Genomic DNA, 57671 nt, shown 5'->3' with positions numbered 1-57671 from the left:
ACATCGACCATTGGGATGCCAGGCATAAAGGTCAGCAATCTCAACGGTAACGATTTCCGCGTCGCTTATACGAACAACGACGGCGATTACGAGTTTTCGAACATTTTGGCGGGTACGAACACCACGAGTATTTTCGCTGCCGACCTTTCACCCGGAATCACAGTCGCGGGACAGGATTCGTATACGTTTCCGATTGTCGATGTCAGTAACGAAACGGCTAATTTCTGCCTGAACTCCGTAGCGCTTACCGATGCCGCGATTTACTTTTTCCCAGTCGGGCAGGCGCGTCCGGGATTCCAAGCTGTGTATGCGCTGCAGATCGTCAACGAAGGCAACCAACCGTTGACGGGAAATGCTTCGATTATTTTTGAAAATACGAAAATGCAGTTCATGAGTACGACTGTTCCATCGCTTACGGCCGGTGGAAACCAAATGACGATGTCGTTTGCCAATTTGGCGCCGCAAGCCGCGATTTTCGGTTACGTTTATTTCATTGTCGCTACGCCGCCGACTGTCAATGCTGGCGATTTGCTTGCCTTCGATGCTTCGGTGCAAGTGGTTCAGGCCGATGAGAATATGTCCAATAATTCGGTCGCATTCAGCCAAACGGTCGTGAATTCATACGATCCGAACGATATTACTTGTCTGGAAGGCGCGACGATCTCGCCCGCTCAGGCCGACGGTTATTTGCATTACACGATCCGATTCCAGAATTCGGGAACGGCCGACGCGATCAATGTGCGCGTCGAAAACCAACTCGACACCAACCTCAATTGGAACACTTTCGAACCGATCGTGGCGAGTCATACGTATTTCGCCGAACGCATCGGAAACACCATAAATTTCAGGTTCAACAACATCAATTTGCCTGCGGAACAGGACGATGAACCGGCGAGCCACGGCTTTATAACCTATAGGATCAAACCGATTTCATCAATAGAAGTCGGCGATGTGATCCCAAATTCGGCGTCGATTTTCTTCGACTTCAATGCTCCGATCGTGACCGATGAAATCACCACGACGGTTCAAATGTTATCGGTTCCGACAAACAATTTGAATACTTTGAAACTGTATCCGAATCCCGCGAAAGGCAGTTTTTCTATCCGATGCGAAACTTCAGGAAATCTCGATGTCTCGATTTTCGACGTGCGCGGATCGAAGGTTCTCGAACGCAAATCAATTGCCCACTCACACGAAACGAACGTCGATATTTCGTCGCTGACGTCGGGGATTTACATCGTAAAAATGAACGTGAACGGGCTTTCGGTAGTTCGGAAGCTCGTCGTCAACTAATATTCATTCATGATTATGAAAAGAAAAATACTATTGCTTGTTTCGTTCTTATGGGTTTCGTTCGCCGTTGCACAAGCCGGCGCGAATATGCCTCCGAACATTCATCAATGCGGGAACGAGGTCTTTGATCTGACCGTTCAGACCGCGGTCATTCTAGGGAATCAGAACCCGAGTCAATTTTCGGTCACATATTTCACATCGCTGTCGAACGCCCAAACGAACTTGAACCCGATCGCGAATCCATCGTTTTACGTGAGCCCATTGAGCCAGGTGATTTTTGCGCGCGTTACGAATTCATCGAACGGTACGTACGCGACGACATCGTTCACGGTGAGTTGGAGCACAGGTCAAGGTCCGTTTATCTCTCCTTTGCCCGACGTCACGGCCTGCGATGCTTATCCGCTGCCCGCGCTTTCAGTCGGAAATTATTACACGGGTCCGAATGGAACGGGAAGCCTGATCACGATCGGGACACTAATTACACAAACCATGATGGTTTACGCGTATGCGAACCAATCGGGTTGTTCGTCCCAAACCTCGTTCATGGTTACGATTTTGGGATCGCCACAGGTTGAAGTTCAAAATGTTTTCGCATGTACGGAGTTTGTATTGCCCGCACTCCCGGCGCCGGCAAATTATTTTACAGGTCCGGGTGGAACGGGAACGATTTTGGCCGCAGGACAAACCATCACGCAAAGCATGACGCTTTATGTTTTTGCCCAGAATGGATCCTGCACGTTTGAAAACAGTTTTACCGTAACAATCGGTGAGATCCAAGCCAATAACCCGAATCCGATTGAATCGTGCAGCGCCGACGGCATGGGGATATTTGATTTGACGACGGTTATGCCCGAGGTAAGTTCGGCTCCCGGAGCGTTGATTACGTTCTACTCGACCATGGCCGACGCGCAAGCCGACGTAAATTCTATTTTGAACGTTTCGGCGTTTGTCAGTCCGACTTCTATGCTATTCATACGCGTTCAAATCGGGGATTGTTTTGATATCGTGCCGTTGCAGCTCATTTCAAATGTTTGTACCGACAATTATATTTATGGCTCCGTTGTGCTCGATACCGGAAACGACGGCTGCGGACAAGGAAATGATGTGTACATTCCTGGTATCGCGTTAACACATACGTTCGGAGGTCAGCAAACGACCATCTACACAACTACTAACAGTTATCTCGAAATCCCGAACGTCCAGTCAGGCACGAACGTGATCGCGGTTGATCCGACTTCGCTTCCTGCGGGTATTTCTGTTGCCGAACCGACCCAAACCTTCGATGTCGGGACAAACGAACAATATGACGCGTCGTTTTGTGCGACAGGAGTGATTTCTCCAGATACGTCGATCTACATCATTCCGACGAGCCAGCCGATTCCCGGATTTAATGCAACGTACCGCATCGGATTGCTCAATATGTCCTTGCAGAACTCGACAGCGACGGTAACCGTAACATTTGATAACAGCAAGCTTACGTTTACTGACGGCACGTACGTTCCGGTCGCGCAAACCGCAAATACGGTAACCTTTAGCGTGCCTACGATTCCAGCGCTTGCGACAGGGGAATTTGAAGTTTATTTTCAAGTCGCTATGCCTCCGATTGCGAATTCGGGCGACGTGCTGACGTTGACCGCGAGTTCGGTAATTTCTCCAGCCGACTCGAATGCGGGAAACAACACGATTTCCCTTGAACAAACGGTAACGAACTCCTACGATCCGAACGATATCACGGTTCACGAAGGCGCAACGATCACGCCCGCGCAGGCTGACGATTATTTGCATTACACCATACGTTTCCAGAATCTCGGAACGGCATCGGCCCAAAATGTGAGAATCGAAAACATGCTCGATGCGAACCTTGATTGGTCGACGTTCCGACCGGTTTCGTCAAGCCACTTTTATCGTGCCGAGCGCGACGGGAATGCGGTCGTATTTTATTTTGATTCGATTTTTTTGACGGCGGAACAGAATGATGAAGATGCCAGCCATGGTTACGTTTCGTATAAGGTCAAGCCGATCTCGGGCATACAGGTTGGGGATTCGGTGACGAACCAAGCGGGAATTTTCTTTGATTTCAATCCTGTCGTGGAAACGAATGGCGTTGTGACGACGGTTCAGATGCTGTCGGCCGATGACACTGCTTTTGGAGGAATTTCGATATATCCGAATCCGACGCAAGATGTGTTTAAAGTTCGTGCGTTGAACGTTTCGGAAATGAGTATTGAAATTATCGATGCGAGAGGAGCGAAGGTCATGTCCGATCAATTGACGCTCGACGGGAACGAGGCTTCGGTCGATGTTTCCCAGTTGAATTCGGGGTTGTATTTCGTGAGAATGGTTTCAGGAAATGCTTCGGTCGTTCGGAAATTGATGGTCAGATAATGTATCTCATACTTGGCGTGATTCCGAATTCGGTCAAAACCTGCGTATCGTAATTTTGCGTGCGACATATCGAGTTGCAGTTTACGAAATTGACTTTAGTCGTTTTGTATGACGAGAGACTCGCATACTCGAGACCGGAGAACGTTCGTCATCAAGTAACGCGAACTCTAGCCCGGATAGCAGCGGCATCCTTTTGAGCGCTTCTTTAGCGCGCAAAAGATATAGCGGATAGCCGGAACAAGCTCCTGAGATTGCTTTAAGCAGTAAACAGTAAGCTTCAGGCTTTTTGTGGATAAAACAGGAAAATCCGTTTTTTCATAACGCTCAACTCAGGCACTCAGGCACCGAGCACTCAGGCACTAAAAATAAAAAAACCGCCGATCTTGCGAAAGGCGGTTTAATTTTAATCGGCAATCACTTCTTCGCCACCGGCGTTGTAAAAGTGATATTCGAGGAACGTGTAAGCGTCACGTGGTATGATCTTCACCCATTTTTTGTGCTCCAAGAACCACTTGGATCGCACTGATGGAAAACCTTTACTGAGGTAAGCAGCCACAAACGGATGCGTGGCAAGCACGACCTTCTTGTGGGTTTTTAAGATGCGTTCCAAATCAGAAGCGATGCGGTCGACGATCAGGATTGGTGCCTGAATTTCAGCGTTGACGTTGTTCGGATCTTCTTCGTTTGTTTTGATTTTTACTTCCGGCCTAACTCTTTGTCGGGTTATCTGAACGAGTCCGAACTTGCTAGGTGGCAAGATTTTGTGTTTGGCCTTGTCGTCTTCCATTTCCTTGCGGAGATGGTCGAAAAGCACTTTGCGATTGTCAGGATTGGTCATGTCGATAAAATCGATGACGATGATCCCGCCCATATCGCGGAGTCGCAACTGGCGTGCGATCTCGGCAGCCGCGATCATGTTGACCTCGAGTGCCGTGTCTTCCTGGTTGGAAGCTTTGTTTGAGCGATTGCCCGAATTTACGTCGATGACGTGTAACGCCTCAGTGTGTTCAATGATAAGATAGGCGCCACGGCTCATTGAAACGGTTTTTCCAAACGAGGTCTTTATTTGACGTTCGATGTGGTAGCGTTCAAAGATCGGGGTATCCTTTGATTGATAGAAGCGTACTATATTCTGTTTTGTTGGAGCTATCTCTGAAAGATACTCTTTGATCTGGTAAAACAACTCCTCGTCATCTACATTGATTCCCGTGAAGGTATCGTTGAATACGTCGCGCAATATCGAAGATGCCCTGTTGACTTCTCCCAATACTTTGGACGGATGATGCGCAGTCGGTAATTTTTTACACATTGCAGCCCACCGCGTAAGCAGGTTTTGCAAGTCTTTGTCCAGCTCGGCTACTTTTTGCCCTTCGGCAACGGTGCGGACGATTATGCCGAATCCTTTCGGTCTGATGGATTGTACGAGTCGTTTCAATCGGTCTTTCTCTTCTTTGGATTCTATCTTTTGCGAGATGGAAACCCTGTCAGAGAACGGGACCAATACGATAAAACGTCCGGCGAGCGACAGTTCTGAACTGATACGCGGGCCTTTGGTTGAAATCGGCTCCTTGACGACTTGAACTAGTAAGGATTGGTTCGATCCTAAAATGTCGGTTATGACACCGTTCTTGTCGATCTCTTTTTCAAACTGAAAGTTTTTAAGTGAAGAATCTTTTAATTTACCTGCGCTTACAAGCTTTAAGAATTTCAATTGGGAAGACAAGTTCGGGCCTAAATCGTGATAGTGTAAAAATGCATCTTTATCACCGCCAACGTTCACGAACGCTGCATTTAGTCCTGCGACGGGCTTGCGGATCTTCGCTATGAAAATATCGCCGACCTGGAAGTCGCTTTTTTCTTCTTCCCTGTGTAATTCAATTAGTTTTCCATCTTTTAATAAGGCAAAATCTACGGCTTCAGAACTCGATCTGATGATTAATTCTTTATTCACACTGTAAATTTTTATCCGATAGTTGAGGTTCAGGGTTCAGGGTTCAGGGTTCAGGGTTCGAAAACCTTGCACCTTACACCTTGCGCCTTGTACCCAAATAGGGGATGGATTAAACAATAAATAACAGGTATGTAATTACCCGGTGGATTACCTGAAAAGCTCTCTCAAACGCCGCGCTGCTTGTAGCTTTGGACATCTGACTTTTCGATTGTAACCCGATTTCAATGAACGATTTGTAATTTTTCTAATTTTCCTAAAAAGAAAAAAGTAGTTAAAGAACTACTTTTTCTTCTTGTGACGGTTAGCTCTCGCACGTTTTTTACGTTTGTGCGTCGCTACCTTATGTCTTTTTCTCTTTTTACCACTTGGCATAATGCGAATTTTAGTGATTAATTATTGGTTATTTTGCTTCGTTGTTGGTTTTAACACCTTCAACAAACACCTTTGCAGGTTTGAATGCCGGGATGTTGTGAGCAGGAATTTTGATCGTGGTGTTTTTAGAGATGTTTCTTCCTGTTTTTTCAGCTCTTGTCTTGATGATGAAGCTTCCAAAACCTCTCAAATAAACGTTGTCTCCTGTTTCGAGAGAAGTCTTGACCTCGTCCATAAAAGATTCTACAGTTGCCTGAACATCGCCTTTTTCAAGACCTAACTTCTCAGAAATTTTCGCTACGATATCTGCTTTCGTCATTTTCTTGCGTTTTAATAATTGTGTGATATTTTTCGAGGTGCAAATATAAGAATTAAAAAACCAATAATTCAACCATAATTAATTAAAATTTAATAACATAAACTTTTACTTTTGCCGCTTTCGCCCGTAAACATGGACTTCGCTAAACGTCTTATTCAATGGTATTTACAAAACAGGCGCGAATTGCCTTGGCGCGAAACCACGAATCCTTACCATATATGGCTTTCTGAGATTATGCTCCAGCAAACGCGGGTTGCGCAGGGAATGCCGTATTATTATAAGTTTACCGAGACGTTTCCTACAGTGTTCGACCTCGCGAACGCCGACGAGGAAAAAGTGCTCAAATTATGGCAAGGACTCGGCTATTATTCACGTGCGAGAAACCTGCACGGAACCGCGAAAATCGTAGCGCACGAACTCGGCGGAAAATTCCCTTCGAACTACAAAGATCTACTCCAATTGAAAGGTGTCGGCGACTACACGGCGGCCGCAATCGCATCGTTTTCATACAAGGAAGCGGTTCCCGTTGTCGACGGAAACGTATTTCGCGTCCTGTCACGTTATTTCGATATTGAAACCGACATCGCATCGCCCAAGGCCAAGAAGGAATTCGCCGCGCTTGCATTCGAACTCATGCCCAAAGACGATCCCGCGACGTTCAACCAGGCGATGATGGAATTCGGAGCGTTGCAATGTGTCCCGAAGAATCCCGCGTGCATGTTTTGCCCGATGAACGACGGCTGCCTCGCACTCGCAAAAGGAAAAGTCGATAAACTTCCCGTGAAACTCAAGAAGCAAAAGATCACGAATCGCTACTTCAATTATATGGTGTATCAGGATGCTGTCGGAAATACGCTGTTGCAGAAACGCGAAGGCAAAGGCATCTGGCAGAATCTTTACGAATTTCCATTAGTAGAAACCCAAGCAGCTGCTAACTTGGCAATTGTTTCGGATGCGATAGCAAAAAACGAAATCCTTTCCGTTTCTGAAATCGACCAGACCGCGATCACGCACAAACTTTCGCACCAGCATTTGTTCATCCGATTCTGGAAAGTCGAGGTTTCAGGAAAATTGGAAAATGGAATTTCGATAGACGACGTTCGTGGTTTTCCGGTTCCGGTAGTGTTGGGGAATTTTATCGACAGGCATTTTTTTAGGTAACGGTTGATGTGTTGATTTGTTGATTTGTTGATTTGAATCGTTGCCTGCCGATGGTATGTTAAATTTTGTTGATGATCGTCGTTCGAAGGCAAAGTTCAAACAGAGTTTCTACGACAATTAGAATATCAATTAAAATGAATCGTTGCCTGCCGATGGTATATTAAGTTCTATCGATGATCGTCGTTCGAAGGCAAAGTTCAAACAGACATTCTCCGACACTTAGAATATCAATTAAAATGAATCGCTGCCTGCCGATGGTATATTAAGTTCTGTCGATGATCGTCGTTCGAAGGCAAAATTCAAACTGAGATTCACGACAATTAGAATATCAATTAAAACGAATCGTTGCCTGCCGATGGTAAATTAAGTTTTGTTGATGATCGTCGTTCGAAGGCAAAATTCAAACAGAGATTCTCCGACAATTAGAATATCAATTAAAATGAATCGTTGCCTGCCGATGGTATATAAGTTCTGTTGATGATCGTCGTTCGAAGGCAAAGTTCAAACAGACATTCTCCGACACTTAGAATATCAATTAAAATGAATCGTTGCCTGCCGATGGTATATTAAATTTTGTTGATGATCGTCGTTCGAAGGCAAAGTTCAAACAGAGTTTCTACGACAATTAGAATGTCAATTAAAATAAATCGTTGCCTGCCGATGGTATATTAAGTTTTGTTGATGATCGTCGTTCGAAGGCAAAATTCAAACAGAGATTCACGACAATTAGAATATCAATTAAAATGAATCGTTGCCTGCCGATGGTATATTAAGTTTTGTTGATGATCGTCGTTCGAAGGCAAAATTCAAACAGAGATTCTCCGACAATTAGAATATCAATTAAAATGAATCGTTGCCTGCCGATGGTATATTAAGTTTTGTTGATGATCGTCGTTCGAAGGCCAAGTTCAAACAGACATTCTCCGACACTTAGAATATCAATGAAAATGAATCGCTGCCTGCCGATGGTAAATTAAGTTTTGTTGATGATCGTCGTTCGAAGGCAAAGTTCAAACAGACATTCTCCGACACTTAGAATATCAATTAAAATGAATCGTTTGCCTGCCGATGGTATATTAAGTTCTGTCGATGATCGTCGTTCGAAGGGAAAATTCAAACAGAGATTCTCCGACGATTAAAATATCAATTAAAATGAATCGTTGCCTGCCGATGGTGTATTAAGTTTTGTTGATTATCGTCGTTCGAAGGCGAAGTTCAAACAGAGATTCACGACAATTAGAATATCAATTAAAATGAATCGTTTCATAACACCGGAATTCAAATAAACACCTAAGCGTAGCCCAACTGATAAATCGCAGCGGAACAAATCAACAGAGCAGCCCGCCAATAAAAACTAACTTATCAATAGCAAGCGAGCATTCAAATCAACAAATCAACAAATCAACACAAACCAACTCATCCACGGCAGACAAGTATTTCAAATCAACAAATCAACAAATCAACGCATCAACAAAAACCAACTCATCCACGGCAGGCAAGTATTTCAAATCAACAAATCAACAAATCAACAAATCAACAAAAACCAACTCGTCCACGGCAGGCAAGTATTTCAAATCAACAAATCAACAAATCAACAAAAACCAACTCGTCCCCGGCAGACAAGTATTTCAAATCAACAAATCAACAAAAACCAACTCATCCACGGCAAACAAGAATTCAAACAAACGATTCAACGATTCAACAATTAAACTTATATTTACACATCTAATCCACGAAACATGAGCGGAACCTTAAATAAAGTCATGCTGATCGGCCATTTGGGCGACGAAGTCAAAATGCATTATTTTGACGGCGGCAATTGCATCGGGCGTTTTCCGCTGGCCACGAATGAAACGTATATCAACAAATCGACGAACGAGAAGATCACGTCGACCGAATGGCACAATCTCGTCGTGCGAAACAAGGCGGCCGAGATCTGCGAAAAATATCTTTCAAAAGGCGACAAGATCTATGTGGAAGGCCGAATCAAATCGCGCCAATGGCAAGCCGAGGACGGAACGACGAAATTCACGACTGAAATCCAGGTCACCGAATTCACGTTCCTAAACGTAAAGAAAGACCTTGATTCGAACCGACAACCTTCAGGATCGGCGCCGAAAGGCACGAGTTACGAACGCGGGGATCTGCCTGAAAACGACCTGCCGTTCTAAGTTTAACCAATCACCAAAAATTTGGACCCCGAGCCCAATAGCGAACTTCTTTCCACGAGCATCGGCCTGACTGCAGGCTTTGCGGTCATTTTCGTGCTGCTTTTTTGTTCGGCATTGGTGTCGGCGGCTGAGGTGGCACTTTTCTCTCTTTCGCCCAAAGATTTAGAAGATTCGGCCAAGCGCGATGCCAAGAAAGCCGCGATACTCTCAAAACTCCTTCAGCGTCCCAAGAAATTGCTCGCGACGATTCTGGTCACGAACAGTTTCGTGAACATGGCCGTCGTGATACTTTTCTTTACGATCGGCACGACGTTATTTTCATTCATCAAAATACCGTTGCTCAAATTTGTGGTCGAAATTATTGTCGTCACGTTTTTCATTTTGCTTTTCGGCGACGTGTTACCAAAAATCTACGCGAATAGAAACAACTTGCGATTCTCTCACTTCATCGCGGGTCCGCTCACGTTTCTCGATGCGGTGTTGACTCCGGTCAGTATTCCGTTGCGATCGATCACGCGATTTCTGCACCGTAAGCTCGGCGGAAAACAAAGATCCAATTTCTCGGTAGATCAATTATCGCAGGCGTTGGAATTGACCTCGAGCGAAGAAACGTCACAACAGGAACAGAAAATCCTCGAGGGAATCGTATCGTTCGGAAACACCGAAACACGACAGGTCATGAGTCCGCGCATCGATATTTTCGCGCTCGACATCACCGATTCCTACGCCGAAATCCTGCCGCAGATCATTGAAAAAGGATTTTCGCGCATTCCCGTTTACGAGGAAAACATCGATCATATCACGGGCGTTTTGTTCGTGAAGGACTTGATTCCGCACATCGGGAAAAAGGAATTCGATTGGAAGGCTTTGATCCGCGAACCGTTTTTCGTTCCTGAAAACAAGAAACTCGACAACCTGCTCAAGGATTTCCAAGGCATGAAAAACCACTTGGCGATCGTGGTCGACGAATACGGCGGAACATCGGGTTTGGTGTCGCTTGAAGATGTGATCGAGGAAATCGTCGGCGACATTTCAGACGAATTCGACGACGACAACATTTCGTATTCCCAGATTTCCGACAACACGTTTTTGTTCGAAGGCAAAGTCAATCTTCGGGATTTTTACCGTATCATTGACCTCGACGAATCGACTTTCGAGGAAAGCAAAGGCGAGGCCGAGACGTTGGCGGGTTTCCTACTCGAGATCCTTGGAAATTTCCCCAAGAAGGGCCAAAAAATAAATTTCGACAAATGCCGTTTTACGATAGAGTCAGTCGATAGAAAGCGCATCAAACAAATCAAAGTTACCGTTGAACATGCTTAAGAAAATTACGCCTTATGTTTTAGTTTCGTTTATGTTGTTGTCGATCGCCGGCTGCAAGGACGACGTGTTGCCAAAACCCGGCGGATTCCTGAGGTTGGATTATCCCGTGGCGAATTATGCGAATTTCTCCGACGGCTGCCCGTACGGTTTCTACATGAACTCGAACGCGTTCATCAAGCCCGAGAAAAACTGCAGCTACACGATCCATTACCCAAAAATGAAGGCGACGGTTTACCTGACTTACAAGACCGTCAACGGGGACATCGACAAATTGCTGCGCGATGCCCAAAAACTTACGTACGAACACGTGATCAAAGCCGACGCGATAACCGAACAACCGTTCGTGAACCGCGATAAGAAAGTTTATGGTATGTTTTACAGCGTCGGAGGAAATGCCGCGACCAATTCGCAATTTTACCTGACCGACAGTACAAAACACTTCATTACGGGCTCGCTGTATTTCTACGCAAAACCAAACTTCGATTCGATCATGCCCGCTGCCGATTATATTAAGAATGATATGCAGACTTTAATGGAAACTCTTTACTGGAAATAGCCTCTCCCTAAAATTAGGTAGTTTTAAAATATCCCTTAATTTGGGGATTGTTTTGTTTGGAGGGATAGGGTACTTTGGTGGGGAATCTTAATCAAACAAACTATGCTCTTGATACGAAAAATCAATTATCAGTTTCTTGTTTTTATTGTTATTGCGGTACTGTTGGCAGGCTGCGAAGCGCAGGAAAGTGTACTACAAAGCTCGCGTTCGACCCAACAAGCGACTATAACTTATAAGACGCTGTCTGAATGCAAGGGAGATGAGGCTCTCAATAAAGCAATGTCGCGTTTTGTCCCGAATATAAAATCGCCCAGTTTTACACTCCGAGATGGTGAGGGCGAACAACATGAGATCGTGATCGATTCTGCTACGGTTAAAATAGTCAACACGCTTAATGAGCTTACCTATAATTTTCTTGTCAATAAATATGTTTCCGAAAAAACCGAGAATCTAATCTTCCAGATCAAAGATCCCGGAACAGCTCAAGAGGAATTGAAGGCTTACCTTGTAAAGTACGATTTGTTACTAGAGCCGGGATCAGAAGAGTATATGGAAATATACGAAGTGATGGAGGACAACAAGATTTGGGCGCTCGGAGGCTGTGTGAGCATCACTATTTATACTGACTATCAATGCGGATGTGCCGGACACTGGCCCGGACAAGCTTGTACATGTCCGCAAACCGCATATACTGCTTCGGCGACGTATACGTTTTGCGACGGCGGTGGCGGCGGTGGCGGAGACGGAGGCGGAGTTCCTCCTACATCAGGCGGAAATCCTCCAACAAATCCGGGTCACGGCGGTGGAGGAGGCTCGATAGGTGTTATACATACAGCAACGGTCTTGCCCTTGAATGATGGAGCTATATTTTTGGGCACATTAACAATGGAGCAAAAAAAATTTTTAGATAGGAATCCCGATATTGCAGAGGAGATTAGTTATTATATTAATCAAGGAGGCGATGAGGGGTTTGCGACTTGGGCTGTAGATTATTTAATGGATCATCCTAGTATTACATGGAGCCAGTTTGTGAATTGGTTTATGATGCCAAGAGAAGGACAGGATGTTTTAAGTTATGATGAAACTTACTGGGAAAATCCTAATCTTACTTTTCCTCAGCAAAATTTGCCAACATGGGCAAATTTTCAAAGTGCGTATCCAACAAATAATGGTGCTACATTAGTTCAAACAATTGGTGGCGCAGTTCAGCAAGCTTTCATTGATTATCCAAATTTGGTAGCAGGGTATTGCGCATTAAAGGTTTCTAGAGGATTAAATTATTCAGGGATTAATATTCCTCAAATTATTACAACTAACGGGAATCCAGGTACAGTAATGGGGGCTGATGGGAAATATTATTTTTTGAATGCAAAGGCTTTGAATAAATGGATGAAAGAAACTTTTGGAACAAATCCGGCAACTACAACAACTCCATACAATGCGAACCATGTTCATATAGATGGTAGTGAAGGAGGGATGAATGGCCAAAACTATCCTGCTTTAACATCAGGAATAAAAGGTATCTATTCTATGGTTTCAACAAACCCCTTGTGGGCTTCAGGCCATGCTGATTTAATTAGTGAAGGAGTCTGTGTTTTTGGATGTCATTTTTACGACACACCTCCAGCTCCAATTGACTATATTGATATATGGACACTAGAATAAAACCTAAAAAAATGAAAGCAAAAATCAGCATAATTATATTTACTAATTTACTAATATGTTGTAATACATACAAGCGAGAGAATTTTACCTATAATCAAAATGAAAAACAATTATGGATAAACTCTTATAAATACGAAGTCTTTTACGGTTGTATTAAAGAAGGTTTGCAAAATGACAGCTTAAGGGTTATTCTTAAAAACAGGGACTTGTTCAATCCTAATCTCGAACTTGATTTTTCTACAATTGATCAAGCCAGACAAATTGGGAAGGAAATAGTTGATAATCTACCTACGCCGTTTATTAAAATAGACCAAGGAGATGAAAATCTTGAGGGTAATAAATTCATTTCCTTTGCATGTTTAAATTATTATGCAAGCAAGGAACTCGACTCGATCGCCAGGATTGAGTATGATATGCATAAAAAGAAGAAATAGATCAAGCAAAGCAATAAAAAGGAATGAGAGAGATTGAATTACAAACAGAAATTTGCTGAGTCTCGGATGTTTTAAAAAGAAATCAAAATCCTAGAATATCATGTTAATAGAATTTTAATCTATGAAAAAATTACTTTGTTTGATATTTATGCTCGCGACTTGTTCATGTGCATCACTTAAAAATTACAATGCCATTGAGAAATATTTAATGGATATAGTAAGTAACAAGACACTTCTCGTTTCTGAAAAATTAAGTAATACCAATACTTTAAGAATACTTTACGAATCCGAAGACATAAATAAAGATTATGATCATGAAATTCCGGTCGATGGAAACCGGAGCAAAGTTCTTGATCAAGTAATTTGGAATAAGATTTTTGACACTAGTAATAATGAAGTCTCGACAATATGGAACAGTTCGGAATTATCAAAAATTGAATTGGAGCAGGTTTCTCAAAAAGAGTTATGGAATTCGGCATTTCTAAACAAATACACTGGTAATAGCAAAAAAATTTTATGGGTGTCAGATGTTATTTATTACAAGCCAAAAAAAATGGCAATTTTCTCATATAAGACAGGAAACACAGACACTCCAGGTTCATCAGAAAGTGCAGCTGTCATAATGGTTTTTGAAAAGGATAAATGGCGTTTTTTGGAAAAAATTTACGATTATCAGTTTCAGTGAATTTTAAAAAGGACTAAGTGCAAAATCAAAATTATTACATGGCCACCTGTCTCCATTATTACAAAAGCCGTGAGTTGGATTCGATTGCTAATCTTGCATTCGAAAAGTTGCAGAGAAGTTTGGAAGAATATTATGGAAAAAAGAACATTAAAAAATAGATTTAAAACTATTGAATGCATAATAGGTTTGCAAAATAGCAAGACCCTTTTGTTCTGGAAAAAGTAAGGAGGTCTAAATACTGAAAGGATATTGCCAAGGCAGAAGATATGAAAGAGCTCAGATTATCCAATTTTGCGTTAGAGAAAGTATCGCGAAAGGATTATGAAGAAACTACGATTATTTATTCCAATCCTATCTGCTTGCGCAAGTCAAAGGGAGCGAAAATCGGATAAGGAAATTTTGTGTATGAATTCAAATTAAAATATTTCGAATGAGAACTGTCTGTGCGATTACGAAGGAAATTGGTTTGATTCAATCGTCGGTCAACCCACAAGGAAAAACCGTTAATCCAGTTGGAACCCGTAATAATCCCTGCCAATGAAGTCTTCTACCAGTCTTTGTTTGTTTTTCGCCTTGTCAATACTCTTACAATCTTGCTCGGCTTATAATCCAGTTTCGACTTATCTGAAAGAACAGAAAAAATGCCAGTCCGGACGGATATTTGTATTTCCAGAAAAAGTATCTGATCTCCGGGCCATATCTATCTTACAAGGCACCCCTAGGTTGAGTTCAAGTGGCGTTAAAATATGGGCCGGCTCTAAAATGTATAGTGAAGTCGAATACGAGGAGTTGAAAAGAGAGCACCTTAAAGATGATGAAATTCGTTATTGGAAACCCGAAGATTTTAAAATCCATATGGAAATGCTAAAAGTAAATTTTCTGTCAGATCTCAAGTCTATCCCAAAAGAAATTTTACAAGGAGATCGCTTATTTTTAAGTTTTTCGGAACCTATCCAGTATAAATACAAAGACCAAGTTTTCTTTTTTATTTCAGAGAGCACAAATATTGGTGTTTCGACATTTTCAGGAATTGTCGTGATGAAAAAGGAAAAAGGCGAGTGGAAAATTGTTGAGAAGATAGCGTCTTCAGAATTGCATTAGTTTCTATAGTATTCAATCTAGGAGGTGGAGTTAAGTATATTTACGTGTGGATATTAAATTAACTTGAATTGTGAAAAAGGCATTACTAGCGTGTCTACTCCTTGTTGCATGCGCCAGCCAAAAAGATAGAAAGTCAGATAAAGAAATATTTGTCTACGAGTTTAAGATACATTATTTTAAAAAATGCTTGAAGTACGGTTTTGGTGATTCGCCAGAAATCCAGAGAATTTTAGCGTTAGATAAGAGCGGATATTCGGAGCCGGTTCTTGGAATGTTATATATAGAGATCGACAGCCTTGCAAAAAAAAGAGCGATGTATTATAAATTGTTAGACATCAATTCGACTAAAGAGCATACCGGAGCTTCAAAAAAGGAACGAGTTTTAAGTAATTGTCTTTGTGACTATAATTCAAAGTGGTTGGATTCGATAATTAAGAAAAAATACAAAGGGAATTAAAGTGTAGCGAAGTTAATAATCGGATAATCGGAATTTTTTCTGTATCACAAAAACTGGCTGAATTTGGATATCAAAAAATACAAAGAGTTTTAAAACACAAATAAAAAACGGATAGCTAATTTCAGCCCGAAGGCGTCCATTATCTATCCGTCAAATATCTAAAATCTGTAAATCTGAAATCTGTAAATCTAAAATCAAGCAGCGTGAGCGCCTTTCTTCGCGCAACATCCGCCTTTCGCTTCTTTCTCTTGACAACCTTCTTTCTTGGTCGCGTCGGCTTTAGCCTCTTTCTTTGACTTTTTCTTCTTGTCTTTTTCTTTCACGGGATCGCCGAAATTCATCGCCTGGTTGCCCGATGATTTCACGTCTGACACTTTGTAGGTTTTTCCGTCTCCGGTTTTCTCTACGGTCTCGACGATTTTCTCGGTCGATAGTACGGCCGCATCGAATTCCACGGTCGCTTGTTTCTTGTCATAATCGACAGTTGCTTTGGTCACGCCGTCCATTTTGGCGAGTTTGTTTTCGATCGTCTTGGCACAACCTACGGCGCAAACCATTCCGTCAATCTTGAAACTCGCGGTTTCAGGTTTAGCCGATACCGCGGCAGTCGTTTTTTCAGTAGATGTATTGTCGGCGGCGGGAGCGGCGCTTTCAGTTTGTTTGCAAGCCGACAGGAAAAGTACCGGCAACGCAGCGATAAGCAGTGATTTTCTCAAATTCATGACTATATTTTTTAATGTTGGATTTTGGGCTTGTTTGGAACCGCTGACAAAAATAAAGAAAAACGTTGCCTCAAGTCATAATTTTATTACAATTTTGGGTTGTTAATTAACAATAATGAGCGCCAACCGCAACAAACTTCTACTTATCGCAATACTCGGTTTGATTTGGGGAAGTTCATTCATTCTCATCAAACGCGGGCTCGTCGGGCTCACGCCGTATCAGTTGGGTTCGCTGCGCATGGTTTGCGCGGGCTTGTTCTTCATGGTCGTCGGATTCAAAACGTTGCCCAAGATTCCGCTTGAGAAATGGAAGTACATCGTGCTCACGGCGTTCTTCGGGAGTTTCTTGCCGGCTTTCCTGTTCGCGATCGCGCAAACACATATAAGCAGCACAATCAGTTCGATCATGAATGCGCTCACGCCTTTGAACACGCTGTTGATCGGGATCGTGTTGTTCGCGCTCGATTATAAACGGACTCAGGTTTTAGGCGTCTTCATTGGGCTCGCAGGTTGCATTCTTTTGATAACGGGAGGCGAAGGCGGCCAATCGGGAAATAATAACTGGTTTGCGCTATTGGCTTTCGCGGGTGCGGTTTGTTATGCGATAAACATCAACCTGCTCAAAAAGTATTTGTCGGATCTGTCACCGCTCACGATCGCCACGGGAAATTTCGCGGCCATGTTGTTACCTTGTCTTTGCATTCTGTTTTTCTCAGGATTCTTTGAACAATGGCACGAGGCGAAAGTACAGCACGCGACAGGTTTCGTCGCCTTACTCGGAATTCTCGGAACAGGAATCGCTAACTTGCTTTTTTACCGATTGATAAAGGTTTCTACGCCTGTTTTCGCGTCGTCGGTGACGTATTTGATCCCGATCGTCGCGTTCTTTTGGGGTGTTCTTGACGGCGAAACGTTGTCCGTTTGGCAAGCTTTGGGCGCGGTGATTGTTTTGGCTGGCGTCTATCTCTCAAGCCGCAAATAAAAAAGGCTGTCTTACCTGACAGCCTTTTCCAAAATATTTATATCTGCGATGCGGTACTCAGGCACTCAGGCACAGAGCACTCAGGCACTCTACTGAAAATCAGCTTCTGTCACGCCTTCGTTAACCTTAACGTCGCTCGCAATGAATTCAAGATCCATTCCGCCCGCAGTCATTGACATCTTGTGCGGCAATTTCACGCCTTTTACTTCTTTGTAATCGCCGAAGTTCATGGTTTGCGTTCCTTGCTCCGACGTTTTGGACTCGGCTACGCGCAATCCCGTTTTGGTGTCGTAGTACGTTGTGGTTTTTCCGTTTTTGATCGCGTAGGCTTCGGTTCCATTGATGGCTTCGATGCCGTCGACTTTAAGGTCGGTCTTCTTCAACAAATTCAATTCCTTGATCGGATACGCGTTGTCTTTCAAAGCAACCAAATCGTCGCCCGTGAAATCCTTGCGTTGGCCTTGTTGCTCGATGTAAGCCGCGGTTTGGTTCGTGACTTGTTTCATCACGGTCATTCCCATGGCGTTCATGTTGGCCGACATTTTCCCGTCAGCCGATGTCTTCATCGTCAACACCAAAGGCGTTCCCTGGATCGATCCCGCATATGTTGTCGATACCGTTTTGACCGCTTTCGCCGCCTTTTCGCCTCCGATCGCCTTGATGTAGTTTTCGAATACCGATTTTGCGGTAACTCCCGCAGGAACCGTTTTCTTGATTACGGGTTTTGCAGTCGGCGCACCGAATTTATCGAAATACAAGATCGGCGTTTTCGTGTCGGCGCTGAATTTCTCAAGACCGGGCAAAACGTCGGAACCTTTTCCTACGACAAGGATTCTCGCGTTGTCTGATAGGAAATATTTTTGTGAAACGCGTTGGATATCCTCAGGCGTTACCGCGTTGATGCTCTTCATGTAATTCGTGTAGAAATCGGCAGGAAGTCCTTCAGTCTCGATGTTGAGCGCATAACGTGCGATGGTTTGCGGCTTGTCGACCTGCATTACGAAACGCCCGATGTAACCGGCTTTCACGACATCAAGTACTTCATTCGAAACTTTTTCAGTCCGGATGCGTTTGATTTCCTTCATGAATTCAACTACGGCGCTGTCAGTAACGGCGTTGCGCACTTGGGACGACGCGGTGAATGTCCCGACGTAACGGCTTCCCGCGATTCCGGAACGCGCTCCGTATGTCCAGCCGTGTGCCTCGCGAAGGTTCATGTTCAAATAACTGTTGAAATCGCCTCCGAGAACCTGGTTGGCCAGGATCACAGGGAAGAAATCAGGATCTTTCATTTCGAGGCGAACGGTGTTGATGACCGAAATTTCCGACTGTACCGCGTTCGGCATGTCCACAAAATTGATTTGCGTGTACTGCACGTTCTGCGGATCGGTGTACGTAATTTTTGGAGCGGTCGCTTTTTTCCAACCTCCGAAAAGTTTCTTGACGAGTTTCTCGGCATCTTTCGGTTTGAAATCACCGATGACGACCAAATACGCATTGCCCGGAACGAAGTACGTGTTGTAATCGTTTTGGACATCGGCAAGCGTCACGTTGTTGATGGTTTCCTCGCTAAGATATTCGCCCGACGGATGCGTTTTCCCGAAAGCCAACACATTGCGAACGCGTCCGGCAACTGCAGGAACGCTTTTTTCTTGCGATTTCAGGCCTTCGATGAGTTGGGTTTTTTCCTTGTCGAATTCTTCTTGGGTGAAGTTCGGGTGAAGCGCGCCTTCAGCCAAAAGCTCGAGCACGCGCGCCGAATATTTGGACAAGCAGCTTGCGTAAGCTCCGTTCGAGTTGAAGTTCAGGTCGGCGCCCAGGAAATCGACTTCCTCGTTGAACGCGTCTTTCGTTATTTTCTTGCTGCCTTTCCCGATGAGTTCGCTCGTCAGGTCAGAGACGCCTTTTTTGGTGCCTTCAGCATACGGAGCGTTGTCGATCGTCAGGTTATAGGAAACGCGCGGAAGTTTGTGGTCTTCCACGAGCAATACTTTCAAACCGTTTGGAAGCGTGAACGTCGACGGCTTCTTCACGTTGACGACCGGAGTCGGTCCTTGTTTTGGTTGCGGTCTGTCTTGTGCTTGCATAGAGAGAGTTAAAAACAAACCTGTTAAAGCGATTATGATTTTTTTCATGATTCTTGTGTCGTCTTAATTTTGGGCTTTGTCTTTGGCTGGAGCGTAATCGAGCAACAGACGTTGGTTAGGGTTGAGATATTTCTTGGCGATGTCCCTGATTTCCTCGCGCGTGATCGAACGATAGATTTCGATTTCAGTATTGATCAGGTTCACGTCTCCGTAAAGCATGTAGTAACGCGCAAGATTCTCGGCGATTCCTTCGACGCTGGCGTTTTCGTTCACATAGCCGTTTTCGATTTTGTTCTTGAGTTTTTCAAGATCTTTTTCTGAGATAAGGTCGGTTTGGAGCTTGACGATTTCCTCGTCGGCTTCTTTCAAAATGTCCGAAACCTGGGTTTGTCCCAATGGCAATCCGTATAAAATGTACATACCATAATCTTCCTGGCTGAAGCTGAACGCCCCGATCTGAAGCGCCATTTTCTTGTCGTCGACGATTTTCTTGTAGAGTTTCGAGCTCTTCCCGTCGCTCAAATACGCTGAAATCATGTCGAGCACTCGGGCATCACGGGTTTTCATCGATGGCGTGCGGTAGGCGGCGACCATCATCGGGATTTGGATGTTCGAATCGATGTAGGACGCTTTGATCGTCTCGGTGATCGGTTGCTCGGTGAACGTTTTGCGATCGATAGCGGGGCCTTTTGGAATCGAACCGAAATATTTCTTGATCCATTCTTTTGTCTGTGCCGTTTCGAATTGACCTGCGACGACCAGAACCGCGTTGTTGGGAATGTAATATTTCTTGTTGAACGCTTGGAATTCCTCGAGTTTCGCGGCATCGAGATGTTCCATCGATCCGATGGTCGCCCAACGGTACGGGTGGTTCTTGAATAGGTTCTTCTTGACTTCGGCCAACAAGTTTCCGTACGGTTGGTTGTCGACGCGAAGACGTTTTTCTTCTTTAACGACTTCATTTTGGGTATCGACGCCGATCTGGTTGATGATCGGGTGCATCAAACGTTCTGATTCCATCCACAAACCGAGTTCGAGGCTGTTCGATGGGAAGACTTCGTAATAATACGTGCGGTCGTCTGAAGTGTTGGCGTTGTTTACGCCTCCGTTTGACGTGACGAGCTTCATCCATTGGCCGCGCTCGATGTTTTTCGTGCCTTCAAAAAGCAAATGCTCGAAGAAGTGTGCGAAGCCTGTGCGATCCGGATTCTCGTCCTTGGCGCCGACGTGATACATTACCGACGTGATCACGACCGGAGCCGAATTGTCGTTGTGCAAAATAACGTGCATGCCGTTTTCGAGGTCGAATTCCTCAAACGCCACTTTTTGGGCAGTGACGGTCCCTGATAGCAGAAGCGCTGAACCCAAAGCCATTATCGTGTTTTTCATAAAGGTATTGATTATTAATTGTGTGTTTGTATGTGTTTGTGTGGGATTGTTACGCAAAAGTAGGTTTTTTTGGTTCAGGGTACAAGGTTCAGGGTTCGATGATTTAAAGTCGCCGGCGATCCGGGATTGTTTTTGGACTGGCTTGCTGCATATTCGCGGGTCTAATAGTCGTTCAAAGCCGGATGTTTGCGCGAGGGATAGCAGCGGCATCCTTTTGCAGACCTGGGGTTTCTAAACCTCAGGCTGCAAAAGATATAGCGGATAGCCCGACGGCGGCTCTCGCCCAACATGACAGAGGCGAGGGCGGCAACACAGCGGGATCTTGCTTGGAATCCAGCCGCCGACGCGCCCAAAATATCATAAATCCGTTATCTTGAATCTTATATCTTTTACCGTGAACCAAAAAAATCACCCGACATCTTGCTAGAACGCGAATTAATTGTATATTTGCACCCATTTTAATTTTAATCAAACATATTGTTTATGTATGCAATCGTAGAGATAGCAGGGCAACAATTTAAAGTAAGCAAAGACCTTAAGGTTTTCGTTCACCGTTTGGAAGGCAAAGAAGGTGATGCAGTTTCGTTCGCGAAAGTGCTTCTTCTTGACGACAACGGAACGGTAACTTTGGGCGCCCCGGCTGTAGAAGGTGCTTCAGTAGAAGCCAAAGTGTTACAACACGTAAAAGGTGAAAAAGTAATCGTTTTCAAAAAGAAACGTCGTAAAGGCTACAAAAAGAAAAACGGTCACCGCCAGTCGTTGACACAAATTCAAATTTCAGGAATCGTTTTGCCGGGTGCTGCCAAGAAAAAGCCAGCTGCTGCAAAAAAGACTGAAGAGACTGCAACAGAAGAATAATTAACATTTAAAAAGATACGTCATGGCTCACAAAAAAGGTGTCGGTAGTTCTAAAAACGGACGCGAATCAGAATCGAAACGTTTAGGTGTTAAGATTTTTGGTGGACAAGCTGCCGCAGCAGGAAATATCATCGTTCGTCAACGTGGTTCGAAACACAACCCGGGCGAAAATGTTTACATGGGTAAAGATCACACGCTTCACGCTAAAGTTGACGGTGTTGTGAAATTCCAGAAAAAAGGTGAAAACAAGTCTTATGTTTCTATCGAGCCGTTCCAGGCTTAATCGAAAACTATATAAGTTAGAAACCCGTTCGAAAGAGCGGGTTTTTTTATGCCTTTACGTTAGGTTTTGGCGGGCGTTTCCGTTGGCAAACGTTAATACTTCGCTTGCTGTCAGAAGTTTAACATAAACCAAAGTTGCCAGTTCATATCATTTCATTTCCTTTGCGCGCTTTTAAATTTAAACGACAATTTTTATGAAGATGATTAAAATGATGAGCGCCGTGATTGTTATGGCGATTTCAATGACCGGGTTCGCCCAAACAAAAAAAGTAGCGGTCGTGACTTTCTACGCCGACAAACAGGTCGGGCTTTCAGATGTCGGACTTGGCGCCGTTTCATTGGCTACCGATCTGACGAACGACCCGAACTTCAACCTCCAGCCGCTTATCCAACAATTTCACGACAAATTCTTCAACGAGTACGCCAAGAAATTCCCATTTGAACTCGAGGCCGAAGCGACGGTAATTGGAAAACCTGAATACCAAAGTTTCACGCCCGAATACGAAAAAGGATTCGAAGCGACTCGCTACGTAACGGCTCCGGGCTACAAGGCGATCACGCCGAACTACGGAAAAGCCAACACTCAGGCCATGACGAAACTATTCGCTGAATACGATGGCGTCATGTACGTATTTTTGACGTTCGAGCTCACGAAAGGCTTCGGCGTCGGAGGAACGGCGAGCACAAAAATGCGTGCCTATACGAACATCGTTCTTTACAACAAGAAAGGCGAGAAGGTATTCACGATAAACGAGAATGCGAATTCAAAGAAAACGGGAATGATGGTCGGTGGAATGCCCGTCATGAAGACCGATAAAATCCTCCCAATGTGCGAAAGCGCCTTGACCGAACTCATGGCCGATCTTGACAAGAGAATCCAGAAGATCATCGATAAGAGCGCGAAGAAGCTGTAATCGGAAATGGATGGAATGTAAGCGACATGTGATAGTGTCGCTTTTTTTATGGGTTTATTTTTCGATTAATTTTATGGCTTCCGAAACATAGCGGTCAGAGTCATAATTGAGCGCGCTGCCCACGATTACGAGATCGATCTTGATGCCGTTACGTTGTACTTGCGTTCCGTCAGGATAAAAGCCTCCCAACGCTGTGAAACTTGCTTCCTGTTTGTCTGAAAGTATATAGGATTGGAAGTTCATCGGCGAACCGGCCGTTTGCTCACCGATTACTGTTGCATTAGGGGCTTGCTGTAACATCATCGCGATGTATTCGGCATTGCTCATCGTACGGCGATTTACGAGCACGATCACTTTCCCTTTGTAGAAATCTGAATTGGATCGTCCGGCCTTGAAAGGATCGGAGATTATGCTCGTGGGCGCGTCGGTATCGGCGTTTCCATAAGCCGGATTCTCAAGATATGGCGATAGTACTTTTACGAATTGTTTTCGGGTCGGATAAAGAAAATTGGCAAGCTTATTTGGCGAAAGATTACGCGGATAATTGCGTAAATCGAAAATGATTCCTTTCGTGTATTTGTTTTTCTTGAATATCTCGTCGATTTCGTTGTCGGTGATTTTTTCGAGATTTATGTACACGATATCGGGTTTTGGCATCGACCAAGTTTCGGTTCGGCTCTTATATAAAGCTTCGGGATTTTTAGTTTCATACGTTTTGTAAAGCCCGATGTTTATTCTTTTCTCCGACTTCAGACGTTTGGAATATACCGTAACGTCGAGCGACTCGGTGTTGTCGCGCACGATAAAACCTCTGCCCAGGAAATCGTCGAGATTGTTCTGGTTCGAAGCCGAAATCAAAGGTGCGAACGTTTTGTCGATATATTCGCGAATGGGCAAACCTTTGATTTTCGTGATCACGTCGCCGACTTCGATTCCGTCTTTCGACGCCAATTCCTTATTCGCGATTTGGACGACGAGCAACGAATCGTTGATGATTTTCACTCCGAAAGCAGGGAATCGGTTAAACAGGGAATCGGCGAAAAAGTTACTTACCGAATACGAATGTGAGTCGTTGAGCCGCGCCGTCATCTTGAGTTTTGCGATTTCAAATTTCGCACTCGTGTCGGCGTCGATGAATTCGAAAATCATTTTCGGAAGGGATTTTCGCCAGTTCTCATCGCACAGATACTTATTGACGTCCCAGTATTGGATTGCGTTCCAAAAATTGATCAGCAATAACAGCCGATGACTTTTCACGCCTCGGTCGAAACCTTTAAACCCTTTTTCATTTTCGAAGCTGATTATCGTGCTCAACGCGTAAAATTTCGCATAGTGGTTTCCGATATTTTTGTTGCGTCGGAGTTTGTGGAGTTCGTCTTTAACCGAGTCGGAAAAACCAATCGAATCAATCCAATCGAAATCTGCGTTTTTAGAAAAGAGCGACAGCGTTTCGTCTTTTGATATTTTGAATGTTGGATTTTTAGCGTTGACTTTTGAAAACAACGAATTGATTTCGGCCTCGATTTCCGATTGATCGTTCACTTTTTCGGATTTCTCAAGCAATGCGACAAGTTCCTTATCCCAATCGAATTTTCCTTTGCTGACTTCAGGATGTTTGTACTTCATCAAACCCCAAACGAGTCCAAGTTGCTCGATTTTTTGTATTTCCGAAACAGGTTGTGCAACGACATATCCCGTCATCATAAATACCAGAAGCAGATAAACGTTTTTCATGTAAGTTGTTTGGTGACGGAAAATTGCAAAAACGCGAGCATTTTTGGAACGAGCTTAACAAATATTTGTTAGTCGAAAGGCAAAATAAGTAGTCGTAAAGTCTAAAAGTCGCAAAGTCGGAACGGAATGCAATTGTTTATGTTGACACTCAAAGCAGTTATTCCTACAACCAATAAAAAACCCTCACGTTTCCGCAAGGGTTTAATCTTTTAATCTTTAAATTTTTTAATCTTTAAATTTTTCAGTAAAGACTAGTATCTGTAGTATTCCGGCTTAAACGGCCCGGCAACTTCAACACCGATGTAAGCCGCCTGGTCGTCTCTCAAGACTTCCAACTCAACGCCCAATTTCGCAAGGTGCAACGCTGCAACTTTCTCATCGAGGTGTTTCGGCAACATGTAAACGTCGTTGTTGTAAGCCGCGCTGTTCTTCCACAATTCGATCTGAGCCAACGTCTGGTTAGTGAACGAGTTCGACATTACGAAACTCGGGTGACCGGTCGCGCAACCAAGGTTCACCAAACGACCTTCGGCCAAGATGATGATGTCCTTTCCTGCGATCGTGTATTTGTCGACCTGAGGTTTGATCTCGACTTTGGACGCGCCGTGGTTCGAGTTCAACCAAGCCATGTCGATTTCGTTGTCGAAGTGACCGATGTTACAAACGATAGTCTTGTCTTTCATTTTCTCGAAGTGGCTTCCCAAAACGATGTCTTTGTTTCCGGTAGTCGTGATGATGATATCGGCAGTTGCGATGACCGTATCCAATTTCTTCACTTCGAATCCGTCCATTGCAGCCTGAAGCGCACAGATCGGGTCGATTTCAGTTACCGTCACGATTGATCCGGCGCCACGGAATGAAGCCGCAGTTCCTTTTCCGACGTCACCGTAACCACAAACCACAACGCGTTTTCCGGCAAGCATCAAGTCAGTTGCACGACGAATCGCATCAACCGCCGATTCCTTACAGCCGTATTTGTTGTCGAATTTCGATTTCGTAACCGAGTCGTTCACGTTGATCGCCGGCATTGGCAATGTTCCGTTTTTAACGCGCTCGTAAAGTCTGTGAACTCCAGTAGTCGTTTCTTCTGAAAGACCTTTGATGTCGGCCACCAATTCAGGATAACGGTCCAAGACCATGTTCGTCAAATCGCCACCGTCGTCCAAGATCATGTTCAAAGGCTTGCGATCTTCCCCGAAGAAAAGCGTTTGCTCGATACACCAGTCGAAATCTTCCTCGTTAAGACCTTTCCAAGCGTAAACCTGGATTCCCGCGTCGGCGATTGCAGCGGCAGCGTGGTCTTGCGTAGAGAAAATGTTACAAGATGACCAGGTAACTTCGGCACCAAGAGCTTGCAACGTTTCGATCAAAACCGCAGTCTGGATCGTCATGTGAAGACATCCTGCAATGCGCGCGCCTTTAAGCGGTTGCTCAGCTCCGAACTCTTCGCGAAGTGACATCAAACCCGGCATTTCAGCCTCAGCCAATTCGATTTCTTTACGTCCCCAGGCAGCCAGGGAAATATCTTTTACTTTGTACGCCACATAAGGCATTGTCGTTGTACTCATGTATCTTATCTTTGTAATTAATCTATTTTTGCGCAAAAATACGCAATAAGGTTGTATTAAAAAATGGCTTTCGGGAATATTTATTATATGATAAACATTTGTATTTTAAATATTTGAAGCCGTTGCGCATTTGACGAATGACAAAAGACAAAAGACCAACGAGACTCGCATTGCCGATAGAAACGCGCTGAAATCCGCGTAACCCGATTTTTATCAAAAACCGATTTAAAGTCCTTCGGCTTTCGTCTTTAGTCATTCGTCAAAATTTACATCATATAATCAAGTCGCAGTCCTTTAGACTTTCGACATTCGACATCCGACTATGCTATTCAAAACATTCCAAATAGGACCGCACACCAAACTCTACATCTGGAAGATCGAAGAAGAATTCAATGACCTTTTCGACGAGGTCCATTTGACCGACATGAACATGGTTCGGCTCATGTCGATGAAGTCCGAGCAGCACCAACGCGGGTTCCTGTCAGTCCGAAAGTTATTCCAGGCAGCAGGATATTCTGATTTCGACGTCACCTATGACGATACCGGAAAGCCGCATTTGAACGACGGGCATCATTTATCGATTTCGCATTCGCACGGGTTTTCGGCCATTATCGTGAGCGACGTAAAAGTCGGTATCGATCTCGAATTGATGCGCGACAAGATCATCAGGATCGCCGACAAATTCACGAGCGAGGACGAAGAGCATTATCTTGACGCGACGTCGCCTGATTACGTGGCAAAACTCACCGTAGTCTGGGGCGTGAAGGAAGCGATCTTCAAGATCCGAAATGAAATCGGCATCAGTTTCAAAGATCACATCACGACCTTTTCGTTCGATCTCGAATCCGGTTCGGCAAGTGCGATGCTCGATTTTGAGGACGAGAAGCACTTCTTCGACGTGAAGTTCGGATTCGTCGAAAACCACATGCTTGTCTATGCTTTTGAACGTTCGGATGAAAAATCTTTATAGCGACATTTTATCGGCGAAAGCCAAAAGCGAAAAACTGCTTGCGATTTTGCTCGATCCCGACAAGATCGATTGGGACAACCTGAACGCGCTTATTTCCAAGATTTGCGAATCGCCCGCGACGCACATCTTTATTGGCGGAAGCCGCGTTTTTACTGATCGCATCGATGAACTCATCGTCGAAATCAAGGATCATTGCGAACTTCCCATTGTCTTGTTTCCCGGAAATCCGTCACAAATCTCGCATCACGCCGACGGGATTCTGTTCCTTTCGTTGTTGTCCGGACGAAACCCGGATTTTTTGATCGGACATCACGTGAAAGCCGCGTCGGAACTTCAAAGATCGAATCTTGAAATCATTCCGACGGGTTATATTCTGGTCGAGTCGGGAAGTGAGACCGCGGTCGCGAAAGTAAGCGGAACGCAGCCCTTGTCTGACGAAAATGAAATCGTTTCGACGTCGCTCGCGGGGCAGATGCTCGGCAAGAAATTGATTTATCTCGAAGCAGGTTCGGGCGCGAAGAATGCGGTTTCGGCCCAAGTCATACAATCGGTTTCGGAACATCTCGAAATTCCATTGATAGTCGGCGGCGGCATCCGATCGCAATCGGGAATCAAGACCGCTCATGAAAATGGTGCGGATTTGGTCGTCATCGGAACCGCGTTTGAAAACGACCAAAATTTCTTCGAACGTGATTGATTTGTACGATTTTTTCCTCTCGTCTTACAAGCAGACGCCTTGGTCAGTCATCGCGATTGAGACCATCGTTTTTTTCTTCGGGATCGCGAGCGTTTGGTTCGCCAAAAAAGAGAATATTTTGGTCTATCCGACGGGTTTGGTCGCGACGATTCTCACGGTTTACCTGCTTTATCGCGCGAATTATCTGGGCGACATGCTCGTAAACGTCTACTATTCAATCATGAGCATTTACGGATGGTACAAATGGCTCGGTAAAGGCACGACCGACGCGGGCTTATCGATTTCGAGAACAAACGGCAAAGAAAAATTAACAGGCGCTGGAATGTTTTTACTCACGATTGTGGTTATTTTCGCAATATATTATAGCACAAATACAGAGATAAGGACTGAAAACTACCTGGATATTTTCATTACCGGCCTTTTCTTCACCGCGATGTGGTACATGGCTTTGAAGAAGATCGAGAACTGGACGTTGTGGATCGTCGGCGATTTGATCGCGGTCCCGATTTACGCTTATCGCGGCCTGGGAATCCTCTCGCTACAATATGTGATTTTTACGATTTTGGCCATCATGGCGTATGCGGAATGGAGAAAAATATTGAACAAATCCCAACAGGGAACAGCATAAACGAAGCTTTGGACTTCGCACATAAAATGGGTTTTACCGAGGCTGATCTTTCGCAGATGCGCGAGCACGGCATCAGTCTCGAAACCGTTGCCAACGAACTTCGCATCTTTAGCGAAGGCATTCCCAAGACGATGCTCGACCGCGCGGCGAAACCCGGAGATGGAATCTTGCAGCTTTCGGAACCGGAATTCGAAGCGGCGGCGCTTTATTTCGACGAGAAGAAGAACCAGTTCAAGCTAAAAAAATTCGTTCCGGCATCGGGCGCTGCGAGCCGTATGTTCAAGTTCCTGTCGACGTTCTTGAATGAGTTCGACATCAGGACCGACACGATAAACGCATATATCAACCGCACGAAAATGTCGGCGCTTTCAGTATTTCTCGCGGGTAAGGACAAGTTTCCATTTTATAAAGATTTATTGGCGGAACTCGACGGCAACCGTTCCAAAAGCGAACTGCGCGAAAGCGACCGACGCAATTACGACCTGATCAAGACCTTGCTCGATCCCGAACATTTTGATTTCTGCAACAAACCCAAAGGTATCTTGCCGTTTCACAAATACAGTGACCACGTGGCGACGCCAATTGAGGAACATTTGCGTGAAAGCGCGCGTTATGCGAGTTCGAATGGGAATTCGTATTTGCATTTTACGGTTTCGGAAGCGCACCAAAGCGAGTTTGAGACAATCATCGACCGTGTAAAAGACAAAGTCGAAAGCGATTCGAACGTAAAACTTCACGTGAATTTCTCATATCAGGACCAGGCGACCAATACCATAGGCGTTGATATGCAAAACAAGCCTTTCCGCGACAACGAAGGGAAACTCGTGTTCCGACCGGGCGGTCATGGCGCGCTGATCAACAACCTGAATAAGATCGATGCCGACATCGTGTTCGTCAAAAACATCGACAACGTCATCCAAAACCATATCGACATCATCACGCTGTACAAGAAAGCGCTCGGCGGAATCCTTATCGAGCTTCAGGAGCGAATTTTCGACTACTTGAAACGCATCGACAGCGGTTACATCGAGCCCGGCGACATAGACGAAATGATGACGTTCCTAAAAAAGAAACTCAGCATTACTGTGATGAGCGATTTCTCGAAGTTCACCAACGAGAACAAGATCGCCTACATCAAGCAGAAACTTAATCGCCCGTTGCGCGTGTGCGGCATGGTCAAGAATGAAGGCGAACCCGGCGGCGGACCGTTTTGGGTACGTGGCCAGCAAGGGAATATTTCGCTTCAGATTGTCGAAACGTCACAGGTCGAACTCCAAAACCCGCAACAGGTTTCCATCATCGAGAAATCGACGCACTTCAATCCCGTCGATATCGTGTGTGCGACCAAGGATTACAAGGGAAACAAGTTCAATCTTGTTGATTTCGTGGATCACGAACGCGGCTTTATCGTAAACAAGACCAAAGATGGGCGCGACTTGAAGGCCTACGAACTTCCGGGCTTGTGGAACGGCGCGATGGCGAAATGGAACACGGTTTTCGTAGAAGTGCCGCTCGTCACGTTCAATCCCGTGAAAACGGTGAACGATTTATTGAAACCAGCGCACCAACCGCAACATGGACAAGGATAGAATCTCATCAGAACTTACATATAAAGCCGTTCGTTCCAGCGGCGCGGGCGGGCAAAACGTCAACAAAGTATCATCTAAGGTCGAATTGTCGTTCGATCTTGAAAAATCCTGTTGCTTTTCAACCGAAGAAAAAGAATTGCTGTGTGAGAAACTCGCCACACGGCTCACAAAATCGGGAATTCTCGTCCTAAAATCCGACGAAGACCGCAGCCAGCTCAAGAACAAAGAAATCGTGACGAAACGGTTTTTTGAGATTATCGCGCAGGCGTTGCACGTTCCAAAAATCCGCAAGGCGACGAAGATTCCGAGGTCGGTCGTGGAGAAACGGCTGCGGGCGAAGAGTTCGAATTCGGAGATTAAACAGTCGCGTCGGAAACCGGAGTTTTGATTGACAATGAATAATGAATAATTAATAATTAACAATGAATAATTAGTGATCATGGTCAGATTGACGGGTCGACTTCGATACGAATGTCATTGGAGCGAAAATAATTATTCATTATTAATTATTCATTATTAATTATTAATTTCGCAACGTCTCAAAGGGGTGCTCTACCAAGGGCTGAGATTATACCCAACGAACCTGGAACAGGTAATGCTGTTTAGGGAGTGACGAAGAATTTCGGAGTGCACGCCGAGTTCTCGCAAAACCAATTTATAACCAAGAATAATTCCCCCTTTTATTCGTAATTCTTTACGGATGAAATCTTTATTTTATTTTTTTGCCACGAAGGCACGAAGGCACGAAGGTGTCAGTTTTTTAAATCTTGGGCGTGCCGGCGGCCATGGCGAGCCGGGAAATGACAACTATTTTTCAAGCCGCCGTCAGGCTGTGCGCTTTTATCTTTTGCCAAACCTTCCAGGTTCTTGCAAAAGGATAACCGCTTCCATCCTTCACGCGAACGTCATCTCTGTAACCGCGTTGCTTTTTTCACTCAGCGCATTTTCGCAAGAACAACCAAAAGACACGACTTCGACACAAAAACTCGATGAGGTGATCGTGCGGTCGGTGCGCGCGAATTCAAAGACTCCGGTTACGTTCACGAATGTTTCCAAAGAAGAAATCGCCAAGCGAAATCTGGGTCAGGACATCCCGCTTTTGCTCAACTATTTGCCGTCGGTGGTCACGACTTCCGACGCAGGAAACGGGATCGGTTATTCGGGAATCCGAGTTCGCGGAACCGATGCGACGCGCGTCAACGTAACCGTAAACGGCGTTCCGTACAACGATTCGGAATCCATGGGAACGTTCTGGGTCAACATGCCTGATTTCGCGTCGTCAACCGAGAGTCTGCAATTGCAGCGAGGCGTCGGAACATCAACGAACGGTTCGGGCGCTTTCGGAGCCAGCTTAAATGTGCTCACCGATTCGTATTCGGAGAAAGCCGCGGGCGAAATCTCGAATTCATTCGGAAGTTTCAACACGCGCAAACACACGGTGAAATTCAGCACGGGACTTTTGGGAAACCATTTCGAGCTTGCGGGACGTTTGTCGAACATCGAATCCGACGGTTATATCGATCGCGCGTTCTCCAAGCTCAAAGGTTACTTTTTGCAGGGAACGTACGTCAACAAAGGCACGCTCGTCAAGGCGCTCGTCTTCGGCGGAACCGAGAAAACCTACCAATCCTGGAACGGCCTCGAAGACCCGGAAAAACTGCGAAGCGACCGAACCTATAACAGCGCGGGCGAATACGTCGACGATAACGGCGTCACTCGTTTCTACGACAACCAAACCGACAACTACCAACAAGACCATTACCAATTGCATTGGACGCAAAAATGGAGCGAGCGTTGGAGTTCGGCTTTGGCATTGCATTATACGATCGGGAAAGGTTATTATGAGAATTACCGCGTCGGCGAAACCTTGTCTGATTACGGAATTCCTTCACAACTCATTGACGGAGTTCCGATTTTCAACAGCGATCTGATCGACCAGAAATGGCTTGACAATGATTTTTACGGAACGACGTTTTCGATCAATTATAGGGATTCCAAATTCGACGCGATAGTCGGAGGCGGCTGGAATCAGTACGATGGCGATCATTTTGGGAAAGTGTTGTGGACACGCAGTTTGGTGCTGTTGGAGTATGGGCAAGAATATTATTTCGACAGGGCCACCAAAAAAGACGGGAACGTATTTGCCAAGGTGAATTACCAGATCGTTCCGAAACTCAATCTTTTTGCCGATCTGCAGTTCAGGCGCGTTTCTTATGATGCGAACTCGGCCGAAACCGGATTCGTCAACGATCGTTTCGATTTCTTCAACCCGAAGGCCGGTGTCACGTTTTCAGCGTCAGATCGCAGCAACATTTATGCGTCGTATGCTCGTGCCAACCGCGAACCCAACCGCACCGACTATGAAAACGGAAGCCCGCGTCCGGAACAATTGGATGATTTCGAATTGGGTTGGCGTTACGCGAGTCCAAAGGCGAAAATCAATGTGAACGCATATTATATGAAGTACAACGACCAATTGGTTTTGAGCGGAGCGCTTGACGATGTCGGAAATCCGATACGCGAGAACAGCGGCAAGAGTTACCGTTTGGGAATTGAGGCCGATGCGGCGATTTCGGTGACAAAAGCGGTTTCTATCCGTCCGAACGTCACGGTAAGTTCAAACAAAAACCAGGATTTCGTATTTCAACGCGACGGTGTTTTGACGAATCTGGGCGATACGGACATTGCGTTTTCGCCGAATGTCGTCTTCGGGAATATCGTAACGGTTGCGCCTTTTGCTTATTTCCAGATTTCGCTTTTGTCGAAATTCGTGGGCGAGCAATATATGGGAAATATCGATTCTGAGATGTCGAAGCTTGACAGTTACGCGACTTCGGATGTCAACATTTCGTACGAATGGAAGGAAAAGTGGTTTTTCAGGTCGATCGTTTTATCAGGTTTGGTAAACAATGTTTTCGATTATGAGTACGAATCGAATGGGTATTTTTATACGTATGACGATGCGAATGTGACGTATGAAGGTGCCGGTTTTTATCCGCAGGCCGGGATTAATTTCTTGGTCGGGTTAACTTTGAAGTTTTAGTTATATGAGTTTAGTTGTAAATCCCGATCGGTTTTGGCTGGTCGGGATTTTTTTTGGCTGGATTTCTGACCGAGGGCGCGAAGTTCTTCCAAGTTATTTAGTTACTTGATTTTAAGAAAGTTTGCGTTTTCTATGTTGCGCCGTGTTTTTGTGATTGTGTAACTTGTGACCGGGGAGGGGTCGCTGTTGTCCCTCCGAAAAAAATCGTTAGGCTGGATATAGAAATACCGTAGATAATGTTAAAGTTTCCAGCCAATAAGCTGCGATGTGATCCCGACGGTTATTGCTGTTGGGATTTTTTTTTGGTTTTCTGCCACGAATGCACGAAGTTTTATACGGCATGTTGCGGATGGAATTTGAAGTAACGGTTCGCGTGACGTAGGACGTCTTGTTTCGAATTGGATTTTTGCGGTTGGGTTGCTTCGCGCGCGCGGAAGACCTAACAGGTTTTCAAAACCTGTTAGGTCTGAAAAATACCAAAATCCACCCAACTTGAATTACACATTTTCTGCGTATTTTGTTAAATCTCACCGAGGCTTTTTTCCATTGTGCATTTTCATTTTCCCTACCTTTAGGCTCCCAACACAACCACATGAAAAAAATCCTTTCCGCGATTGCCTTTTGCGCTATTTTTAGCGCCTATTCCCAACAGAAACCAAAGTTCACCTACGTAAAACCGCTCATCGGAACCGCGAAAATGGGACACACTTTTCCAGGCGCGACAGTTCCGTTCGGGTCGGTGCAATTGAGTCCTGAAACCGATACGATCGCGTTTGAAAAAGACCGCAAATACAACGGCAAAGTCTATGAATATTGCGCTGGTTACCAATATGCCGACAAAACTATAGTCGGTTTTTCGCACACGCATTTCAACGGAACGGGCCATTCGGATCTTGGTGATTTTTTGATGATGCCGACCGTCGGGAAATTACAATTGAATCCAGGAACTGCCGATCATCCCGAGAAAGGCTATCGCTCGAAATTCTCGCACGACAAAGAAATCTCCCAAGCGAATTACTACAAAGTCAAACTCGACGACGACAATATAATGGCCGAAATGACAACCTCGACGCGCGTCGGCTTCCATCAATATACATTTCCAAAGTCCGATCAGGCGCACATCATTTTGGATTTAATGGCAAACATTTACAATCACGAAGAGAAGAATGTTTGGACCTACATCCGAATCGAAAACGACACGTTGGTCACGGGTTACCGGCAAACGAACGGATGGGCGAGGACGCGAACCGTATATTTTGCGATGTCTTTTTCAAAGCCGATAAAAAATTACGGCATCAAAAATTACGATACCGAAAATATTTACAACGGCTTTTGGCGCAAGTTCGACCAATCGAAAAATTTCCCCGAAGCCGCGGGCCCGAAACTCAAAGCGTATTTCGATTTCGCGACGTCCGAAGGCGAAAAAGTCAAAATCAAATTCGCGCTTTCTCCCGTTTCATCGGCCGGCGCCTTGGCCAACATGAAAGCCGAAATTCCGCATTGGGATTTTGAAAGAGCGAAGTCGGACGGGCAGAAACTTTGGGAAAAGGAACTCGACAAAATCACCGTCGAGACCATAAACGAAGACGACAAAACCAATTTCTACACGGCGATGTATCACGCCTTCATCAATCCGACGACGTACATGGATCTGGACGGGCAATATAAAGGACTCGACCAAAACGTGCACAGGGCCGACGGCCTCACGAACTACACGACGTTCTCGCTTTGGGATACGTATCGCGCGTTGCATCCGCTGTTCAATTTGGTGCAGCCGAAACGCAATTCGGACATGATCAAGTCGATGCTAGCGCATTACGACCAATCGGTGCATCACGCGTTGCCGATCTGGTCTCATTATGCCAACGAGAATTGGTGCATGATCGGTTATCACTCGGTCTCGGTTATTGCCGACGCCGTGGCGAAAGGAAACGCGAACTTCGACACGAAAAAGGCGCTTGAGGCGTGTATTTCCTCGTCGAACATGTATTACAACGACGGAATCGGGGATTATGTGAAAATGGGTTATGTGCCCGAAGACAAAAGCGGCGCGTCCGTTTCAAAAACGCTCGAATACGCCTACGACGATTGGTGTATTTCCCAACTTGCGAAGAATATCGGAAACACTGAAGTCGCCCAAACATACGCGAAACGAGCCCAGAATTTCAACAACGTATTCGATAAGAAATCAGGATTCATGCGTCCGAAGTTGGCCGACGGAACCTTCAAAAAAGAGTTCGATCCGCTCGACACGCACGGCCAAGGTTTCATCGAAGGCAACGCATGGAATTACAGTTTGTACGTCCCGCACGATGTCGCGAAATTGACCGAATTAAATGGCGGAAAGGAAAAATTTACACGCCATCTCGATTCCCTTTTCACGATGCAATTGCCCGATAAATACTTCGAAAACACTGAAGACATCACACGCGACGGCATCATCGGAAATTACGTCCACGGAAATGAGCCGAGCCATCATGTCGCGTATTTGTACGATTATCTGGGCCAATCCTGGAAAACGCAGGAACGCGTGCGGATGATTTTGCGCAAGATGTTCCATTCCGGTCCCGACGGTTTGGGCGGAAACGACGACGCCGGGCAAATGAGCGCGTGGTATATTTTCACGTCTTTAGGATTTTATCCCGTCGCTCCTGGTTCCGACCAATACGCGATCGGAAGCCCGCTCGTCAAAAAAGCGACTTTGAAGTTCGAGAATGGAAAAACGCTTGTGATTTCGGCCAAAAACCAATCGGAGAAAAATGTGTACGTGAGCAAAATCGAACTCGATGGCAAAGAGATTCCGCGCGATCTCATTTCACATTCCCAACTCGTAAACGGAGGTGAACTTACATTTTACATGACCAACAAACCTAGCAAATGAAGAGAATAATTTTCCTTTTACTCATTGGATTTTCGGCTTCGGCCCAAATGGTCGATGAGGTCCAAGATCCCGTCGAATGGGTAAATCCGCTTATCGGAACCATGTCCAAACCCGAATTCTCAAACGGAAACACCTATCCCGCGATCGCGATGCCGTGGGGCATGAATTTCTGGTCACCCCAAACCAATAAAATGGGGCACGGCTGGATGTACGGCTATCAGGACATGAAGATTCGAGGCTTCAAGCAAACGCACCAACCGTCGCCGTGGATGAACGATTACGGCCAATTTTCGATCATGCCGACCGTCGGGAAAATAAAAGTCAAGGAAGACGATCGCGCGAGTTTCTTCTCGCACAAGTCCGAGGTCGCGAAACCGTATTATTACAGCGCGTATCTCGCCGATTACGACATGACGACCGAGATCGTGCCCACGGATCGCGCCGCAATTTTCCGATTCGCGTTTAAGAAATCCGATTCTGCGAACGTGGTCATCGACGCGTTCGACAAGGGTTCGTACGTGAAAGTGATTCCGTCCGAAAATAAGATCGTCGGCTACACGACCAAGAATTCAGGCGGCGTTCCCGCGAATTTCAAGAATTATTTCGTGATTAAATTCGAGCGTAAATTCAATTATTTGGGCACTTTTTCGGGCGATAAATTTACGATGGGAAATTTGGAACTCACAGCCGATCATTCAGGTGCCGTCGTCGGATTCAAGACATTTGAAGGCGAACAGATCGTGATGCGCGTCGCCTCGTCGTTCATCAGCCTCGAACAGGCCGAACTCAATTTGAAGGAAGTTGAGAACCACAGTTTCGAAAGCGCGAAGCAACAAGGCAAAAACCAGTGGAACGACGTTCTGGGCAAGGTGAAAGTCTCGGGCGGAACCATCGACCAGATGCGGACGTTCTATTCGTGTCTTTACCGAAGCGTCTTGTTTCCGCGCAAATTCTACGAGTTCGACAAAGACGGAAATCCATTCCACTACAGTCCGTACAACGGAAAAGTCCTGCCCGGTTTCATGTTCACCGACACGGGATTTTGGGACACGTTCCGCGCGCTTTTCCCGTTCGTGAATTTGGTTTATCCCGAAATGGGAACTAAGATGCAGGAAGGTTTGGTCAATGCGTACAAGGAAGGCGGTTGGTTGCCGGAATGGGCGAGTCCGGGTTATCGCGACATCATGGTCGGTAACAATTCGGCGTCAGTCGTGTCGGAAGCTTACATAAAAGGACTTCGCGGATACGATATCGAAAAATTGTATGAGGCGTTGCTCAAAGGCGCGAACAATGCCGGCCCGATGGAAGCCGTGGGGCGTTTCGGTGCCGACTATTACAAGACGCTCGGTTATGTTCCGTACGATGTAAAAATCAACGAAAATGCCGCGCGCACGATCGAATACGCATACGATGATTTCGCGATCTATCAATTGGCGAAACTTTTAAAACGCCCCAAGAAGGAAATCGAACTCTACAAAAAACGAAGCCTCAATTACAAAAACCTATTCGACAAATCGTCGGGCTTGATGCGTGGAAAAAACAAGGACGGGAAATTCCAATCACCATTCAATCCGTACAAATGGGGCGACGCGTTTACTGAGGGCAACTCGTGGCATTATACCTGGTGTGTTTTCCATGACGTGAAAGGTTTGATCGATTTGATGGGCGGACGCGAGAAATTTGCGATGAAACTCGATTCGGTGTTTTCGCTTCCGCCGAAGTTCGACGACACCTATTACGGCGGCACGATCCACGAAATCCGAGAGATGCAGGTTGCGAACATGGGCCAATACGCTCACGGCAACCAACCGATCCAGCACATGCCGTATCTGTACAATTATGCGGGGAAACCTTGGCTGAGTCAACATTGGGTGCGCGAAATCATGAACCGCATGTATTTGCCGACGCCCGACGGTTATTGCGGGGACGAAGACAACGGCCAGACCTCGGCTTGGTACGTGTTTTCGGCGTTGGGATTCTATCCGGTAACTCCGGCGAGCGACCAATATGTGATCGGCGCGCCTTTGTTTAAGAAGGCCGTGATTTCGCTCGATGGCGCAAAGAAGGTTTCGATTTTTGCCGAAGCGAATTCATCGGAAAATAGATTCATAAAAAGTGCGACGAAGGACGGGAAGCCGTTTTCTGAAAATTACCTCCGACATTCTGAACTCAAAAATGGAATGGAGATCCGATTCGAAATGTCGAATAAGCCTAATCTTACAAAAGGAACGAGCGAGGACGACGCTCCGTACTCGCTGTCGACCGAAAAGAATTAATTATAGATGCGAAGATAACCTTGCAATACCTGGACGCGATACGGTTTCATCGGATAATCATAACCCGATTCCTGACCCGAATATTGGCCTGTGTATAAGTTGTATTCGGCGTCGTCGCAGGGGCAAACCGCGCTGATTCCCTGGATCACCATCGTGGAACAGGACGAGATTTCCTGGTTCGGGCAAGCCGCGTCATATGCCTGATAGCCGCTGCCCGTGTAGAAAACGATCAGGCCGCGTTCGCCGTATCCGCCAATGAAGCGTCCGTTGCCAGGAATCGTGAGCGCGCTGTATTGCGGAAGGCTCAAATTGAGGTCGACCGAGAACGTATAATTTTCAATATACGGATTGTTGTTGTTGAAACCGGAATCGTCGCAAGCAAACAATAAAGGCAATAGCAAAAGCGCCAAAAATCGTTTCATTTTAAAAAATTAAAAAAATGTTGTGGTCAAATTTAATTTATTTAAATTTGGGATGCGTACGATTAACATATAATTATACGCCAGCGAATATATAACGTTTAACCTTTATCTTTGCATTCAAGGAAATCCCGTGCGAGTGGGATTTTTTCTATTTATATAGATGAACCTGAGCGGGAAAATGTTCCGCAGGACGAATGAAAAAATACACCGAATTATGACTGCAGTATCTTATTACACCGAAGAAGGACTTAAAAAACTTCGTGAAGAACTTGACCACCTAAAAAGCGTGATGCGCCCGAAAGCGTCACAGGATATAGCCGATGCCCGAGACAAGGGTGACTTGAGCGAAAACGCCGAATACGATGCCGCGAAAGAAGCGCAGGGATTGCTTGAGATGCGCATATCGAAACTCGAGGAATTGCATGCCAATGCGCGTTTGATCGACGAATCACAACTCGATACGTCAAAGGCGTTAGTGTTGTCGAAAGTGAAAATCCGCAACCAGGCGAACAAGATGGAAATGACTTATACGCTCGTTGCCGAAAGCGAAGCCGACCTTAAAGCCGGAAAAATTTCAGTCACATCGCCTATAGGAAAAGGTTTGCTCGGAAAATCAGTCGGAGACACGGCCGAAATCACGGTTCCAAACGGGACGCTTCAATTCGAAGTCCTCGAAATCTCACGCGATTAATCAATTCTAAAGCAAAGCGTGTCCAAAGCGCAGCGTGTCTAAAAATCAAATCATGTCCATTTTCACCAAAATCGTAAACAACGAAATTCCAGCCTATAAAATCACCGAAGACGAAAACTTCCTCGCTTTCCTCGACGTCAATCCAAACGCGAAAGGCCACACGCTGTGTATCCCGAAACAGGAAGTCGACAAGATTTTCGACCTCGATGCCGATCTGTACGAAGGCTTGATGAAATTTTCAAGACGCGTCGCGATCGCACTGGAAAAAGCGGTTCCGTGCAAACGCGTCGGGATGGCTGTGATCGGGCTTGAAGTTCCGCATGCGCACGTTCACCTGATTCCATTGAACCACATGGATGAAATGCGTTTCGAGCAGAAAGTGAAACTCGAAAAAGAGGAGTTCGAACAGGTCGTCAAAGATATCCGTGCAGCCCTTTTAACCGAATAAACTCACATATAATACTTTAAAAAGCCGCCATTTGAGCGGCTTTTTTTATTCGCCTCATTTACAGTAAAATAACGCGAGTGCCAGTGTTTGCAAGCGTTAAAGTCTTAAAAACGTGGGAATTTTAACGTAGGAAAATCCTTTGAATGGCTACATTAGCGCGTTTTTTAACTTAACCCACATTTTTATTACGCATGAAGAAAATTATTCTTTCCATGTTGGTTGCCGCAGCGGGTTTACAAGCCAATGCGCAGTTCCAACAAAATTTCGATGCCGCCACAACTTTACCTACGGGTTGGTCGGCAATCAACCAAGGCGATCCCAACGGTTGGGAAGTTTCGGCCTCTATTACTGGCAGCGCTCACAGTGGAGCCAATGCCGCACGCATCGTTTACGGTTCAGTTGCCCATGACGATTATTTGATTACGCCTCAAATTGCAGTAGTTACAGCTTCTACGACGCGTTTTTCCTTATGGGTAAAATCGCGTTCGACTTCGTTTTTGGAGCCTTACGATGTCCGTTTGTCTACGACGACGGCGACGGCGGCCGCTTTCACGACGGTGCTTCAGGCGACTCAGGAAGCTCCTGTGACTTGGACAAAATTGGAATTTGACCTTTCGAATTACATCGGACAAAGCGTTTACATCGCGATCCACGCTACCGGAACCAATGAATTCGAATTGTACGTTGACGACGCCGTCAGCGATTCGATGCCGAGCTGCATCGCCCCGACAGCGCTCACAGCATCGAACCTTTCGACTTCAGGCGCGACTTTGGGCTGGACGGGAACAGGAAACTTCGTAGTGGAGTATGGCCCGACCGGATTCACCCAAGGAAACGGAACGATCATCGACGCGTTGACGAACTCTTCCACTATCGCCAATTTGTCGGCGAACACGACGTACCAATTCTATGTTCGCAAGAACTGTGGGAATGGAGATCTGAGCACTTGGGCCGGCCCGTATTCGTTCACGACGCCTTGTGCTGCCGTGTCTGCTTTCAATGAAACGTTCGAATCGACCGCGACTGCTACGGTGATGCCGAGTTGTTGGTCTAAAAATATCGTTTCTACCGACTCTGGGTCGTACGTATATGTTTCTACATCTGACGTTTACGCCGGGACAAAGGCGTTGCGCATGGGTAATTCGGGAGCTGCGACAGCTTCACTTTACGCGATTTCTCCAGCTCTTAACAACGTAGGTGCGCAAACACACCGTCTGCGTTTTTGGGTTAAAGGTTCTGCGGGGACGACGTTCCAAGTCGGTACGATGGCGAATCCTGCCGATGCGACAAGCTTTACATCGGTTCAAACCATTACGATGACAACGACGTTCCAGGAATTCGCGGTAAACTTCACGGCTGCCTCAACGGCAAATTTCGTGGCGTTCAAAGCGGCTTTCACGACGACTTACGGATACGTGAGCATCGACAACGCGGTTTGGGAAGCGCTGCCTTCTTGCGCCGACGTAACTGGTGTTGCAACGGGAATCGTCACGGCTTCTTCCGCTATCGTGAACTGGGACGCTGTCGGACAGACGTATCAATATGTAATCGGAGCTACGACGGTTGTCGATCCATTTTCACTTACTGCCGTTGATGTTGCGACAAACTCGGCGACAATTCCGGTTTCTCCGAATTCAAGCTACAAGGTTTGGGTAAGAAACGTTTGCCAGGGTTCAGTCGGAGCTTGGAGCAACCCGATCACATTCACGACTCCATGTGTGGCGATTGCCGCTGCGAATTTGCCTTGGACTGAAGGTTTTGAAGGTGTCACGACTGTTGGTACAAATGCTTTCCCAGGTTGTTGGAGTGAAGAAAACGGAGACTGGAGAACGTCGGTCAACGCTACTACGGCTTACGATTCGGACGCTCATTCAGGAAACAATTTCGTGACAAACGCATGGACTGCGACGAATGAAAAATTGTGGACGCCAGGTTTTGAGCTTTCGGCGAACCAACCATACGAGTTCAGCTTCTGGTATGCGAGTTTCCAAGATTCGGCTGATGAACCGTATGACGATTGGGATTTGTCGGTACTTGTAAATTCAGCACAAAACGGGACTGGTTCGACTGTCGTTGGAACGCCGGTTGTTTCAGCGGGACAATTCGCTCCGACGGCTTACACGAAAATCACGCGTACGTTCACGCCGGCTTCAACCGGAGTTTATTACTTCGGGTTAAATGTCAGCGCAAACGGAACGCCTTGGTATTTGAGCTTCGACGATTTCGAATTGAAAGCGGGAAGTCTTTCGACTCCTGATTTCTCGGCGAAAAACATCTCTTTCTACCCGAACCCGGTTAAGGATATGTTCAACCTTTCATCGGCTGAGAACATGACCGAAGCTTCGGTTTACAACGTTTTGGGTCAGCAAGTGATCAAGAAAACGATCAACTCTAACGAGGCTGCGCTTGATCTTTCTTCGCTAAACGCCGGAACGTATATCGTGAAAATCGCTACGGCGAACGGAACGAAGACAATCAAGATTGCGAAACAGTAATTCGCTTTTAGATATTTGAAAAAGGCTGCCTGTAATGGGTGGCCTTTTTTTTTTTGACCGACGGAACCGATACGATTTGTGGTGCGTTTTTCAAGACGCAACCTTTTTTAAAATCCGCCTTCTGCTAAAAAAAAGTAATGAGAAAAGTATTGTTGCTGATCCCGATTCTGTGTGTATTTATATCGTGCGATAAAGAAGTTGGGTCCGACGGCGTCGTTCAGGATTCAGAAACCGGGCAATCGATCGCCGGCGTTAACGTAAAGATGAAGTCTGAAGATCAGGGAAGTGAAACAGATGTTACCGACAGCGAAGGCTACTTCAATATTTTTAAAATTTCAGTTGCGGTCTTGCGAGTTGTAATACCGATTACTCCATCACGTTTACCAAAGAAAATTACGAAACCTTGACCATTCGCGATAATTATCGCAATAACGCCGAATTTTTAGATACGGAAACCCGAGATACGATGATCGTAAAACTAGGTCCGGCTAATTAAAAACGGTTTGGCGCAATCCACGTAATCGTTGCTATTGGACTACTTTCGGAAAACTTGCCTGCATGATCGTGCCTTTCCCGATTTCGGACGACAATACTCTGATCCTGCCTTTGTGATAATCCTCGACGATGCGTTTGGTAAGCGACAATCCCAATCCCCAGCCGCGTTTCTTGGTCGTGAATCCGGGTTCAAACACTTTTTTGAATTGGCTTTTTGAAATGCCTTTTCCTGAATCGCAAACTTGTATCTTGATAAATTTTGAATCTTCCTCGATTCGGACTTCGAGCTTTCCGCGGCCTTTCATCGCGTCGATGGCGTTCTTGACGAGGTTTTCGATCGTCCAGCTGTGCAGAATCGGGTTGAACGATACCATTACCTTTTTCGTAGGCGCTTTAAATGTGAAAGATATTCCCGTAAAACGCGATTGCAGATAATCATACGACGCGCGCGTCTCGGCAATGATGTCGCGGGTTTCGAGTGCCGGTTCCGATCCGATTTTAGAGAAACGGTCGGCGATGGTTTGGAGTCGGACGACATCTTTTTCGATTTCAGTCACCGTGGTTTCGTCGACATCGTCGGCCTTCATGATTTCGATCCATCCGATGAGAGATGAAAGCGGCGTTCCGATCTGGTGCGCGGTTTCCTTGGCCATTCCCGCCCATAATTTGTTTTGGGTCGACATTTTCTGGCTTCGGTAAAAGTTGTAGACCACGATCGCGAAAAGGATCACGATCGCGAACAGAAGAATCGGATAATACTTGAGTTTATTGAGAAGGGACGAATTCCCGTAGTATAGATATTGCGACTTTCCGGCCGAGATTTCCATCTTGATAGGTTCATTTTCCTTCTTCAATTTGTTCAAATACACAGCGAGCTTTTCGGGACTTTTTTCAGTTTCGGGATCGAGATTCGCCGAACTGATCACCGAATCGTTCTCGGTCAAAATAATAGGAATCGTCTTGTTTTTTTGGATGATCTGGATCGGCAGCCCGATGTCCTGGGTTTCGTCGGCGTTATTTATCGATTTTTGGCTTTCGGCCCAAAGTTCCATCTTGTCGCGCTCCTCGGTCTTGAGTTCCTGAAAGAACGAATATACGTTCAGGATAATCGCTATTACGATGATGAATGAAAGTCCGATGATGATCCAACGCGAGACGGTGCGTTTGTCGGTGAATTGCATATTTTGGATTTGTGTAAAGATAACGAATAATTGATTTGATTATTGGAGACGGCTCGCTTTGGACACGGCTGCGCCTTTGGACACGCTGCGCTTTGGAGACGCTGCGCTGGGGAAACGCTTCGCTTTGGATTTGTTTTCGTTGGGGAGGTTGTTTTTGGGTTTTTGGATTAATGAATAGATTATTTGACGCGGTGGCTTTTGGACATGCTTCGTTTTGGTATTGTTCGCGTTGTAGATAATGAATTGATCTTAAAGTGGAAATTGACTTTATTTGATCGGGGCGAGTTTCTGTATTCTCTGATTTTTTCAAACGTTTGATAGGTGTTGCGCAGTCGTGAACTCATGAGTTAGCCGCTTGTTGGATACGTTTATTCGCCGAGTTCAATTTAATTTTTACTTGAACTTAAAATGTCCGTGCTGAGGTCTCGAATCCTAAGCGAAGCGTGTCCAAAGGGGCGGCCGTGTCTTTAGCGCAACGCATCAAAAAGTTAATAACTTCGGCAGAAAACACGTACTCCAACCACGCCCAATTCCTTACATTTGTCCAAAGCCAAAACACAAATGATCAGCATCATTCCGGGCGAGCTCAGCACCCAAAAACTACACGGTTATTTGCAGTCGGCGGTCGGGCCGAGGCCTATCGCGTTTGCGAGTACGGTTGATGAAAACGGGAAACCCAATTTGTCTCCGTTCAGTTTTTTCAACCTGTTCAGCTCAAATCCGCCCGTGTTGATTTTTTCGCCTTCGAGGCGCGTGCGCGACAATACGGTAAAGCACACGTTGCTCAATGCGCAGGCGACGAAACAAGTCGTGATAAATGTCGTGAATTTCGACATCGTGCAACAAGCATCGTTGTCGAGTACCGAATATCCTGATGGCGTGAACGAATTCGTGAAATCGGGATTGACGGCTGTTGCGTCTGATCTGGTAAAGCCGTTCCGCGTGGCCGAATCGCCCGTGCAGTTCGAATGTAAGGTCAACGAGATCATCGCGCTCGGAACTGAAGGCGGCGCCGGAAACCTGATTATCTGCGAAGTGCTCAAAATGCACATCAGCGAGAAAATTTTGGATGCCGACGGAAACATCGATCAACACAAAATCGACTTGGTTTCCCGATTGGGCGCCAATTGGTATTCGCGTTCGAACCAAGGCTTGTTCGAAGTTCCGAAACCGCTTACGACGCTTGGCATCGGAGTCGATTCGATCCCGAGTGAAATCCTTGAAAGCGACGTGTTCAACGGCAATGATTTTGGCATTTTAGGCAACGTTGAATCCTTGCCTACGCATGAGGAAGTCGCTATCTTTGTAAAGCAGGATTTCGAGGTCAAAGGCGTGCTTAGTTCTACCGACGAGCGCAAGCAGCACGAACTCGCCAAAGAATACATCGACAACGGTGACGTGCAGGCGGCGTGGAAAGTCTTATTAGCAAAAAGAGTTTAATTTTAATATAGAAAAGATGGAAGTTACAGGAAAAGTCAAGGTCATCGGCCAGGAGCAGCAAGTGAGCGCATCGTTCAGGAAAAGAGAATTGGTCGTTACAACTGACGAGCAATATCCGCAACACATCATGATCGAGTTCACGCAGGACAAATGCGATTTGTTGAACAATTATCGCCCGGGCGAAGAAGTGAAAGTTTCGATCAACCTACGCGGACGCGAATGGGTAAGCCCGCAAGGCGAAACGCGTTACTTCAACTCAATCCAAGGATGGAGAATCGAAAAAGCGCAAGCCGAGGCGCCACAGCAACAATACAACCAGCAACAGCAACCGCCAATGCCGGCTTCACAGACGTTCGCGCCTGCGCAGAATATCAACGAAGAAGAGCACGACGATTTGCCGTTCTAGAAAAAAACCTATCCAAGTTGAGCCCGGCCGTCATAAAGCCGGGTTTTTTATAGCATGTATTTCCTAACCAAAGAGCTTTATTTTCCGCCTGTCGAGGACGCCGATCCTGACGGATTGCTTGCCGTCGGTGGTGATCTTTCACCCGATAGGTTGCTGCTCGCGTATAGAAACGGCATTTTCCCGTGGTTCAACGACGACGACCCGATCTTGTGGTGGTCGCCCGATCCAAGGATGATTCTGCAGTTCGGCGACCTCGTCGTTTCCAAAAGCATGCGAAACGTCCTGAACCGAAATGTCTTCAAAGTCACGTACGACCAGGATTTCGAAGGCGTAATCACGAACTGCCAGCGTGCGCCGCGAAAAGGTCAGGTCGGAACTTGGTTAAGCGAGGAAATGAAACGCGCTTATATCCATTTACACGAACTCGGACACGCTAAATCAGTTGAGGTTTGGCTGGACGATGAACTCGTTGGAGGTTTGTACGGAATCGATCTCGGGAATGTGTTTTGTGGGGAAAGTATGTTCTCGCGTGTCTCGAATGCGTCGAAAGTCGCGTTCATTACTTTCGCGCGCGATCTTCAGCGCCAAAATTATCGGTTTCTCGATTGCCAGCTCTACAACGACCACTTGGCAAGTTTGGGATGTGCCGAAATTTCGCGAGAAGTATTCATTAGGGCGTTGAAATCATAAATTTCATCGAAAATAATTTATAACCCTATTTTTTTAAGGGGTAATGAAATATATTTGGTCAAATCTTAAACTTTAACCCCATGAAAATAGGATTGCCTAAAGAAATAAAGAACAATGAGAACCGAGTCGGGCTTACACCTGCAGGGGTTTATGAATTGGTGAAATACGGGCATACGGTTTATGTTCAGGCATCGGCAGGAGATGGAAGCGGTTTTTTTGATGAGGATTACGCGTCGGTCGGTGCTGAAATCATGCCCGATATCGAAAGCGTGTACGCGATCAGCGACATGATCGTGAAAGTCAAGGAACCGATCGCGAAAGAATATCCGCTGATCAAGGAAGGTCAAATCCTGTTTACATATTTCCACTTCGCCTCGAGCATGGAACTCACCGAGGCTATGATCCAAAGCAAAGCCGTCTGTATCGCCTACGAAACGGTCGAAGATGCCGAAGGAACATTGCCGCTTCTCACGCCGATGAGCGAAGTCGCAGGCAGAATGGCGATTCAACAAGGTGCGAAATATTTAGAGAAACCAATCAAAGGCCGAGGCGTTCTGCTCGGAGGCGTTCCGGGAGTTCCTCCGGGAAAAGTCCTGGTTTTGGGCGCCGGCGTCGTCGGATTGCAGGCCGCGAAAATGGCTGCGGGTCTTGGCGCGCACGTGACGATCCTCGATATCAACATGAAACGACTTCGACATGTGAACGATGTAATGCCGAGCCACGTCGTTACTGAATATTCAAGCGAATACAACATCAGGCGCCATATCAAGAACCACGATCTCATCGTTGGCGGCGTTCTCATAAAAGGCGGGAAAGCGCCCAAACTCATCACGCGCGACATGCTCAAGGAAATGCGTCCGGGAACCGTTCTCGTAGACGTTGCCGTCGATCAGGGCGGCTGTTTCGAGACGACCCACGCCACGACCCATGAAGACCCGACGTACATCATCGACGACATCGTGCATTATTGCGTAGCGAACATGCCGGGCGCGGTTCCGTACACATCGACGTTGGCGCTTACGAACGTGACGTTGCCGTATGTTTTGAAGATCGCGAACCTCGGTTGGGAACTGGCTTGCCAAAAGAACGCCGATCTTGCGAAAGGCCTCAACATCGTCGAAGGCGAAATCGTGTATGAGGAAATTAAGGACTTTTTTGCAGAGAAGGTTTAGAAGCTGATCCAGCTGTCCGCTATTAGTCCTCGGCCTAAAGCCCGGTTTTTATGAAATTCGCGTCGGGCTTCCGTTGGTCGCCGCGCCAATTCCTAAAAACCTGGGCTTCAATCCTGTGGGCTAACCACTTCCATCTGGGCTAGACCACGATCGCTGAATCGCGCTTCGGGAAAAAGTGTACTTTCGCGTAAATTGACACGAAATGCAACGGCCTACATTCACGACTTTATTCCAAATCGTTCTTTCAGCAATGTTCGTATCGGCAATCGCGTGCGATCAAAAACATTCAGAGTCGAAATCGGTTAAAGAAACTTCGGGAAAACCCGTTATCATAAAAGCAAATTGGAAAGCATTTCCAATCGGAGACATCGATTTTGATGCGGTTCAGGACACGGCTTTCATATTCACGCCAAAATACTTCGGAACAAAGAATCCAGATTTTCCCGACCAAATGGATTTCGCAGGTTGCGTCGACAACGACTGCTTCAACACGGTCAGGTTTTCAAACAGTCTGCCGGATTTCAAAGTTGACGATACGCTTTGGGGAACAGTCGAGTCGATCGAGGATCTGGACGAGGACGGCTTTAAGGAAATAATCTTTCAAACCAATTGGTGGATCGGAACCCATGTCGAGATCACGATTCTTTCATTCGACCTGAAAACCAAAAAATGGGTCCCGTTGGCCAGCAATGACCTGTACGGCGAAGAAAGTTACAAGGACAGGATCTCGAAAATAAACAAAAGCCAATTTAATTTCAAGATCGAATATATGGATACGATCGCAGGCGACTTCGCAACGAAGGAAATCCGCGTGGAAATCAATAAATAACGCTAATCGGAAACGTCAGTCGTGCCATCGGATTCCTCGTGTACGAATTTATCGATCGCCCAATGCGCCAGGTAAATCAAAGGCGTCAACAAGACAGCGATCACCAGTTTTACGGTATAACCTGTGAATCCCGATTTGATATAGGTGTCGAAATCGATCTTTCCCGTCATGTAAAAAGCGATTCCCAACACGATAAAGCTGTCGAACAGTTGCGAAATCACCGTCGATCCCGTCGTGCGCAGCCAAATAAGGCGTTTTCCCGTGCGTTTCTTGACGAAGTGAAAGATCGTAACGTCGATTAGCTGTGAGACCAGAAAAGCGATGATGCTGCCCACGATGATCCAAAGGCTTTGTCCGAACACGGCCGAAAACTGCGCGTCGGTCACATTTCCTTTCAAATCGGCCGACGGAATCTGCAACGCACAATACAACACGACAAAACAGTACACGATCAGCGCTGCGGTAATGTACGAAAGCCGCCTGACGCCTTTTTGCCCGAAATATTCGTTTATCAAATCGGTCGTGATAAAAACGATAGGCCAAGGCAAGATCCCGATACTCATCACGGTGTCGCCAACATAAATCAGTTTGCCCCCGATGAGTTCGGCCACGATAGCGTTTGTGATGAAAATCCCCGCGAGGATTACGTAAAGCGTGTCTTTTTTTGTCTTGAACATCAGGATTTGGTTTTCTTCCAGCAATCATCGACGTGGTCATCGACCATTCCCGTGGCTTGCATGTGCGCGTACACGACTGTCGAACCCACGAATTTGAACCCGCGTTTCTTCAGGTCGGCGCTGATTTCGTCAGACAGTGGCGTCGTGGCGGGCGCGTCCTTATGCGATTGCATTGTATTTACGATTGGCTTGTGATCGACGAATCCCCAAATGTAATTCGAGAAACTTCCGAATTCTTTTTGGACTTCCATGAAAGCCCGGGCGTTCGTCACGGCCGCTTTTATTTTGGCGCCGTTGCGCACGATTCCAGTGTCTGACATTAAATCAGCGATTCTTTCGTCGTCGTATCTGGCGACTTTTTCGTAGTTGAAATTGTCGAATGCTTTTGCGAAATTCTCGCGTTTCTTCAAGATCATAAGCCAACTCAATCCCGCCTGGAACGTTTCGAGTAGGAGGAATTCGAACAGTTTTGCGTCGTCGAAAACCGGATCGCCCCATTCCTCGTCGTGGTATTTTATGTAAATAGGGTCAGCACCGCTCCAGCCGCAACGTGTCTTTTCCATTAGAATTCTTCTTCGAGATAACTTGGGAATCCGTTGTCTTTTTGCTTGCCGAAGGACGCGCGCGAATGCGAACCGTTCTGAAGTCGGTCGATGATGGTTTCACATTCGGCATCGAGGTTCGTCAGGTCGGCGATTGGGCTGACCCCGACGATTTTCCACGCTTTCGGGTTTATGTTTCCTTTCGCGTTTATGAATGCGACCGCAACAAGCGAGTTTTCAGACGCTGCGAACGGCTGTATTTTTTCCTTTGGTTTCGCGTTGTAGAAGAATATGGAGATCGATTCTCCGTCTTTCGTGACCTCGGTTCTTTTGACAAGTTGTATGTCGCCTGACAAATTGTTGCCTGTTCCTGCAGTGTTCACGGCGGCGAGCGCGATTTCTTCGTCCGTCCATTTCGGGACATCTTTTTTGTTGTCGAGCAGCAGGCGATATGTCGTGAATTTTGTTTTCGGATCGGCGAATAATTTTGAGACTATGGCTGGATTCGGCATGTTTCCGTTTGTGAGATCGAGTCGTACGAGTTCGAGATTGATCTCGGCGATTTCGAGTTTCTCGACTTTTTCGAACCATTGCGCAACCGCTTTTTCCTTCTTGAACGGATATAGAAGAATGCAGTAGGATTTGAGTTCCTCGGCCGGAGAAGAAGTGAAATACTCGTCGTCCTTGCCGTCGCTCGATTTGGATTTCCACGCGGCGACGCGCTTGTATTCGAGTTTCGCGTCCGTAAGCAACAGTTTTCTATAACTTTTTCCCTTACTCGGATTGACTTGTTTTTGCTTGAATAGTTCCGATGCGAACGACACGATCGGTTCCTGATATTCCTTGACGCCGTAAAATTGGAAAATTTCGGGGAAAAGCGCCTTGCTGTTTTCAGGATCGGCGTTGAATACTTGGAACAAACTTGAAATCTCGTACCTATTGTTCGATAACGGCAAATCGTATTCGAGCAATTCGATGATCTTCTTGTAAGCGGCCTTCGATTTTTGTTTCGCCAGACCTCTGATCACCGAGAGTTGCATCGCGGTATTCACATCGTCCTTCTTATAACAACTTTCGAGGAACGGAATCACCTCGGGATCATTGATTCGTCCGATTTTTTCGAGAAGCGTCGTGATCGCCTGGGTTTCGTCGGCGCGGAAATTGAATGTCGTCAAAAACGTCTTAAGCTGCGGTAAATCCTCTTTCTCGAAATCGACCATATACGCCGATTGCAAAGCAGAGAAACGGATCGTGTCGTTTTCGCTTCGCGCGTCTTCGAAGAACAATTTCGTCTTCTTGTCGAAAATCGAAAAATTGTGTTTCCCGTCTTGAGGCGTGAACGAATCGGCGATTTTCTCGATGAACACGTCGTTATTCCGGTAATCTTTCTCGACGAGCGCGCGCAGCCACCAGATATTGCCGTCCTGCATGAAAACCTTGTATTTTACGGCTTGTTGGGAATTCTGCTTTTGGGCCATGACGTCGAGCGTGTAAAGCTTTCGAGCGTCGTCGTAGTTTTCCTTTTCGGATGTCAGATTTACGAGGTCGGCTTTCTTTTTTGAGTTCGAATTGGCTTCGAAAACCGCGTCCCAGGACGAATCAGGAATCTGTCCGCTCGATTGTCGCGGATCGGCGATATACGCTGCGACGGTTACATTGTCGATGTCGACCGTCGCGCTATTTTCATCCGCGTCGAACTGGTCGAAATCCTCATAGATTTTCTTCTTGAGGTTGACCATGAGCGAGTCGCGGTTCTTTGCATAATCGTAGCGATGGCTTTCCCAGGCGCTCAGCGTTACGTTTTTTCCCGATGCCGAGGTGAACGAAAACTGCTTCTCGAACCTTTCGAACTTGTTCTCCATCTCGGTGTCGTACGGATTCACGAACGACTTTGGGCTGTTGATCTTCCAAAACAGCTTCTCGTTTTGTTTTTCAGGGATTTCAATGCTGAAGCGGCCGAGGCTGTCAGTAAACTTTCGCGTTTGGCTTTCGTACTTGAACGGTTGTATCGCGAACGATCTGAAGAACTTCTCGGTGCTTTGGGCCGACGCTTTCACGGTTCCGAGCATGTAATATTTTTGGCCCGAGATTACGGTTTTCAATCGGATTTCGCGGTTTCCGATCTTCGATTGGGATTCGTAGCTGTTTGGCGAACGCGCGATTTCCTTTACCGAAGTCGTTGCGTCGAATTGCGTGTAGAATTCGTCCTGCATGCGCTTGAGTTCGAACGCTGTTTCTTCGAGTTGCGAATTGTCGGACAACGTTTTTTCGGTCAAAAAATACCAGGCTTTCTCTATTTCGTCCCACGCATTGAGTTCGATGTTCTCAGGATTGCTCGAATCGCGGTTGCCGTACAGCGTGAAATAAGACGGTACGTTCACTGAGAATCCGCCTTTCGCGGGCGTGACGGTTTCCCAACCCGTCGTGTTTTTCTTGAGTTTTATATTGTTGAAAATCTCATTTTCATATTGCCTCACGTAGTTTCCGTTGCCCGACATGCTCACGCAGATCACTTCCAAAGGCGTGATGAAATACTTGTAATGTTGTGTGTTTCCGGTCTTGGTGCGGCTTTTTATATCGTAGCCGGTGTAATTGTCGTCGGTGAAATATTTCTTTTCGAGGATGTCGCCGGGAATGTTTTCGTAGAATAGACTGTCGAGCGTATTCGCACTGAAAGCCATCTCGTCCTTCCGCAGGTAATCGCGCAACGGAATGCGTTTGAGGTTTACGATGCCGCCGTTCGCGAGATCGGGCGTATCGATGTTGTCGGAACTGAAAATAGGTTGGGCGTGCATCGGCAAACGGATCATGCCGTCGGCGGTAGCGCGTGTTTCAAATTCGGGTTTGATGAAATATTCGTCGATTTGCTTCTTTATATTTCGGCCTTGCTGCGTGTAGGCGTCGACAACGGGCGTAACCGTGTAGCCTTTCTTGCGCAGGATTTCGATTACACCGTTTTTTCCGGGCAGGTGAGCCGCTCCGACTGCCGCGAACAGGCTGCCTTTTTTGGCGATCGAATCGATGCTTTTGGCCATCACCTGGTTTCGGTCCAGAATCAAAGCCTTGAAGTATCCGTCGGGCGTGGCCAGCGTGTAGAGCGAATCGAGCATGTCGAGATTCTTGTCGCGATAATAATCGAGAAGCGCCTGATTGAACGACTTGTCCTTGAGCAGTTTCATGATGGCTTGCATGTTTTCCTCGCGCGGCGTGAGGTTGCCCATTTCAGCGCCCATGATCGAAAGCATCGACGTCTTGGCGTTTTCGAGCCCGACAACCTGCTTCTTGTATTTCTTGCCCGTTTGGTAAATGAACATGTCGAGATACGTGTCTTCCTGGTAATCCTTTTGGTTTTCGTTGGTTCGGAACAACAAATTATTCATGATGTTGTTGTTGCTCACGAACAGCGGATACAAGTCTTCACGCGTAATTGGCTGTTGGTAGAACTGCGAATAGAAACCGTTTGACGCGTACATGTAATTTTGGTACGCGGGCGTTCCCATCACATCGTACAATCCGATCCAGGTTGACGGGTCGCTCTCGTTCGCCACGTAATCGGACGCGAGCAAATGCTTGAAAAAAGCGTCCGACAAATGATAGGAAACCTTTTCGCTCACGTGCATCGAACCGTACAGATACGATTTTTTCGCAAGCCCGTTGCCGGAAATTTCCCAAAGAAGGCTTTGGTATTTCTTGGGTTGGGCGATTGCCGACGCGGCGAGCAGCAACAAGAGGAAGTGATACTTTTTCAAAATTCGATGTTTGCGAAATGCCTGTTCCGTAAATGTAGCAATACTTTGTATAACTCTTATACTGCCTTACAAAGTATAAACGCAAAAAAAAGACCCCGAAAATGGAGCCTTTTTGATCGTCTTGAGTTTATAACCGCGATAATTTCAGTGTTTGGGATTTGCCTCCTGACGTTTCAAGCCTGATCAGGTAACTTCCTGCCGAAAGCGCGCTTACATCGAGTTCGTTGTCGCCCGCAATAACTTTTCCTTTCTGCACCATCGCGCCCGTGAGGTTGAAGATCGCGTACGATGAAGGTTCGTTCACGTAAAGCGTCGCGACACTCGAGGTTGGATTCGGATAAACGAAGGCGAGTTTGCCGACGGTTTCTTCGGGCGAATCGATTTCTTGGAATGTTTCCGACGTTGGACGCGCGGTGCTCTCGACTTGAACGAGCGACCATTGCTGGTTGTTTCCGCCGCCATACGTCCAGACCTGGATATCGGCGCCATTGGCGGTCGAAACGTCCTGCACGTCGAGCGATTTGCCGCTGAGTACATTCGTGATGCGATAAAAGCCGCTGCCGACACTGACGACCTGCCATTTGAAATCGTTCGTCGAGGCGAATGTCTTTTGCACGACTTTGACACCGTCGGCCGCGCTGTTGCTGGCGGGAGAGAGATACATCTGGGTCGATTTGACGCGGATGTAATAATTCCCGTTGCCAGCATCTTCGAATTTCCAACGCTGATTGGCTCCGCCGCCGCTCGTGACATCCCATTGCTGGATACGCGAACCGCTCGTGGTCGAATTGTCGGCGACATCGAGGCCTTTGTTGCTGTGTCGCGCGATTAAATTGTAGTAACCCGGAAATCCCGATGGAGCGGCAGTCGGAATCCATTTGAACGTCACTGCCGAACTCGCGGGAACAGTATAATTGAACGCATTGCTTCCCGAGACGACTTTGATCGTGTTCTGCGCGCCGGCGTTGTAGATGACCGTGACGATCGAGTTGTCGGTGTTTTTGAAGGCAGTTGCGTGGATCGATCCGTTCGAGCTCGAACAGCCGATGCGTTGCGCATTTGTTTTTACGAATTTCGAGAATTGCCCAATGATGTAATACGGCGAATTTCTTGTAAAACTCGTGCTGTTGTTTACCGTAACCGCGCCCATACAAGTCGTGCAGCCGCCCGGCGTTCTCGGGCCGTAACTTGGATTCGAGGCGAGATTCCATTCGAGTGTGGCTTTTGACCAGTTGTTCGACGATCCGACCATGACGTTTTGCATGTGCCAGCCGAAATCTCCTGAGAAATTGCCTGGGCCGCCCACGTATTGCTCGGTAAAATACACATTTTTGTTCGTCGCGTTCTTAACGGTTGACATTGCCGAAATATTTCCCGCATAAAGATGGAAGGCCGCGCCGTCGACATAGGAACTGTTGTTGAGCACGTCGATCGGATAAGCGGTATTGTCACAATTGTGGTCGAACGCGATGACTTTAACGCCGCCGAACCCTGCCGAGGCTTTCTGAGGTCCGAGATGGTTGTTGATCCAATCCTTTTGTTGGGCCGACGTCATGAGCATGCTGGGTTCGTTGTACGGATTTTCAGGTTCGTTTTGGGGCGTAACTGCCCAGATGTTGATGCCTTGGGCTTGCATCGCCTGGAAATACTTTACGAAATAGCGTGCGTAGGCCGCGTAATATTGGGTTTGTAGACTTCCGCCGACCCAGGAATTGTTGGTCTTCATCCAGCGAGGCGCCGACCATGGTGTCGCGAGCACTTTGATGTTCGGATTGATGAGCAGGATTTTCTTTAGAATCGGGATCAGATAAGTTGCGTCGGGACCGTTGAGGCTGAAGTTGTTCATGTTCGTGTCGCCCGAGGTTTCGTTGTAGCTGTAGGACGAATTCGACAGATCGGAAGCCGCGATGGAAATGCGCACGACCGACGAACTCAAACCCGTGCTTGGGTTGAAAAGTTCCTGGAGCAAATTGTTTTGTTGGGTCGCGGCCATGTTGAAGATGACTTCGGCGGAACCCTGAGTGAGACACCAGCCGTAACCGTCGATGGTTTGATACGTAGTTCCGGGCGTAACGGTTACCGTGGACGGATTGGTTCCCGAATTTGCGCCGAAAGAAACATTTCCCTGTTGTGCGAGAAGTGCGGTTTGGTCGCCTTTGGTAAGCCAGGGCGTTACGGTTTGTGAAATGGCGTCCGCTGTTGGAAGCAACGCAAAGATGGCGGCCGTGGCGAGGCCTTTAAATGTAATCTTGTGCATAATAAATAGGTTTTGGATAAAATAAGATTTTACGGTTATCTTAAAATTACCTTTTTATTTTGCTGATGTGGACAATTTGCTACTTTACAAAAACCCATCAATTACGGAATCGTCAGTTTTGACGCGGTTTGGCAATCGTCGTTCGAGTCGTCGCGTTGGGATTTTGTAGTGTTTTGATTTGGATGATGAAGTGCGCAAGGGATACAAGTGGAAATCCTTTTGGGCAAAAAATTCGTGATCCTGGGGAAATTCAATCTGCGCAAAAGATTGGAGCGGTAGCCCGACGGCGGCTTTTTTAAAATCGCGAACCTGGAAAATACGTCCAAGCCGCCGATGCGCCCAAAAACAAAAAACCCCGCTCTTTCAAGCAGGGTTCTTATCAATCGTGAATTATGATTAACCTAAAGCGGCTCTTTTGAAACCGGTTACGGTAAGGCCTGCATCAACCGATTTTACATACGACAAGACGTTCATTGAAGAGTCTTTGATGTAATCCTGGTTTACAAGCGTGTTGTCCTTGAAGAAACGTTGCAATTTTCCTTTTGCGATATTGTCAAGCATAGCCTCCGGCTTGCCTTCCTGACGCAATTGGTCTTTTGCGATCTCGATTTCTTTCGCGACAGTGTCGGCGTCAACGCCTGACTCGTCAAGTGAAATCGGGTTCATCGCAGCGGCTTGCATCGCTACGTTACGTGCAGCTTCTTCAGCTCCGGCAACGTTGGCAGACAATGAAACCAATGTAGCGATCTTGTTACCTGCGTGGATGTAAGATCCTACGAAAGGTCCTGAAAGTTTTTCAAAAGTTCCGATCTCGATTTTTTCTCCGATTACGCCTGTTTGCTCGATCAATTTCTCTGAAACTGTAAGTCCGTTGAAATCAGCGGCAAGGAATGCATCTTTAGAGTCGAATTGGATCGCAAGGTTAGCTAAATCTGTAGCCAATTTAACGAAACCTTCGTTCTTACCTACGAAGTCAGTTTCGCAGTTCAACGTGATGACAACGCCTTCAGTCTTGTCGGCATTGACAACAGCGATAGCAGCACCTTCAGTTGACTCACGGTCAGAACGGTTTGCGGCTACTTTTTGTCCTTTTTTACGAAGGATTTCAATTGCTTTGTCGAAATCGCCATCGGCTTCAACAAGTGCTTTTTTGCAGTCCATCATACCAGCTCCGGTAGCGGTGCGTAGTTTGTTTACGTCTGCAGCAGTGATAGTTGACATATTGTTTTTTTATTAAAAGATGAAAAGATTGAAAAATTTAAAGATTCAGACCCGAAGTCAACTGAATGTTAACCGCAAATCTTTTAATCGTTAAATCTTTCAATCTTTGAATTGTTTGTTATTCTTCAGTTTTAGCTTCAGCGTCTACTGCGGGAGCTTCTTCAGTTGTAGCTTCAACTGCTGGAGCTGCTTCGGCCTTTGGGGCTTCTGCCGCTGCAACCGGAGCTGCTACTTCTGACTCTTCTCCTTCAGCAGCATCGTCGAAAGCGGCATCAGAATTTCTGTTGCTCAAACCTTCGATAACGGCAGCCGATACCAAAGAAAGGATTTTGTCGATTGATTTGGAAGCGTCATCATTTGCAGGGATAACATAGTCAACTTCACGTGGATCGGAGTTGGTATCTACCATTGCGAAAACCGGAATGTTTAATTTCTGCGCTTCTTTTACTGCGATGTGTTCAGC

At 46.2% G+C, this 57671-nt stretch carries 47 protein-coding genes and 1 riboswitch (1 of these 48 running past the window's edge); of the genes, 32 read left to right on the top strand and 15 right to left on the bottom strand.

Annotation, left to right across the window (positions count from 1 at the left end; translation table 11 throughout):
• Together EOO50_RS09440 and EOO50_RS09435 are read left to right on the top strand one after the other, a co-directional pair.
• Positions 1 to 1293, top strand: partial view of a T9SS type A sorting domain-containing protein gene (locus EOO50_RS09440; protein WP_290839529.1) — the 3' portion only. It extends 678 nt beyond the left edge of the window; only the last 1293 of its 1971 coding nucleotides appear in the window; the start codon falls outside the window, past its left edge; it ends in the stop codon at positions 1291 to 1293.
• A gap of 15 nt (positions 1294 to 1308) precedes the next feature.
• Positions 1309 to 3678 carry a T9SS type A sorting domain-containing protein gene (locus tag EOO50_RS09435; protein WP_290839528.1) on the top strand — a complete coding sequence of 790 codons (2370 nt, stop codon included), beginning with the start codon at positions 1309 to 1311 and terminating at the stop codon, positions 3676 to 3678.
• A gap of 403 nt (positions 3679 to 4081) precedes the next feature.
• Here the strand turns inward: EOO50_RS09435 and EOO50_RS09430 are convergent, their stop codons facing one another.
• Together EOO50_RS09430 and EOO50_RS09425 are read right to left on the bottom strand one after the other, a co-directional pair.
• Positions 4082 to 5629 carry a ribonuclease E/G gene (locus EOO50_RS09430; protein WP_290839527.1) on the bottom strand — a complete coding sequence of 516 codons (1548 nt, stop codon included), beginning with the start codon at positions 5627 to 5629 and terminating at the stop codon, positions 4082 to 4084.
• Positions 5630 to 6029: 400 nt separating this feature from the next.
• A complete protein-coding gene (locus EOO50_RS09425) occupies positions 6030 to 6347 on the bottom strand; it encodes an HU family DNA-binding protein (protein ID WP_290839563.1) in 318 nt (105 codons plus the stop codon).
• A gap of 105 nt (positions 6348 to 6452) precedes the next feature.
• Here EOO50_RS09425 and mutY point away from each other — a divergent pair, with 105 nt between their 5' ends.
• The 9 genes from mutY to EOO50_RS09380 all read left to right on the top strand — a co-directional run bounded on the left by mutY (position 6453) and on the right by EOO50_RS09380 (position 15873).
• Positions 6453 to 7481 (top strand): A/G-specific adenine glycosylase, encoded by a 1029-nt coding sequence (gene mutY, locus EOO50_RS09420; RefSeq protein WP_290839526.1) that lies wholly within the window; start codon positions 6453 to 6455, stop codon positions 7479 to 7481.
• A 1739-nt stretch (positions 7482 to 9220) separates the two neighbouring features.
• Positions 9221 to 9652, top strand: coding sequence for a single-stranded DNA-binding protein (gene ssb / locus EOO50_RS09415; protein WP_290839524.1), 432 nt, complete (start codon positions 9221 to 9223; stop codon positions 9650 to 9652).
• A 21-nt stretch (positions 9653 to 9673) separates the two neighbouring features.
• Positions 9674 to 10975 (top strand): gliding motility-associated protein GldE, encoded by a 1302-nt coding sequence (locus tag EOO50_RS09410; protein WP_290839522.1) that lies wholly within the window; start codon positions 9674 to 9676, stop codon positions 10973 to 10975.
• Entirely contained in the window at positions 10968 to 11531 is a 564-nt protein-coding gene (gene gldD, locus EOO50_RS09405; protein ID WP_290839520.1) for a gliding motility lipoprotein GldD, read from the top strand. Before EOO50_RS09410 ends, gldD begins: the two co-directional genes overlap by 8 nt.
• Before the next feature lie 102 nt (positions 11532 to 11633).
• Complete coding sequence (locus EOO50_RS09400; RefSeq protein WP_290839519.1) at positions 11634 to 13196, top strand: T6SS effector amidase Tae4 family protein; 1563 nt, start codon at positions 11634 to 11636, stop codon at positions 13194 to 13196.
• Between the two features lie 11 nt (positions 13197 to 13207).
• The gene (locus EOO50_RS09395) at positions 13208 to 13630 is read left to right on the top strand and encodes a hypothetical protein (protein WP_290839517.1); all 423 of its coding nucleotides are present in this window, start codon (positions 13208 to 13210) and stop codon (positions 13628 to 13630) included.
• A gap of 121 nt (positions 13631 to 13751) precedes the next feature.
• Positions 13752 to 14315: a hypothetical protein gene (locus EOO50_RS09390; protein WP_290839515.1), complete on the top strand. Its 564-nt coding sequence runs from the start codon at positions 13752 to 13754 to the stop codon at positions 14313 to 14315.
• 537 nt (positions 14316 to 14852) lie between these two features.
• The gene (locus EOO50_RS09385) at positions 14853 to 15416 is read left to right on the top strand and encodes a hypothetical protein (RefSeq protein ID WP_290839513.1); all 564 of its coding nucleotides are present in this window, start codon (positions 14853 to 14855) and stop codon (positions 15414 to 15416) included.
• A gap of 70 nt (positions 15417 to 15486) precedes the next feature.
• A complete protein-coding gene (locus EOO50_RS09380) occupies positions 15487 to 15873 on the top strand; it encodes a hypothetical protein (protein WP_290839511.1) in 387 nt (128 codons plus the stop codon).
• A gap of 194 nt (positions 15874 to 16067) precedes the next feature.
• On the opposite strand, the gene EOO50_RS09375 is transcribed toward EOO50_RS09380, so the two are convergent.
• A complete protein-coding gene (locus EOO50_RS09375; RefSeq protein WP_290839508.1) occupies positions 16068 to 16595 on the bottom strand; it encodes a heavy metal-associated domain-containing protein in 528 nt (175 codons plus the stop codon).
• 115 nt (positions 16596 to 16710) lie between these two features.
• Here EOO50_RS09375 and EOO50_RS09370 point away from each other — a divergent pair, with 115 nt between their 5' ends.
• A complete protein-coding gene (locus tag EOO50_RS09370; RefSeq protein WP_290839506.1) occupies positions 16711 to 17577 on the top strand; it encodes a DMT family transporter in 867 nt (288 codons plus the stop codon).
• A gap of 89 nt (positions 17578 to 17666) precedes the next feature.
• On the opposite strand, the gene EOO50_RS09365 is transcribed toward EOO50_RS09370, so the two are convergent.
• A complete protein-coding gene (locus EOO50_RS09365) occupies positions 17667 to 19664 on the bottom strand; it encodes a pitrilysin family protein (RefSeq protein WP_290839504.1) in 1998 nt (665 codons plus the stop codon).
• Between the two features lie 63 nt (positions 19665 to 19727).
• Positions 19728 to 21053 carry a pitrilysin family protein gene (locus EOO50_RS09360; RefSeq protein WP_290839503.1) on the bottom strand — a complete coding sequence of 442 codons (1326 nt, stop codon included), beginning with the start codon at positions 21051 to 21053 and terminating at the stop codon, positions 19728 to 19730.
• Positions 21054 to 21536: 483 nt separating this feature from the next.
• Here EOO50_RS09360 and rplU point away from each other — a divergent pair, with 483 nt between their 5' ends.
• The 3 genes from rplU (at position 21537) to EOO50_RS09345 (ending at position 23107) form a co-directional block, all read left to right on the top strand.
• The gene (gene rplU / locus EOO50_RS09355) at positions 21537 to 21911 is read left to right on the top strand and encodes a 50S ribosomal protein L21 (protein WP_290839501.1); all 375 of its coding nucleotides are present in this window, start codon (positions 21537 to 21539) and stop codon (positions 21909 to 21911) included.
• Between the two features lie 22 nt (positions 21912 to 21933).
• Positions 21934 to 22194, top strand: a complete 261-nt coding sequence (gene rpmA / locus EOO50_RS09350; RefSeq protein WP_290839499.1) for a 50S ribosomal protein L27 — start codon at positions 21934 to 21936, stop codon at positions 22192 to 22194.
• 193 nt (positions 22195 to 22387) lie between these two features.
• Positions 22388 to 23107: a hypothetical protein gene (locus tag EOO50_RS09345; RefSeq protein ID WP_290839497.1), complete on the top strand. Its 720-nt coding sequence runs from the start codon at positions 22388 to 22390 to the stop codon at positions 23105 to 23107.
• 54 nt (positions 23108 to 23161) lie between these two features.
• On the opposite strand, the gene EOO50_RS09340 is transcribed toward EOO50_RS09345, so the two are convergent.
• Both EOO50_RS09340 and ahcY read right to left on the bottom strand, forming a co-directional pair.
• Entirely contained in the window at positions 23162 to 24841 is a 1680-nt protein-coding gene (locus EOO50_RS09340; RefSeq protein WP_290839495.1) for a S41 family peptidase, read from the bottom strand.
• A 251-nt stretch (positions 24842 to 25092) separates the two neighbouring features.
• Positions 25093 to 26409 (bottom strand): adenosylhomocysteinase, encoded by a 1317-nt coding sequence (gene ahcY / locus EOO50_RS09335; RefSeq protein WP_290839493.1) that lies wholly within the window; start codon positions 26407 to 26409, stop codon positions 25093 to 25095.
• Between the two features lie 322 nt (positions 26410 to 26731).
• Between ahcY and EOO50_RS09330 the strand changes: the two genes are divergently transcribed.
• From EOO50_RS09330 to EOO50_RS09295, 8 genes are all read left to right on the top strand, one after another.
• The gene (locus tag EOO50_RS09330) at positions 26732 to 27379 is read left to right on the top strand and encodes a 4'-phosphopantetheinyl transferase superfamily protein (RefSeq protein WP_290839491.1); all 648 of its coding nucleotides are present in this window, start codon (positions 26732 to 26734) and stop codon (positions 27377 to 27379) included.
• Complete coding sequence (locus EOO50_RS09325; RefSeq protein WP_290839489.1) at positions 27363 to 28076, top strand: geranylgeranylglyceryl/heptaprenylglyceryl phosphate synthase; 714 nt, start codon at positions 27363 to 27365, stop codon at positions 28074 to 28076. The genes EOO50_RS09330 and EOO50_RS09325 overlap by 17 nt, the downstream gene beginning before the upstream one ends.
• A gap of 1 nt (position 28077) precedes the next feature.
• Positions 28078 to 28704, top strand: coding sequence for a nicotinamide riboside transporter PnuC (gene pnuC / locus EOO50_RS09320; RefSeq protein ID WP_290839561.1), 627 nt, complete (start codon positions 28078 to 28080; stop codon positions 28702 to 28704).
• On the top strand, positions 28662 to 30293 hold the full coding sequence (locus EOO50_RS09315; protein ID WP_290839487.1) for a DUF4301 family protein: 1632 nt from the start codon (positions 28662 to 28664) through the stop codon (positions 30291 to 30293). Before pnuC ends, EOO50_RS09315 begins: the two co-directional genes overlap by 43 nt.
• On the top strand, positions 30280 to 30681 hold the full coding sequence (gene arfB, locus EOO50_RS09310; protein ID WP_290839485.1) for an alternative ribosome rescue aminoacyl-tRNA hydrolase ArfB: 402 nt from the start codon (positions 30280 to 30282) through the stop codon (positions 30679 to 30681). The genes EOO50_RS09315 and arfB overlap by 14 nt, the downstream gene beginning before the upstream one ends.
• Positions 30682 to 30826: 145 nt before the next feature.
• Positions 30827 to 30919, top strand: a riboswitch (TPP riboswitch).
• A 74-nt stretch (positions 30920 to 30993) separates the two neighbouring features.
• On the top strand, positions 30994 to 33336 hold the full coding sequence (locus EOO50_RS09305; protein WP_290839483.1) for a TonB-dependent receptor: 2343 nt from the start codon (positions 30994 to 30996) through the stop codon (positions 33334 to 33336).
• Between the two features lie 592 nt (positions 33337 to 33928).
• Positions 33929 to 36217 carry a GH92 family glycosyl hydrolase gene (locus EOO50_RS09300; protein WP_290839481.1) on the top strand — a complete coding sequence of 763 codons (2289 nt, stop codon included), beginning with the start codon at positions 33929 to 33931 and terminating at the stop codon, positions 36215 to 36217.
• On the top strand, positions 36214 to 38493 hold the full coding sequence (locus EOO50_RS09295) for a GH92 family glycosyl hydrolase (RefSeq protein ID WP_290839479.1): 2280 nt from the start codon (positions 36214 to 36216) through the stop codon (positions 38491 to 38493). Before EOO50_RS09300 ends, EOO50_RS09295 begins: the two co-directional genes overlap by 4 nt.
• Here EOO50_RS09295 and EOO50_RS09290 read toward each other — a convergent pair.
• The gene (locus tag EOO50_RS09290) at positions 38490 to 38915 is read right to left on the bottom strand and encodes a hypothetical protein (RefSeq protein WP_290839478.1); all 426 of its coding nucleotides are present in this window, start codon (positions 38913 to 38915) and stop codon (positions 38490 to 38492) included. The two genes, EOO50_RS09295 and EOO50_RS09290, sit on opposite strands and share 4 nt — an antisense overlap.
• Positions 38916 to 39129: 214 nt before the next feature.
• Here EOO50_RS09290 and greA point away from each other — a divergent pair, with 214 nt between their 5' ends.
• The 4 genes from greA (at position 39130) to EOO50_RS09270 (ending at position 42956) form a co-directional block, all read left to right on the top strand.
• Positions 39130 to 39606: a transcription elongation factor GreA gene (gene greA / locus EOO50_RS09285; RefSeq protein WP_290839477.1), complete on the top strand. Its 477-nt coding sequence runs from the start codon at positions 39130 to 39132 to the stop codon at positions 39604 to 39606.
• Between the two features lie 49 nt (positions 39607 to 39655).
• On the top strand, positions 39656 to 40054 hold the full coding sequence (locus tag EOO50_RS09280; RefSeq protein WP_290839559.1) for an HIT family protein: 399 nt from the start codon (positions 39656 to 39658) through the stop codon (positions 40052 to 40054).
• 191 nt (positions 40055 to 40245) lie between these two features.
• Positions 40246 to 42549 carry a choice-of-anchor J domain-containing protein gene (locus EOO50_RS09275; protein WP_290839476.1) on the top strand — a complete coding sequence of 768 codons (2304 nt, stop codon included), beginning with the start codon at positions 40246 to 40248 and terminating at the stop codon, positions 42547 to 42549.
• Positions 42550 to 42686: 137 nt separating this feature from the next.
• On the top strand, positions 42687 to 42956 hold the full coding sequence (locus EOO50_RS09270) for a carboxypeptidase-like regulatory domain-containing protein (RefSeq protein ID WP_290839475.1): 270 nt from the start codon (positions 42687 to 42689) through the stop codon (positions 42954 to 42956).
• A 120-nt stretch (positions 42957 to 43076) separates the two neighbouring features.
• Here the strand turns inward: EOO50_RS09270 and EOO50_RS09265 are convergent, their stop codons facing one another.
• Complete coding sequence (locus EOO50_RS09265; RefSeq protein ID WP_290839473.1) at positions 43077 to 44225, bottom strand: HAMP domain-containing sensor histidine kinase; 1149 nt, start codon at positions 44223 to 44225, stop codon at positions 43077 to 43079.
• A gap of 561 nt (positions 44226 to 44786) precedes the next feature.
• Here EOO50_RS09265 and EOO50_RS09260 point away from each other — a divergent pair.
• The 5 genes from EOO50_RS09260 to EOO50_RS09240 all read left to right on the top strand — a co-directional run bounded on the left by EOO50_RS09260 (position 44787) and on the right by EOO50_RS09240 (position 48762).
• Positions 44787 to 45665, top strand: coding sequence for a flavin reductase family protein (locus EOO50_RS09260; RefSeq protein ID WP_290839471.1), 879 nt, complete (start codon positions 44787 to 44789; stop codon positions 45663 to 45665).
• Between the two features lie 16 nt (positions 45666 to 45681).
• The gene (locus tag EOO50_RS09255; protein ID WP_290839469.1) at positions 45682 to 46071 is read left to right on the top strand and encodes a DUF3127 domain-containing protein; all 390 of its coding nucleotides are present in this window, start codon (positions 45682 to 45684) and stop codon (positions 46069 to 46071) included.
• Positions 46072 to 46125: 54 nt separating this feature from the next.
• On the top strand, positions 46126 to 46761 hold the full coding sequence (gene aat / locus EOO50_RS09250; RefSeq protein ID WP_290839466.1) for a leucyl/phenylalanyl-tRNA--protein transferase: 636 nt from the start codon (positions 46126 to 46128) through the stop codon (positions 46759 to 46761).
• An 80-nt stretch (positions 46762 to 46841) separates the two neighbouring features.
• A complete protein-coding gene (gene ald / locus EOO50_RS09245) occupies positions 46842 to 47933 on the top strand; it encodes an alanine dehydrogenase (RefSeq protein WP_290839464.1) in 1092 nt (363 codons plus the stop codon).
• Positions 47934 to 48135: 202 nt separating this feature from the next.
• Positions 48136 to 48762, top strand: a complete 627-nt coding sequence (locus EOO50_RS09240; RefSeq protein ID WP_290839462.1) for a hypothetical protein — start codon at positions 48136 to 48138, stop codon at positions 48760 to 48762.
• 2 nt (positions 48763 to 48764) lie between these two features.
• Here EOO50_RS09240 and EOO50_RS09235 read toward each other — a convergent pair whose 3' ends face one another.
• From EOO50_RS09235 to rpsB, 6 genes are all read right to left on the bottom strand, one after another.
• Complete coding sequence (locus EOO50_RS09235) at positions 48765 to 49439, bottom strand: queuosine precursor transporter (RefSeq protein WP_290839460.1); 675 nt, start codon at positions 49437 to 49439, stop codon at positions 48765 to 48767.
• Positions 49439 to 50002, bottom strand: a complete 564-nt coding sequence (locus EOO50_RS09230; RefSeq protein ID WP_290839458.1) for a DNA-3-methyladenine glycosylase I — start codon at positions 50000 to 50002, stop codon at positions 49439 to 49441. Before EOO50_RS09230 ends, EOO50_RS09235 begins: the two co-directional genes overlap by 1 nt.
• Positions 50002 to 53730 carry a TraB/GumN family protein gene (locus EOO50_RS09225; protein ID WP_290839456.1) on the bottom strand — a complete coding sequence of 1243 codons (3729 nt, stop codon included), beginning with the start codon at positions 53728 to 53730 and terminating at the stop codon, positions 50002 to 50004. Before EOO50_RS09225 ends, EOO50_RS09230 begins: the two co-directional genes overlap by 1 nt.
• Positions 53731 to 53857: 127 nt before the next feature.
• Complete coding sequence (locus tag EOO50_RS09220; protein WP_290839453.1) at positions 53858 to 55987, bottom strand: RICIN domain-containing protein; 2130 nt, start codon at positions 55985 to 55987, stop codon at positions 53858 to 53860.
• A 396-nt stretch (positions 55988 to 56383) separates the two neighbouring features.
• Entirely contained in the window at positions 56384 to 57208 is an 825-nt protein-coding gene (gene tsf / locus EOO50_RS09215; RefSeq protein ID WP_290839451.1) for a translation elongation factor Ts, read from the bottom strand.
• Positions 57209 to 57326: 118 nt separating this feature from the next.
• The coding region (gene rpsB / locus EOO50_RS09210) for a 30S ribosomal protein S2 (protein WP_290839449.1) at positions 57327 to 57671 on the bottom strand (345 nt) is incomplete at its 5' end.

The sequence above is a fragment of the Flavobacterium sp. genome (assembly GCF_004211145.1).
Taxonomy (GTDB): Bacteria; Bacteroidota; Bacteroidia; order Flavobacteriales; family Flavobacteriaceae; genus Flavobacterium.
This window is presented reverse-complemented; position numbering and strand designations above follow the sequence as displayed.

Coding starts and splice junctions, on each gene's coding strand:
- ald (WP_290839464.1), top strand. CDS start 46,842: ATGAAAATAGGATTGCCTAAAGAAATAAAGAACAATGAGAACCGAGTC.
- EOO50_RS09400 (WP_290839519.1), top strand. CDS start 11,634: ATGCTCTTGATACGAAAAATCAATTATCAGTTTCTTGTTTTTATTGTT.
- arfB (WP_290839485.1), top strand. CDS start 30,280: ATGGACAAGGATAGAATCTCATCAGAACTTACATATAAAGCCGTTCGT.
- greA (WP_290839477.1), top strand. CDS start 39,130: ATGACTGCAGTATCTTATTACACCGAAGAAGGACTTAAAAAACTTCGT.
- rplU (WP_290839501.1), top strand. CDS start 21,537: ATGTATGCAATCGTAGAGATAGCAGGGCAACAATTTAAAGTAAGCAAA.
- EOO50_RS09305 (WP_290839483.1), top strand. CDS start 30,994: ATGAAATCTTTATTTTATTTTTTTGCCACGAAGGCACGAAGGCACGAA.
- EOO50_RS09295 (WP_290839479.1), top strand. CDS start 36,214: ATGAAGAGAATAATTTTCCTTTTACTCATTGGATTTTCGGCTTCGGCC.
- EOO50_RS09385 (WP_290839513.1), top strand. CDS start 14,853: ATGAAGTCTTCTACCAGTCTTTGTTTGTTTTTCGCCTTGTCAATACTC.
- EOO50_RS09235 (WP_290839460.1), bottom strand. CDS start 49,439: ATGTTCAAGACAAAAAAAGACACGCTTTACGTAATCCTCGCGGGGATT.
- EOO50_RS09360 (WP_290839503.1), bottom strand. CDS start 21,053: ATGAAAAACACGATAATGGCTTTGGGTTCAGCGCTTCTGCTATCAGGG.
- EOO50_RS09230 (WP_290839458.1), bottom strand. CDS start 50,002: ATGGAAAAGACACGTTGCGGCTGGAGCGGTGCTGACCCTATTTACATA.
- aat (WP_290839466.1), top strand. CDS start 46,126: ATGTATTTCCTAACCAAAGAGCTTTATTTTCCGCCTGTCGAGGACGCC.
- EOO50_RS09340 (WP_290839495.1), bottom strand. CDS start 24,841: ATGAAAAACGTTTATCTGCTTCTGGTATTTATGATGACGGGATATGTC.
- EOO50_RS09255 (WP_290839469.1), top strand. CDS start 45,682: ATGGAAGTTACAGGAAAAGTCAAGGTCATCGGCCAGGAGCAGCAAGTG.
- EOO50_RS09240 (WP_290839462.1), top strand. CDS start 48,136: ATGCAACGGCCTACATTCACGACTTTATTCCAAATCGTTCTTTCAGCA.
- EOO50_RS09325 (WP_290839489.1), top strand. CDS start 27,363: ATGAAAAATCTTTATAGCGACATTTTATCGGCGAAAGCCAAAAGCGAA.
- EOO50_RS09265 (WP_290839473.1), bottom strand. CDS start 44,225: ATGCAATTCACCGACAAACGCACCGTCTCGCGTTGGATCATCATCGGA.
- ahcY (WP_290839493.1), bottom strand. CDS start 26,409: ATGAGTACAACGACAATGCCTTATGTGGCGTACAAAGTAAAAGATATT.
- tsf (WP_290839451.1), bottom strand. CDS start 57,208: ATGTCAACTATCACTGCTGCAGACGTAAACAAACTACGCACCGCTACC.
- gldD (WP_290839520.1), top strand. CDS start 10,968: ATGCTTAAGAAAATTACGCCTTATGTTTTAGTTTCGTTTATGTTGTTG.
- EOO50_RS09275 (WP_290839476.1), top strand. CDS start 40,246: ATGAAGAAAATTATTCTTTCCATGTTGGTTGCCGCAGCGGGTTTACAA.
- ssb (WP_290839524.1), top strand. CDS start 9,221: ATGAGCGGAACCTTAAATAAAGTCATGCTGATCGGCCATTTGGGCGAC.
- EOO50_RS09345 (WP_290839497.1), top strand. CDS start 22,388: ATGAAGATGATTAAAATGATGAGCGCCGTGATTGTTATGGCGATTTCA.
- rpmA (WP_290839499.1), top strand. CDS start 21,934: ATGGCTCACAAAAAAGGTGTCGGTAGTTCTAAAAACGGACGCGAATCA.
- EOO50_RS09395 (WP_290839517.1), top strand. CDS start 13,208: ATGAAAGCAAAAATCAGCATAATTATATTTACTAATTTACTAATATGT.
- EOO50_RS09435 (WP_290839528.1), top strand. CDS start 1,309: ATGAAAAGAAAAATACTATTGCTTGTTTCGTTCTTATGGGTTTCGTTC.
- EOO50_RS09220 (WP_290839453.1), bottom strand. CDS start 55,987: ATGCACAAGATTACATTTAAAGGCCTCGCCACGGCCGCCATCTTTGCG.
- EOO50_RS09315 (WP_290839487.1), top strand. CDS start 28,662: ATGGAGAAAAATATTGAACAAATCCCAACAGGGAACAGCATAAACGAA.
- EOO50_RS09270 (WP_290839475.1), top strand. CDS start 42,687: ATGAGAAAAGTATTGTTGCTGATCCCGATTCTGTGTGTATTTATATCG.
- EOO50_RS09260 (WP_290839471.1), top strand. CDS start 44,787: ATGATCAGCATCATTCCGGGCGAGCTCAGCACCCAAAAACTACACGGT.
- EOO50_RS09330 (WP_290839491.1), top strand. CDS start 26,732: ATGCTATTCAAAACATTCCAAATAGGACCGCACACCAAACTCTACATC.
- EOO50_RS09375 (WP_290839508.1), bottom strand. CDS start 16,595: ATGAATTTGAGAAAATCACTGCTTATCGCTGCGTTGCCGGTACTTTTC.
- EOO50_RS09390 (WP_290839515.1), top strand. CDS start 13,752: ATGAAAAAATTACTTTGTTTGATATTTATGCTCGCGACTTGTTCATGT.
- EOO50_RS09300 (WP_290839481.1), top strand. CDS start 33,929: ATGAAAAAAATCCTTTCCGCGATTGCCTTTTGCGCTATTTTTAGCGCC.
- EOO50_RS09365 (WP_290839504.1), bottom strand. CDS start 19,664: ATGCAAGCACAAGACAGACCGCAACCAAAACAAGGACCGACTCCGGTC.
- EOO50_RS09290 (WP_290839478.1), bottom strand. CDS start 38,915: ATGAAACGATTTTTGGCGCTTTTGCTATTGCCTTTATTGTTTGCTTGC.
- EOO50_RS09370 (WP_290839506.1), top strand. CDS start 16,711: ATGAGCGCCAACCGCAACAAACTTCTACTTATCGCAATACTCGGTTTG.
- mutY (WP_290839526.1), top strand. CDS start 6,453: ATGGACTTCGCTAAACGTCTTATTCAATGGTATTTACAAAACAGGCGC.